Origin of the sequence: Burkholderia sp. lig30 (genome assembly GCF_000687455.2) — a bacterium.
Classification (GTDB): Bacteria; Pseudomonadota; Gammaproteobacteria; order Burkholderiales; family Burkholderiaceae; genus Burkholderia.
Genome location: NZ_JGVW01000081.1, coordinates 1 through 57,181 on the forward strand (window position 1 = coordinate 1; position 57,181 = coordinate 57,181).

The 57,181-nt window shown below is 62.9% G+C and carries 50 protein-coding genes and 2 pseudogenes; 21 read left to right on the top strand and 31 right to left on the bottom strand.

The annotated features are described in order from the left end of the window. From LIG30_RS26340 to badH, 8 genes and pseudogenes are all read right to left on the bottom strand, one after another. A pseudogene (locus LIG30_RS26340) lies at positions 1 to 90 on the bottom strand (electron transfer flavoprotein subunit beta/FixA family protein); the annotation flags it as partial. 47 nt (positions 91 to 137) lie between these two features. Next, the gene (locus LIG30_RS14115; protein WP_038713212.1) at positions 138 to 1,172 is read right to left on the bottom strand and encodes a zinc-binding dehydrogenase; all 1,035 of its coding nucleotides are present in this window, start codon (positions 1,170 to 1,172) and stop codon (positions 138 to 140) included. 57 nt (positions 1,173 to 1,229) lie between these two features. Beyond that, the gene (locus tag LIG30_RS14120; protein ID WP_038713213.1) at positions 1,230 to 2,399 is read right to left on the bottom strand and encodes an acyl-CoA dehydrogenase family protein; all 1,170 of its coding nucleotides are present in this window, start codon (positions 2,397 to 2,399) and stop codon (positions 1,230 to 1,232) included. Positions 2,400 to 2,444: 45 nt separating this feature from the next. After that, positions 2,445 to 3,221 carry an enoyl-CoA hydratase gene (locus LIG30_RS14125; RefSeq protein ID WP_038713215.1) on the bottom strand — a complete coding sequence of 259 codons (777 nt, stop codon included), beginning with the start codon at positions 3,219 to 3,221 and terminating at the stop codon, positions 2,445 to 2,447. Between the two features lie 93 nt (positions 3,222 to 3,314). Continuing rightward, complete coding sequence (aliA, locus tag LIG30_RS14130; RefSeq protein ID WP_038713216.1) at positions 3,315 to 4,979, bottom strand: cyclohexanecarboxylate-CoA ligase; 1,665 nt, start codon at positions 4,977 to 4,979, stop codon at positions 3,315 to 3,317. A 41-nt stretch (positions 4,980 to 5,020) separates the two neighbouring features. Further along, positions 5,021 to 6,172: a cyclohexanecarboxyl-CoA dehydrogenase gene (gene aliB, locus LIG30_RS14135; RefSeq protein WP_038713217.1), complete on the bottom strand. Its 1,152-nt coding sequence runs from the start codon at positions 6,170 to 6,172 to the stop codon at positions 5,021 to 5,023. Positions 6,173 to 6,250: 78 nt separating this feature from the next. Beyond that, entirely contained in the window at positions 6,251 to 7,033 is a 783-nt protein-coding gene (gene badI, locus LIG30_RS14140; protein ID WP_038713219.1) for a 2-ketocyclohexanecarboxyl-CoA hydrolase, read from the bottom strand. 22 nt (positions 7,034 to 7,055) lie between these two features. Continuing rightward, positions 7,056 to 7,823, bottom strand: coding sequence for a 2-hydroxycyclohexanecarboxyl-CoA dehydrogenase (badH, locus tag LIG30_RS14145; RefSeq protein WP_038713220.1), 768 nt, complete (start codon positions 7,821 to 7,823; stop codon positions 7,056 to 7,058). A 225-nt stretch (positions 7,824 to 8,048) separates the two neighbouring features. On the opposite strand from badH, the gene LIG30_RS14150 reads away from it, so the two are divergent. Next, positions 8,049 to 8,471: a MarR family winged helix-turn-helix transcriptional regulator gene (locus LIG30_RS14150; RefSeq protein ID WP_083494044.1), complete on the top strand. Its 423-nt coding sequence runs from the start codon at positions 8,049 to 8,051 to the stop codon at positions 8,469 to 8,471. Between the two features lie 63 nt (positions 8,472 to 8,534). Here LIG30_RS14150 and LIG30_RS14155 read toward each other — a convergent pair whose 3' ends face one another. The 3 genes from LIG30_RS14155 to LIG30_RS14165 all read right to left on the bottom strand — a co-directional run bounded on the left by LIG30_RS14155 (position 8,535) and on the right by LIG30_RS14165 (position 12,830). Further along, entirely contained in the window at positions 8,535 to 10,088 is a 1,554-nt protein-coding gene (locus tag LIG30_RS14155) for a GGDEF domain-containing protein (RefSeq protein ID WP_051995025.1), read from the bottom strand. 248 nt (positions 10,089 to 10,336) lie between these two features. Continuing rightward, on the bottom strand, positions 10,337 to 11,059 hold the full coding sequence (locus LIG30_RS14160; protein WP_038713222.1) for an OmpW/AlkL family protein: 723 nt from the start codon (positions 11,057 to 11,059) through the stop codon (positions 10,337 to 10,339). 136 nt (positions 11,060 to 11,195) lie between these two features. Next, a complete protein-coding gene (locus tag LIG30_RS14165; RefSeq protein ID WP_038713223.1) occupies positions 11,196 to 12,830 on the bottom strand; it encodes an AMP-binding protein in 1,635 nt (544 codons plus the stop codon). A 411-nt stretch (positions 12,831 to 13,241) separates the two neighbouring features. On the opposite strand from LIG30_RS14165, the gene LIG30_RS14170 reads away from it, so the two are divergent. The 3 genes from LIG30_RS14170 (at position 13,242) to LIG30_RS14180 (ending at position 16,404) form a co-directional block, all read left to right on the top strand. Next, the gene (locus LIG30_RS14170) at positions 13,242 to 14,366 is read left to right on the top strand and encodes an AraC family transcriptional regulator (protein ID WP_038713225.1); all 1,125 of its coding nucleotides are present in this window, start codon (positions 13,242 to 13,244) and stop codon (positions 14,364 to 14,366) included. Next, positions 14,359 to 15,168 carry an AraC family transcriptional regulator gene (locus LIG30_RS14175; RefSeq protein ID WP_038713227.1) on the top strand — a complete coding sequence of 270 codons (810 nt, stop codon included), beginning with the start codon at positions 14,359 to 14,361 and terminating at the stop codon, positions 15,166 to 15,168. Before LIG30_RS14170 ends, LIG30_RS14175 begins: the two co-directional genes overlap by 8 nt. A 141-nt stretch (positions 15,169 to 15,309) precedes the next feature. Further along, complete coding sequence (locus tag LIG30_RS14180; protein WP_038713228.1) at positions 15,310 to 16,404, top strand: threonine aldolase family protein; 1,095 nt, start codon at positions 15,310 to 15,312, stop codon at positions 16,402 to 16,404. Between the two features lie 55 nt (positions 16,405 to 16,459). On the opposite strand, the gene LIG30_RS14185 is transcribed toward LIG30_RS14180, so the two are convergent. Then, positions 16,460 to 16,789: a hypothetical protein gene (locus tag LIG30_RS14185; protein WP_038713229.1), complete on the bottom strand. Its 330-nt coding sequence runs from the start codon at positions 16,787 to 16,789 to the stop codon at positions 16,460 to 16,462. Positions 16,790 to 17,192: 403 nt separating this feature from the next. Between LIG30_RS14185 and LIG30_RS14190 the strand changes: the two genes are divergently transcribed. The 4 genes from LIG30_RS14190 to LIG30_RS14205 all read left to right on the top strand — a co-directional run bounded on the left by LIG30_RS14190 (position 17,193) and on the right by LIG30_RS14205 (position 22,311). After that, positions 17,193 to 17,378 carry a hypothetical protein gene (locus LIG30_RS14190; protein ID WP_038713300.1) on the top strand — a complete coding sequence of 62 codons (186 nt, stop codon included), beginning with the start codon at positions 17,193 to 17,195 and terminating at the stop codon, positions 17,376 to 17,378. Positions 17,379 to 17,392: 14 nt separating this feature from the next. Next, complete coding sequence (dbpA, locus tag LIG30_RS14195) at positions 17,393 to 18,790, top strand: ATP-dependent RNA helicase DbpA (protein ID WP_038713230.1); 1,398 nt, start codon at positions 17,393 to 17,395, stop codon at positions 18,788 to 18,790. Positions 18,791 to 18,912: 122 nt separating this feature from the next. Further along, positions 18,913 to 19,761: a DUF6920 family protein gene (locus LIG30_RS14200; RefSeq protein WP_038713232.1), complete on the top strand. Its 849-nt coding sequence runs from the start codon at positions 18,913 to 18,915 to the stop codon at positions 19,759 to 19,761. Positions 19,762 to 19,938: 177 nt separating this feature from the next. After that, positions 19,939 to 22,311 (top strand): DNA polymerase II, encoded by a 2,373-nt coding sequence (locus LIG30_RS14205; protein ID WP_038713233.1) that lies wholly within the window; start codon positions 19,939 to 19,941, stop codon positions 22,309 to 22,311. A gap of 9 nt (positions 22,312 to 22,320) precedes the next feature. Here the strand turns inward: LIG30_RS14205 and LIG30_RS14210 are convergent, their stop codons facing one another. The 5 genes from LIG30_RS14210 to LIG30_RS14225 form a co-directional block, all read right to left on the bottom strand. After that, positions 22,321 to 25,230, bottom strand: a complete 2,910-nt coding sequence (locus LIG30_RS14210) for a P-loop NTPase fold protein (RefSeq protein ID WP_038713234.1) — start codon at positions 25,228 to 25,230, stop codon at positions 22,321 to 22,323. 704 nt (positions 25,231 to 25,934) lie between these two features. Continuing rightward, entirely contained in the window at positions 25,935 to 26,213 is a 279-nt protein-coding gene (locus tag LIG30_RS26345; RefSeq protein WP_152986095.1) for a hypothetical protein, read from the bottom strand. Positions 26,214 to 26,232: 19 nt separating this feature from the next. Then, positions 26,233 to 26,574 carry a hypothetical protein gene (locus LIG30_RS14215; protein ID WP_038713236.1) on the bottom strand — a complete coding sequence of 114 codons (342 nt, stop codon included), beginning with the start codon at positions 26,572 to 26,574 and terminating at the stop codon, positions 26,233 to 26,235. A gap of 191 nt (positions 26,575 to 26,765) precedes the next feature. After that, complete coding sequence (locus LIG30_RS14220) at positions 26,766 to 27,506, bottom strand: hypothetical protein (RefSeq protein WP_083494045.1); 741 nt, start codon at positions 27,504 to 27,506, stop codon at positions 26,766 to 26,768. Between the two features lie 83 nt (positions 27,507 to 27,589). Then, on the bottom strand, positions 27,590 to 28,651 hold the full coding sequence (locus tag LIG30_RS14225) for an extracellular catalytic domain type 2 short-chain-length polyhydroxyalkanoate depolymerase (RefSeq protein ID WP_235510309.1): 1,062 nt from the start codon (positions 28,649 to 28,651) through the stop codon (positions 27,590 to 27,592). 1,148 nt (positions 28,652 to 29,799) lie between these two features. Between LIG30_RS14225 and LIG30_RS25335 the strand changes: the two genes are divergently transcribed. After that, a complete protein-coding gene (locus LIG30_RS25335; protein ID WP_083494039.1) occupies positions 29,800 to 30,015 on the top strand; it encodes a DUF3820 family protein in 216 nt (71 codons plus the stop codon). Positions 30,016 to 30,071: 56 nt separating this feature from the next. Here the strand turns inward: LIG30_RS25335 and LIG30_RS14235 are convergent, their stop codons facing one another. Then, the gene (locus tag LIG30_RS14235) at positions 30,072 to 31,004 is read right to left on the bottom strand and encodes a DMT family transporter (RefSeq protein ID WP_083494040.1); all 933 of its coding nucleotides are present in this window, start codon (positions 31,002 to 31,004) and stop codon (positions 30,072 to 30,074) included. 85 nt (positions 31,005 to 31,089) lie between these two features. Between LIG30_RS14235 and LIG30_RS14240 the strand changes: the two genes are divergently transcribed. From LIG30_RS14240 to LIG30_RS26350, 4 genes are all read left to right on the top strand, one after another. Continuing rightward, positions 31,090 to 31,965 (top strand): LysR family transcriptional regulator, encoded by an 876-nt coding sequence (locus tag LIG30_RS14240; protein WP_038713238.1) that lies wholly within the window; start codon positions 31,090 to 31,092, stop codon positions 31,963 to 31,965. A gap of 7 nt (positions 31,966 to 31,972) precedes the next feature. Then, the gene (locus LIG30_RS14245) at positions 31,973 to 32,188 is read left to right on the top strand and encodes a DUF3820 family protein (RefSeq protein ID WP_038713239.1); all 216 of its coding nucleotides are present in this window, start codon (positions 31,973 to 31,975) and stop codon (positions 32,186 to 32,188) included. Between the two features lie 427 nt (positions 32,189 to 32,615). Continuing rightward, positions 32,616 to 33,752, top strand: a complete 1,137-nt coding sequence (locus LIG30_RS14250) for a porin (protein WP_038713241.1) — start codon at positions 32,616 to 32,618, stop codon at positions 33,750 to 33,752. A gap of 273 nt (positions 33,753 to 34,025) precedes the next feature. Further along, positions 34,026 to 34,724 (top strand): hypothetical protein, encoded by a 699-nt coding sequence (locus LIG30_RS26350; RefSeq protein WP_152986096.1) that lies wholly within the window; start codon positions 34,026 to 34,028, stop codon positions 34,722 to 34,724. A gap of 222 nt (positions 34,725 to 34,946) precedes the next feature. Here the strand turns inward: LIG30_RS26350 and LIG30_RS14260 are convergent, their stop codons facing one another. Continuing rightward, positions 34,947 to 35,564 carry a hypothetical protein gene (locus LIG30_RS14260; protein ID WP_038713243.1) on the bottom strand — a complete coding sequence of 206 codons (618 nt, stop codon included), beginning with the start codon at positions 35,562 to 35,564 and terminating at the stop codon, positions 34,947 to 34,949. Between the two features lie 91 nt (positions 35,565 to 35,655). Here LIG30_RS14260 and LIG30_RS14265 point away from each other — a divergent pair, with 91 nt between their 5' ends. Next, complete coding sequence (locus tag LIG30_RS14265; RefSeq protein WP_038713244.1) at positions 35,656 to 36,003, top strand: transcriptional regulator; 348 nt, start codon at positions 35,656 to 35,658, stop codon at positions 36,001 to 36,003. Positions 36,004 to 36,115: 112 nt separating this feature from the next. On the opposite strand, the gene LIG30_RS14270 is transcribed toward LIG30_RS14265, so the two are convergent. After that, positions 36,116 to 37,162, bottom strand: coding sequence for an AraC family transcriptional regulator (locus LIG30_RS14270; protein ID WP_152986097.1), 1,047 nt, complete (start codon positions 37,160 to 37,162; stop codon positions 36,116 to 36,118). A gap of 123 nt (positions 37,163 to 37,285) precedes the next feature. Between LIG30_RS14270 and LIG30_RS14275 the strand changes: the two genes are divergently transcribed. Beyond that, complete coding sequence (locus LIG30_RS14275; RefSeq protein WP_038713245.1) at positions 37,286 to 38,122, top strand: alpha/beta hydrolase; 837 nt, start codon at positions 37,286 to 37,288, stop codon at positions 38,120 to 38,122. A gap of 88 nt (positions 38,123 to 38,210) precedes the next feature. Here the strand turns inward: LIG30_RS14275 and LIG30_RS14280 are convergent, their stop codons facing one another. The 6 genes and pseudogenes from LIG30_RS14280 to LIG30_RS14305 form a co-directional block, all read right to left on the bottom strand. Next, positions 38,211 to 38,678 carry a YaiI/YqxD family protein gene (locus LIG30_RS14280; RefSeq protein WP_038713247.1) on the bottom strand — a complete coding sequence of 156 codons (468 nt, stop codon included), beginning with the start codon at positions 38,676 to 38,678 and terminating at the stop codon, positions 38,211 to 38,213. Between the two features lie 82 nt (positions 38,679 to 38,760). Then, positions 38,761 to 39,243: pseudogene (locus LIG30_RS14285) on the bottom strand (acetyl-CoA C-acyltransferase); the annotation flags it as partial. Positions 39,244 to 39,266: 23 nt separating this feature from the next. Further along, positions 39,267 to 39,692, bottom strand: a complete 426-nt coding sequence (locus LIG30_RS14290; RefSeq protein ID WP_038713249.1) for a MarR family winged helix-turn-helix transcriptional regulator — start codon at positions 39,690 to 39,692, stop codon at positions 39,267 to 39,269. Between the two features lie 125 nt (positions 39,693 to 39,817). Further along, a complete protein-coding gene (locus LIG30_RS14295; RefSeq protein ID WP_038713306.1) occupies positions 39,818 to 41,242 on the bottom strand; it encodes an efflux transporter outer membrane subunit in 1,425 nt (474 codons plus the stop codon). 10 nt (positions 41,243 to 41,252) lie between these two features. Next, on the bottom strand, positions 41,253 to 42,827 hold the full coding sequence (locus LIG30_RS14300; RefSeq protein ID WP_038713250.1) for a DHA2 family efflux MFS transporter permease subunit: 1,575 nt from the start codon (positions 42,825 to 42,827) through the stop codon (positions 41,253 to 41,255). A 20-nt stretch (positions 42,828 to 42,847) separates the two neighbouring features. Then, complete coding sequence (locus LIG30_RS14305) at positions 42,848 to 43,945, bottom strand: HlyD family secretion protein (protein WP_083494041.1); 1,098 nt, start codon at positions 43,943 to 43,945, stop codon at positions 42,848 to 42,850. Between the two features lie 564 nt (positions 43,946 to 44,509). Between LIG30_RS14305 and LIG30_RS14310 the strand changes: the two genes are divergently transcribed. Beyond that, positions 44,510 to 45,271, top strand: coding sequence for an SDR family oxidoreductase (locus LIG30_RS14310; protein WP_038713252.1), 762 nt, complete (start codon positions 44,510 to 44,512; stop codon positions 45,269 to 45,271). A gap of 104 nt (positions 45,272 to 45,375) precedes the next feature. On the opposite strand, the gene LIG30_RS14315 is transcribed toward LIG30_RS14310, so the two are convergent. Both LIG30_RS14315 and LIG30_RS14320 read right to left on the bottom strand, forming a co-directional pair. After that, positions 45,376 to 46,578, bottom strand: a complete 1,203-nt coding sequence (locus LIG30_RS14315; RefSeq protein ID WP_051995029.1) for an MFS transporter — start codon at positions 46,576 to 46,578, stop codon at positions 45,376 to 45,378. A gap of 96 nt (positions 46,579 to 46,674) precedes the next feature. Next, on the bottom strand, positions 46,675 to 47,703 hold the full coding sequence (locus LIG30_RS14320; protein WP_038713253.1) for an alpha/beta hydrolase: 1,029 nt from the start codon (positions 47,701 to 47,703) through the stop codon (positions 46,675 to 46,677). Between the two features lie 295 nt (positions 47,704 to 47,998). Between LIG30_RS14320 and LIG30_RS14325 the strand changes: the two genes are divergently transcribed. Beyond that, a complete protein-coding gene (locus tag LIG30_RS14325; RefSeq protein ID WP_038713254.1) occupies positions 47,999 to 48,913 on the top strand; it encodes a LysR family transcriptional regulator in 915 nt (304 codons plus the stop codon). A gap of 621 nt (positions 48,914 to 49,534) precedes the next feature. Continuing rightward, positions 49,535 to 50,524, top strand: coding sequence for an endo alpha-1,4 polygalactosaminidase (locus LIG30_RS14330; RefSeq protein ID WP_083494042.1), 990 nt, complete (start codon positions 49,535 to 49,537; stop codon positions 50,522 to 50,524). Positions 50,525 to 50,766: 242 nt separating this feature from the next. Here the strand turns inward: LIG30_RS14330 and LIG30_RS14335 are convergent, their stop codons facing one another. Continuing rightward, positions 50,767 to 51,414, bottom strand: a complete 648-nt coding sequence (locus LIG30_RS14335) for a J domain-containing protein (RefSeq protein WP_038713255.1) — start codon at positions 51,412 to 51,414, stop codon at positions 50,767 to 50,769. Positions 51,415 to 51,634: 220 nt separating this feature from the next. Next, complete coding sequence (locus tag LIG30_RS14340; RefSeq protein ID WP_038713256.1) at positions 51,635 to 52,537, bottom strand: SphA family protein; 903 nt, start codon at positions 52,535 to 52,537, stop codon at positions 51,635 to 51,637. Between the two features lie 857 nt (positions 52,538 to 53,394). On the opposite strand from LIG30_RS14340, the gene LIG30_RS14345 reads away from it, so the two are divergent. Continuing rightward, a complete protein-coding gene (locus tag LIG30_RS14345) occupies positions 53,395 to 54,276 on the top strand; it encodes an ADP-polyphosphate phosphotransferase (RefSeq protein WP_038713258.1) in 882 nt (293 codons plus the stop codon). A gap of 164 nt (positions 54,277 to 54,440) precedes the next feature. Here the strand turns inward: LIG30_RS14345 and pdxR are convergent, their stop codons facing one another. Further along, positions 54,441 to 55,952 (bottom strand): MocR-like pyridoxine biosynthesis transcription factor PdxR, encoded by a 1,512-nt coding sequence (gene pdxR / locus LIG30_RS14350; RefSeq protein WP_038713259.1) that lies wholly within the window; start codon positions 55,950 to 55,952, stop codon positions 54,441 to 54,443. Between the two features lie 124 nt (positions 55,953 to 56,076). On the opposite strand from pdxR, the gene LIG30_RS14355 reads away from it, so the two are divergent. Both LIG30_RS14355 and LIG30_RS14360 read left to right on the top strand, forming a co-directional pair. Beyond that, on the top strand, positions 56,077 to 56,715 hold the full coding sequence (locus LIG30_RS14355) for an FMN-binding negative transcriptional regulator (protein WP_038713260.1): 639 nt from the start codon (positions 56,077 to 56,079) through the stop codon (positions 56,713 to 56,715). 56 nt (positions 56,716 to 56,771) lie between these two features. Further along, the gene (locus LIG30_RS14360) at positions 56,772 to 57,098 is read left to right on the top strand and encodes an antibiotic biosynthesis monooxygenase family protein (protein WP_038713262.1); all 327 of its coding nucleotides are present in this window, start codon (positions 56,772 to 56,774) and stop codon (positions 57,096 to 57,098) included. Positions 57,099 to 57,181 lie beyond the last annotated feature (83 nt).

Below are 57,181 nucleotides of genomic sequence, written 5' to 3' on the forward strand. Positions count from 1 at the left end.
GTTCGCAATGTCGACACCCGTGTTGTCCGACTTCACACCGACCTTCACGTTCGCGTCCACCACGCGCTTGACCGCCACCAGCACCTTCATTTGCGTCCTCCTTCACCTCGATCAATGGATCACACGCAATCGCGCGCTCACTCGGCTACCGTGACGGCAACCTTGCCGAACTGCTCGCCGGACGCGAGCCGGTCCAGCGCCGCATGAACCTCGCCCAACGAAAACCGCGAGTCGATCACCGGGCGGAGCCGGTGCCGTGCCACGAACGTCAACAGATCCCGGTACTCGTCGAAATTGCCGAGCGTCGAACCGAAGATCTGCAGCTGACGAATAAAGATGCGGCGCAGATCCGCGGACGGCTGGTCGCCGGTCGTCGCGCCGCATGTCACGATGCGTCCGCCGCGCGTCAACGACTTCAGCGCGCTCGGCCAGACCGCTTGCCCCACGTTCTCGATCACGACGTCGACGCCGCGGCCGCCCGTGATGGCCATCACCTCCCGGACGACATCCTGCGTCGCGCCGTTGATGCCGTGGTCCGCCCCCATCGCCACTGCGCGCTGCAGCTTCGCATCGTCCCGGGACGTGACGATGGCCCGGCTCCCAGCCAGCTTCGCGAGCTGCAACGCGGCGAGCGACACGCCACCGCCGATCCCGAAGATCAGCACGGTTTCCCACGGCTGGAGGCGGGCCTTCGTAAACACCATTCGCCATGCCGTCAGATGGTTCACGCCCAATGCCGCCGCTTCCGCGAAATCGAGCGGCTCCGGCATCGGAAACACGTTCGCCGCCGGCACGCAGACGTATTCGGCCAGCGTGCCGTCGCGGTGCTCGCCAAGGTAGCGGATCGACGTGCACAGCACGATATCGCCCTGCTGGCAGAACTCGCACCGCCCACAGCCGACACCGGGATGCACGACGACGCGTTGACCGACGGACAGCAAGGTTTCCGACGCATCGACTTCCTCGACGATGCCCGCGCCGTCGAGACCCATGATCTGCGGCAGGCGGTGCGTGATGCCCGCGCCGCTGTCGCGCATGTAGAGGTCGACGCGGTTGAGTGTGGCGGCCCGCATGCGGACCAGCACGTCGCCCGGCGCGCGGAGCGGCCGGGGCCGCTCGCCGACCTCGACCACCTCGTTCCCGCCGTGGCCGGTGATGAATGCTGCTTTCATGCCGCTCTCCCCTCGAGCCTGTTCACACTGACAACGATCTTGCGCCGGCCACGTCAGTCAATCGCGCATCAGCTCGCGTCCGATGATGATCTGCTGGATCTGCGTCGTGCCTTCGTAAAGACGCAGCAATCGCACGTCGCGATAGAACCGCTCGACCTTCGTCTCGTTCATGTAGCCCGCGCCGCCATGCACCTGCACGCCCCGGTCCGCGACGCGGCCGGCCATCTCGGTGCAGAACATCTTCGCGCACGACGCGCGCATGCTGACGTCCGGATCGCTCTGGCCCGCCGGCTTGCCGTCGTAGCGCAGCGCGCAGTCCTGAACCATCGACCAGCCGGCGTACAGCTCCGCCTGGCTGTCGGCGAGCATGGCCTGCACGAGCTGGAAGTCGCCGATGCGCTGGCCGAACTGCCGCCGCGTCCGCGCGTACTCGACCGACTCGTTCAGTACCCGCTGCGCGACGCCGCACGACAGCGCCGCGACATGCAGGCGCCCGCGATCCAGCACCTTCATTGCAGTCTTGAACCCCTGACCCGGCACGCCGCCGATGATGTTCTCCGCCGGCACCCGGACGTTGTCGAGCATGACGTCGCAGGTCTTGGTGCCGCGCTGCCCCATCTTCTTGTCGGGCTTGCCGAGGCTGATGCCGGGCAGGTCGGTCGGCACGATGAACGACGAGATCCCGCCCGCCCCCGGGCCGCCGGTGCGCGCCATCAAGGTCAGCGCACCGGCACGCGGCGCGTTCGTGATGAATCGCTTCGTGCCGTTCAGCACGTAGACGCCGCCGTCGCTGCCCGGCGCATGCTCGGCGCGGGTACGGATCGCGGCCGCGTCGGAGCCCGCGTCGGGTTCAGTCAGCGCGAACGACATGATCAGCTCGCCGCTCGCGACGCGCGGCAGGATCTCGCGCTTCTGCGCGTCGGTGCCGTCCATCAGGATGCCCTGCGAACCGATGCCGACGTTGGTGCCGAACACCGAGCGAAACGCCAGCGCGGTCTGCCCCAGCTCGTAGGCCACCGCGCATTCCTGCGCCATCGACAGGCCGATGCCGCCATATTCTTCGGGAATCGACAGGCCGAACAGGCCCATCTCCTTCATGTCTTCGACGATGCCGGCAGGCACGTCGTCGTCCGCTTCGACCTGATCCTCGGCGGGAACCAGTCGGTCGTCGATGAAGCGCCGGACCGACGCCAGCAGCAGTTCGAAAGACGCGTGATCGAGGGCCATTTGGATGCTCCAGTGTGTTGCTTCTGTGGTTCGGGTGTCCGGCGCTCAGCGGTGCGTAAACGCCGGCTTGCGCTTCTCGAGGAACGCCTTCATTCCTTCCGGCGCGTCCTCGCTCGCAAAGCGCGCATGCAACTGCCGCCTTTCGAACAGGATTCCCTCGCTGAGCGAACTTTCGTACGCACGGTTGACCGACTCCTTGATCGCCTGCAGCGCCGGCAGCGAGTAGCCGGCGATCGTCGTCGCCAGCGCGATGCTCGCGTCGCGCAGTGCGTGCGCCGGCACCACGCGCGACACGAGCCCGCTGCGCTCCGCCTCCGCCGCGTCCATCGTGCGTCCGCTCAGGCACATGTCCATCGCCTTGGCCTTGCCGATCGCGCGCGGCAGGCGCTGCGTGCCGCCCGCGCCGGGCAGCATCGCCAGCGTGATTTCCGGCAGGCCGAACCGCGCATCGTCGGCCGCGATCACGATGTCGCACGCAAGCGCAAGCTCGCAGCCGCCGCCGAGCGCGATGCCGGCCACCGCCGCGATCACCGGCTTGCGGACGCGGCGAATGGTCTCCCAGTTGCGCGTGATGAAATCGCTGCGGTACACGTCCATGTAGCGCCAGTCCACCATCGCGGCGATGTCCGCACCGGCCGCGAACGCCTTCGCGTTGCCGGCGATGACGATCGCACCGATCCCGTCGTCGCCGTCGAAACGCAGCAGCGCGTCGCCGAGCGCGTCCATCAACGCGTCGTTGAGCGCGTTCATCTGTTTCGGCCGGTTCAGCGTCACGATCCCGACCCGGCCGGCGGTTTCGACGATGATCGGTTGCTCATCCATGATGTTTCGTTATCCTGTTCGTTTGGCGCATACGCTCATCGCGTGTTCGAGAGTCCGCCGCCACGTTGCGGCCGGCAGCCTCGCGCGCCGGGTTCAGTTCGACGGCCCGGCTTCGCGCAACGCGTCGCGCAGCCTGAATTTCTGGATCTTCCCGGCCGGCGTCACCGGCAGCGCGTCCACCAGCCACAGCCGTTCCGGGATGTACTGCATCGCGACGTGATGCGACTTCAGGAATTCGACGATGTCCGGCAACGCGAGATACTCGCCCGGCCGAAGCGCGACCACCGCGCACGCCCGCTCGCCGAGGCGGTCGTCCGGATAGGCGACGAGCGCGACGCCCGCGATCGCCGGATGGCGATACAGCAGCGCTTCGATCTCGACCACCGGGATGTTTTCGCCGCCCCGGATGATGACGTCCTTGCTGCGCCCGCTGATGCGGATATAGCCGTGCGCGTCGACCGACGCGAGATCGCCGGTGTCGAACCAGCCATCGGCGTCGGTCGCGTTGAGATGCGCGCGATGCAGATAGCCGCCGAACCCGGAGCAGGAACGCGTCATCAGCCGGCCGACCGATCCGGGCGGCAGCGACGCGTCGTCGTCGCCGACGATGCGCACCTCGACGCCCGGAAGCGGGTGGCCGTCCGTTGTGAACGCGCGCTCGTCATCGTCGTCGAGCCCCGTCAGCGTGACGGCGCCCAGCTCGGTCATCCCCCACGCCGACACGATCTTCGCGCCGAGCGCCGCGCGCGCCTGCTCGACGAGCGGCCCCGGAATCGGCGCGCCCGCGCAGAGGAACGTGCGCAGCGACGGCACGGTGCGCCCCGTCTCCTTCACGGCCGCCGCCAGATCGGTCAGGAACACGGTCGACGCCATCGTGAAGGTCACGCCCTCGCCGCGGATCAGGTCCAGCGCGGCACCGGGTTGCCAGATGTCCTGAAGCACCGCGGTCGCACGCAGCATGACGGGCATCATCAAGCCGTACATGAAGCCCGTCTGGTGCGCCATCGGCGACGCCATCAGCACCACGTCGCCGTCGTCCAGGCGCATCGCCTGCGCATATGGAACGATGTTCGACATCAGCGTGTTGGCGGTATGCATGACGCCCTTCGGCTCCCCCGTCGTGCCCGACGTGTAGAGCAGCTGCGTGACGTCGTCGGGCCCGGGGCGGTGCCGCGTCAGGATTGCGTGCGCGTCGGGCGCCTGCTCCCACGGCGGGCCGGACAGCAGCGCCTCGAAGCTGTTTGCGCCCGGCTGCCCGTCGGCCTCGCCGCCCACCACCACGACGTGCGCGAGCGCCGGCAGGCTGCCCTTCAGGCCGTTCAGCATCGCTTCATAGTCGAAGCCGCGAAACCGCTTCGGCACGATCGCGACCTTGCTGCGGCTGTGATTCAGCATGAACGACAGCTCGCGCTCGCGGAAGATCGGCATCAGCGGGTTCATCACCGCGCCGATGCGCGAACAGGCGAGATACGTCAGCGTGAACTCCCACCAGTTGGGCAACTGCGCGGACACCACGTCGTTGCGGCCGACGCCGAGACGGGCCAGCCCCACGGCGATGCGGTCGGCCATCGCCGCCATCTCGCGATACGTGAAGCGCGTCATCGAGCCGTCCTCGACGCGCAGCGCACTGAGCGCGATCCGGTCCGGGCACGCGACCACGCATGCGTCGAGCGCGTCGTTGATGGTGCGGTCCTGCCACCAGCCCCGCGCGATGCTCTGCGCGCGTCGCGGCGGGATCAGCACGGCGTCGAACTCCATATCCTGTCTCCAGTTCATTTGGCGCATGGTTTGCCGCGCGCTCAGGCGGGCACCGCGTCGCGTCCGGCATTCGCGCGCGCGATGATCGTCTTCATGATCTGGGCCGTGCCGTCGCCGATCTGGAAGCCGAGCACGTCGCGCAGGCGCTGCTCCATCGGCCCGCGGTCGTAGCCGCCGTGACCGAACGACAGCAGGCACTGGTGCACCACGTCATACGCGAGCTTCGGCCCCCACCACTTGCACATCGCGGCCTCCGCCGTGTGCGGCAGCCCGCGGTCCTTCAGCCACAGCGTCTGCAGGCACAGCAGACGCGCGGCGGTCACCTGCGTCGCGTATTCGGCGAGCGGATGCGAGACGCCCTGGAACGCGGCAAGCGGCTTGCCGAACGCCTCGCGCTGCGCGACGTACTCCCAGGTCTCGTCGAGGCTGACCTGCGCCACCGCGAGCACCTGCAGGCCGATCAGCGCGCGGGAGAAGTCGAAGCCCTGCATCACCTGCACGAAGCCCTTGCCCTCGTCGCCCAGCAGGTGGTCGGCGGGCACGCGCACGTTCTCGAAGAAAATCGAGCCGCGGCCGATCGCGCGCTGCCCATGACAGTCGAAGCGGTTGCGCGTGATGCCCGGCAAGTCCATCGGCACCAGGATCGCGGACACGCCCCGCGCGCCCTGCTCGACCGTTCCGGTGCGCGCGAACACCACCGCGGCGTCCGCCTGGTCGGCGGCGGAGATCGAGGTTTTTTCGCCATTGAGCACGTAATGGTCGCCGACGCGCTCCATCCTCAGGCGCAGGTTCGCCGCGTCCGAGCCGCCACGCGGCTCCGTCAGCGCGATCGCGAACAATGCGTCGCCGCGCGTCAGCCGCTCGAGCCACGGCTTCGCGATCTCGGGGGCCGCATGGTGAGCCAGGATCTGCCCGTTCAGCGACGCCAGCAGATTGATATAGGACAGGCTCAGGTCGGCGCGCGCGATCTCCTCGTGGATCACGCCGGCCGCCAGGCAGCCCAGCCCCTGCCCGCCATATTGCTCGGGCAGTTCCGGCGCGATGAAGCCCATCTGCCCCATCTCGCGCATCAGGTCGCGATCGAGCACGCGGGTACGGTCGCGCTCCAGGAAGCCGGGGGCGACGCGCCCCTGCGCAAAGCGTCGCGCGTGCTCGCCGAGCACGACGAGGTCTTCATCAAGATAGGGGTTCATGATCTCTCCTGGACGGTGGCAGGCCCGGCCGCGCCGTGCGGGCGCGGTCCGGTCCTGCGGACGGCGGCGTTGCCGGTGTTATTTCGCGTACTTGCGGAACTCGGGCTTGCGCTTTTCCTGGAAGGCCCGCACGCCTTCGCGCGACTCTTCCGTGTCGTAGTAGAGCTTGAGCGCGTACATACCCATGCCCGCGATGCCGGACTGATGCGCGGTGTCCATGTTGAACGAGCGCTTCGCGATCGCGATGGCGGTCGGGCTCTTCTCCATGATCTCGTCGCACCACTTCTGCACTTCCGCGTCGAGCTGGTCGTGCGGGACCACGGCGTTGACGAGCCCCATCGCGAGCGCTTCCGCCGCCGGGTAGCGGCGGCACATGTACCAGATCTCGCGCGCCTTCTTCTCGCCGACGACGCGCGCCAGAAATGCGGTGCCATAACCCGGATCGACCGAGCCGACCTTCGGGCCGACCTGCCCGAACACCGCCTTTTCCGATGCGATCGTGAAGTCGCAGATGGTGCAGAGCACGTTGCCGCCGCCGACGGCATAGCCCTGCACGCGCGCGATCACCGGCTTCGGCACGTCGCGGATCGCGTTGTGCAGTTCCTCCATCGGCAGCCCGATCGTGCCGCGGCCGTCGTACTGCCCTTCGTGCGCCGACTGGTCGCCGCCGGTGCAGAACGCGCGATCGCCGGCGCCCGCCAGCACGATCGCGCCGATCTCGCGGTCGTAGCCCGCGCGGTTGATCGCGTGGATCAGCTCGTCGCAGGTACGGCCGCGAAAGGCGTTCATCTTGTCCGGGCGGTTGATCGTGATCCACGCCGCGCCGTTGCGCACTTCATAGAGGATGTCTTCGTAGTTCATGAACGTTCCTTGATGAGTGAATTCAACCGGCCATCGTCAGGCCGCCGGACACGCTGAGCACCTGCCCGGTGACAAACGCCGCGTCGTCGCTGGCGAAGAACACCACCGCGCCCGGCAGGTCGTCGGGCTGGCCGATGCGCCCGAGCGGGATCGAGCGCTGGAACGCTTCCATCAGCTTCTCGGGGTTGCCCGCGCCTTCCCTGTATTCGGCGAACAGCGCGGTGTCGGTCGGCCCCGGGCACACGACGTTGACGGTGATGCCGTGGCGCGCGTGTTCGCGGGCAATCGTCTTGGAGAACGACACCAGCCCGCCCTTGCAGGCCGCATAGACCGCCTCGCCCGACGAACCGACGCGCGCCGCGTCCGATGCGATATTGACGATCCGCCCGGCCTTGCGCTCGACCATGCCCGGGAGCACCGCGTGGTGCAGATGCAGCGCGCCGGTCAGGTTGATCGCGATCAGGCGCTCCCACTGGGCGGGCTCGGTTTTCGTGAACGGCTTGAACACGTCCCAGCCGGCGTTGTTCACCAGCACGTCGATCGGCCCGAGCGCCGCCTCGACCGCCGCGACGGCGACGTCGACGTCTTCCCGCTTCGTGATGTCGCAGCGGATCGCCTCGGCCACGCCGCCCGCCGCGCGGATCTCGTCGCGCACCTTGTCGGCGGCGCCGAGCGAGAGATCCAGCACGGCGACGCGCGCGCCTTCCCGCGCAAAGCGGCGGCACGTCGCGCCGCCGATGCCGCCACCACCGCCGGTCACGACGACCGTCTTGCCTTCAAGTCTTCCCATCATGCTGCTCCGTCTGTTGTGAGAGGTACCATTGGCGTGCCTGAGCCAACCGCGCTTGCCGCACTAAATGCGTCAACATGTTGGTATACTATGTTCGACGCATCCCGATAACAAGTCCCGCAACACTAGGAGTATCCCTTGGTCAAGGCTACTGAAAAGCATGCTTCTTCAGCGAAGCTCGAGCTCGCGAACCGACTGTTCTTCCGCCTCTACCAATGCGCCAACATGTTGCACAAAACAGGAACGCGAGCGGTCGAAGACGAGGGTCTGACCACCCAGCAATGGGCGGTGCTCGGCGCGCTGTCGCGCGACGAAGCGGCACACGGGATGGGGGTGGGCGATCTGGCGCGGTATCTGATGGTGAGCCGGCAGAATCTGTCGGGGCTGCTCAGCCGGATGGAGCGCGACGGCCACATCACGACCGAGCCCGACGGCAAGGATCGCCGCGCGCGGCTCGTCAAGATGAGCGAATCGGGCCGCACGCTGTGGATTCAGCAGGCCACGCCCAAGATTCATCGGTATTACGAAACGGTACTCGAAGACTTTTCCGTCGACGACGTCACGCACACGCTGCATTACCTGCTCAAGCTGCTCGACAACATGAAGCAGCTGGACGACGCGAATCGCGCGCGAAACGAGGAGGAGTAGCACCGGCCGCCTCGCGGCCCGGCGGATCGGCGGCGGCACGCCGCGCGCGCTTCGGCCCGCGCGTCAGACCTGTTCGGAATCCGCGGCGACGATGCAATTCCTGCCGGCCCGCTTCGCCGCATACAGCGCGGCGTCCGCCGACCGGATGAATTCGTCGAGGGTGCGCGGGTCTGCGCGCCGGCTCGACGCGAACCCGACACTGATGCTGAAAGGCGGCAGGCCGCAAAACGCATCGTCCTGGCGATCGTCCTCGACGCCCCGCCGGATCGCTTCGGCGACCTTCAACGCACCCGCTTCGCCGGTATCGGGCAGCACCACCACGAATTCCTCGCCGCCGTATCGTGCCGCCATGTCGCCGGCACGGCGCGTATGCCTGACGATGCACGCCGCCAGCCGTTTCAGCGCGCGGTCGCCCTGCGCGTGACCGTAACGGTCGTTGTATTCCTTGAAGTGGTCCGCATCGATGAAGAGGATCGACAACGTGCCCTTGGTATGTTGCAGCCGCCGCCATTCGCGGTTGAGCGCCTCGTCCAGCGCGCGGCGATTGTTCAGGCCCGTCAGCGGATCGGTTTGCGACAGTTCGAGCAGGTGGTCCTGCGCCATGACCCGGTCCCGCAGCGCATAGGCCAGCAGCCAGACGACCCCGGAGAACGCGATGCTGACCAGCATCGCGCACACGCCCACGACGAACGCCAGCGAGCGCCATGAGGCCAGCACGTCGCGCTTCGCGGGCGCGACGACGGCGATCAGCGGCGTGCCCGGAATGCGCTCGAACGTATAGAGGCGCAGCACGCCGTCGATCGGCGAATACGTCTCGTAGAAGCCGGAATCGTGGTTCGCCATGCGCGGAAAGGTCGGCGAATGTCCGAACGAGCGCGATTCGTCCCCCGGAAGCCTCGGATTGCGCGCGACGAGCGTTCCGTCGACGCGGACGATCGCCGTCACGCCGTGCGGCCCCACGTCCAGCTTCGACAGCATCTGCCGGAAATACACGATATCGATCGCGACCAGCGCCACGCCCTCGAACGAGCCGTCCTGCCGGCTGATCCGCCGGCTCAGGGCGATCGACTCCGCGCCGTTTCGCACACGCGAACGATACGGCCGGGACACGTACAGTCCGACGTCGGCGGCCTGGCGATGCACGAAAAAGTAATCCCTGTCGCTGAAGTCCGTCGCGGACGACACGCCATGGCCGCCGGCGACGATATGCGCGTGCGCGTCCATCACGCCCATGCCGGTGACGTACTGGGTCGCCTCCATCTGCTCGAACGCCAACGCGTGCCGGATGGCCGGATCGAGATGTCCGACGCCGCGCGCCCTGATGCTGCCAATCAACGTCATCAGCGAATGATCAGACGATTCGATCGTCCGCGCGATGTTGTTGACGAGAATCGCGGTGATGTTCCGCGAGGTGTCGTGCGCATGCTCGATCGCCTCATCGCGCGCGGCGAGCAGCGTCGCCAGACTGATCGACAGCACGCCAAGCGCCATCAACGTTCCGAGCGTGCCGACGATTCGGGGATGGCGTCCCGCAAGAACGGCGAGACGGCTGATGGAGATACGCACAGTCGCTATGTCGGTTCCGTCGGCAGACTCGTCTGGGGCAGCGCCACGCATCGCCGACGGTGATCAGCGAAACAGGGCCAGATTGTCACTGCCCATCAGCCGTTAAAGGAGCCGGATCGCTCCCGTGTGCCTCGGGGTTGGCAAGTTGGTCACAGTCGGCGACTCTACCACGGCCATCTTTCAAAAACGTCCGATGCGGCGGCCGGGACGCCGCCGGGTGACGCGTCGCCCGAGGCTCACGTCGTCGCGCGCGACACGTGAGCCCCCTGCATACGCCGTGGATGCGCGCTGGCGCGCATTCAGAACGCGTAGTTGATCGACACATACGTGACGAGCGGATCGAGCCCGATCTTCGCGACGCTCGTCACACTCGCGCCGTTGGGCATCCTGGTCGTCAGTTTGGCCTTGGTGCCGAACGGCAGGTACGAGATCGACAGCCCCGCCGACCAGTGCTTGTCGAAGTTGTAGTTCATGCCCGCGTTGAAGACCGGAGACCACGCGCTGTCGATACGGGCGCTCGTCGGCATGCCGGCGGTGGCTCCGTTGGACAGCTGCATGCTCAGCGCCTGCTGAAAGGCGGGATTCACGTGCCCGCCCGTGAACCAGATGTAGCTCACGCCCAGGCCGAGGTACGGCCGCCATGTCGACTCCGCCCGCCCGAAGTAATACTTGAAGACCAGCGCCGGGCTCCACTGCCGGACGTCCCCGAGCGGATTGATCGACGCAGACGCGAGCGCGCCTTTGCCGTAGAACCGGAATCGCGGCGGAATGCCGGCCACCGTCTCCACCGCGAGGTTGTCGGTGAAGAAGTGCGTAACCGTGATACCGAGCGTGTCGGCGTTGTCGACGCGGGTTCCCGTATTCGGAATGCCATGCCCGCCGACCTCGAGCGGATCGCTCGAATCCTGAGGCGCGATACGCATCCACCCTCCCCCGACGACGGTGGTGCCGGCCGATTGGGCATGTGCGGCCGAACCCGAAAGCAATGCGGCGGCGACGGCTACGCAAGCGGCTTCTTTCATGACGAATTGTCTCCAGTATTTAGATTAGTTATGCGAATTGATAAGGATGGATCGCTTTCCTTGCGACCATGAACATGAGAACCGTTGAATTCGTGTCGCGTGCCGCTCGATGACCGCCGCGGCACGCCCCGGCCAGTCAGTCGACGCTGCGGAGCTCGCGCCGCAGGATCTTGCCGACCGTCGATTTCGGCAGCGCTTCGACGAGGCGGACGATCCGTGGCACCTTGTACCCGGCCATGCCGGCGCGGCAATGCGCGACGAGCGCTTCCGCGTTCACGTCGGCGCCGGGCGCCGCGACCACGAACAGCTTGACCGCCTCGCCGGTCTTCTCGTCCGGCACGCCGATGCACGCGCACTCGGCGACGCCGGGGAACGCGGCCGCGACCGCTTCCACTTCGTTCGGGTACACGTTGAAGCCCGAGACGATGATCATCTCCTTCTTGCGGTCGACGATCTTCAGGAAGCCCCTGTCGTCGAACACGCCGACGTCGCCGGTACGGAGATAGCCGTCGGCAGTGAACACCGTCGCGTTGGCCTCCGGCTGCCGCCAGTAGCCGCGCATCACCTGCGGCCCCTTCACGCAGATTTCGCCGGGCAGGCCGATACCGACCTCCCGGTCCGCGTCATCGAGCAGCTTGACGTCCGTGGACGGCAACGGCATGCCGGTCGTGCCGTTGAATTCGCTGACAATCAGCGGGTTGAACGACACCACGGGCGAGGTTTCCGACAGGCCGTATCCCTCGCGGATGAAACTGCCGGTGGCTTTGCGCCACCGTTCGGAGACGACGTCGATCACCGCCGCGCCGCCGCCGACGCTCAGTTTCAGTCTCGACCAGTCCACCTCGGCGAGGCGCGCATGCGCAGTCAGCCCGGCGTACAGCGTATTGACGCCGATGAAGATCGTCGGCCGCGCGGCCTTCAGCACGTCGATGAACGCGTCGGTGTCGCGCGGATTGGCCACGAGCCAGTTTTCCGCGCCGACGGAAAAATACGCGAGGGCGTTCACGGTCAACGCGAAGATGTGATAAAGCGGGATCGCGGTCACGATCACTTCTTCGCCCGGCTGCATCGCGGCGGCCATGAAGGACTTGAACTGCTCGACGTTGGCGACGAGATTGCGATGCGACAGCGCGGCCCCCTTCGACAGCCCCGTCGTCCCGCCGGTGTACTGCAGCAGAAGCAGGTCGTCGCCGCTCACGTCCACGGGGTCGAGCGCGAGCGTCGCGCCTCCGGCGAGCGCGGCCGGCAGCGCAATCGCATCGGCGAACGCGGGATCGACCGCGGGGCCGGGAATCGCGACCGGCCCGCCGTCGCCGGGGCCGGCCGTGATGACCGTGCGGATGCGGGTCTTGCCAATCACCTGCGCGAGCGTGGGCGTGGAGCCGTCGTATACCAGGATGACTTCGACACCGGCGTCATCGAGCTGATGCTCGAGTTCCCGCGCGGTGTACAGCGGATTGACGTTGACCTGGATCGCGCCGATCTTGCTGATCGCGATGAGCGCGATCGGAAACGACAGCAGGTTGGGCAGCATGACGGCCACGCGGTCGCCCTTTTTGACGCCGGCCACTTTCTGCAGATAAGCGGCCAATGCCGTCGACAGGCGATCGACGTCCGCATAGGTCAGGGTCTGGCCGAACGCGCGGAACGCCGGCCGCGTCGCGAACCGGCGCATGGCATCGTCCAGCAGCGCGGTGACGGAAGGATGGCGATCGGCGTCGATCTCGGCGGGGATCGATCCATAAGACGAGAGCCAGTGTCTGTTGCTCATTCGAAATTCCATAGTCGGTCGACGCAAACGGATCGCGCGCGCCGTTTCCCCAGCGGCGGCAATCCTCCCGTCCGGCTTCGACCGAATCGCAGCAATCCGTCTCGAACCGACCCATGCGTCTCCCCCAACGGGGTATTTGATTCGGCATCCGCGCGAACGCGGGATGCCCCTTGTGTCACGCACTATGGCGTGTCGTCCGCAGTTTGCAAATGATCGGCGCGGCCGAAATGATGATCGCGGAGGACATACCGCGTGTCCCGACCCTCGAACCACGCGCCGCCCGGCTGCCGGCGCATCGTGCCACGCACGCCTTGGGATGCCTGACGAATGCGAACCCTGTGGCAAGTCGGCCCGTTTGAGCGCAGAATTCGACGCTCGGAATGGGTATCTCTTCAGACACAGAATCCTGTCATGCACCGGACCTCCCTCGCGAACCCGACGGCACCGGCCGTTCAACGTGACCGATCGGCGGACGCTCCGTCCCCCGTCGCGTTTCAGGAAAAGCGCTTCTCGCCGGCCAAGCTGGCCGCACTGGTCGACGTGGCGTCCGACGCCGGCGTGGACGCGTGCGCGGTGCTGGCCGGCACGGATCTCGATCGGGGCGCGCTTGCCGACCCGCTCACGCAGACGTCGTCGCTGCAGTTCCTGACCGCCGCGCGCAACGCGGTTCGCCTGTGCGGCATCCCGGATCTGGGCGTGCGGGTCGGGCAGCGGCTGCGCGTATCGAGCTACGGGCTGTACGGCTACGCGATGCTGTGCTCGGAGTCGATGGGGCGCGCATTCGACACGGCGGTCAAATACCACCCGCTCGTCAACGGCGTGCTCGGCATCCGCTGGGTCGAACAGGAAAACGAAGCGATGTGGGTGCTTCCCGCACCGGACGCCCTCCTGCTGCCCGACGTGGACGACGCGCTGTATCGCTTCCTGATCGACCAGCAGTTCGTCGTGCACGCGACCATCATCAAGGACGTGATGGGAACGTGGTGCGTGCCCGCCCGCGCGTCGTTCACCCAGCCGGAGCCGCCGCACGCCGCCGCGCTGTCCGAGGCGCTGGAATGCCCGCTCGCGTTCGATCAGCCGCAGAATTTCCTCAGCTATCCGGCCGCGTGGCTGTCGCGCGCGCCGCAACTGGCCAACCCCCTCACCGCCGCGCAGGTCTCGATGCAGTGCGCGGAACTGCTCGAGCAGTTCCGCTGGCAGGCGGGCATCACGCGCCGCGTGTATCGCGAACTGACCCGCACGCCGGGGCGGTTCCCGGACATCGACGGGATCGCAGAGAGCCTGTGCATGACGTCACGCACGCTGCGCCGCAAGCTCGAAGCCGAGGGGACCTCGTACAGCGAACTGCTGACGAGCGTGCGCAAGGCGCTCGCGATCGACTACCTGAACTCGACCGCGCTCAGCACCGAGGACATCGCGCTCACGCTGGGCTTCAGCGACGTGGTGAGCTTTCGGCATGCGTTCAAGCGCTGGACCGGCAAGACCCCGAACGAGGTCCGGCGCAATCGCGCCGTTGCGGAGCGGGAACATGGCTGATCACGTCCGGTACCGGCAAGTCGACGAGATTCCCGGCCTGGTGCTGGGTGCCGCACGCTTCTCGGAATTCAGTTTCGATCGTCATTTCCACCTCGACTACCACATCGGCCTCGTCACCGAAGGCGTTCAGCGTCAGCGCTTCAACGGCAAGACGGTACGGGTCGGGCCGGGCTGTGTCTCGCTGATGCCGCCCGGCGAGATCCATGATGGCGTTGCCGATGGCGGCGACGAATACGCGCTCAGGACGTTCCGGCTTTCGCCGGCGCTTCTGAGCGGCGCGGCGCAGGAGATCGGCGGCGGGCACCGCGAGCTGGAGCTGGCCGGCACGATGCTCGAAGATCCCGCGCTTGCCGGCCATCTCCTGCGCCTGCACGACGCCATGCAACGCAGCGACGGCGCCGCCTCGCTCGACGTGCAGTCGGAGTGGCTGACGCTGCTGGCGTTCCTGTTCACACAGTCCCGCGCGCTCGTTCCGGAGGAAATCAAAGGCGCGCTGTCGCCGGTGCAATGGCAGCGCGTCAGGGAATACTGCTTCGCCCACCTCGGCGACAAGATCACGCTGGACGAACTGGCCGCGTTGTGCGGCCTGGGCCGGTTTCGGTTCCTGAAGCAATTCAAGCAGACCATCGGGATGACGCCGCACGCGTGGCTGGTGCGCCTGCGCCTCGAGCGGGCCTGCGAACTCCTGTCGCGAAACGCGCAGACGATCGCCGACGTCGCGCAACGCGTGGGGTTCTACGACCAAAGCCACTTCAATCGCGCGTTCCGGCAGGCGTTTGGCGTCGCGCCGTCGAATTATTAGACGAGATTGGACGAGCCGCGTGCGGGCCATGCCGCCGACGCGGCTGCCCCGATCAATTTTTTACAATCGCGGCGGAAACGGTCGAAATAGGATGTGCCGGTCGGGGGATACGGTGTTCCCCAGCACATTGAGGATACGACTGTGAATCGCGATTCGAAATCCGGCTCCGGAGCGCCGGCTCTGGGCTTTACAAGCGACAACATCTGGGGCGCGTCGCCGGAAGTGCTCGACGCCATTGCGGCCGGCAATGCCGGTCAGGCCAATCCGTACGGCGGGGACGACCTGACCGCGCGCGTCGCGCGCAAGCTCGGCGACGTGTTCGAGCGCGAAGTCGACGTGTTCCTCGTGCCGACCGGCACGGCGGCCAACGCGCTGTGCCTGAGCACGATGACCCCGCCGTGGGGCAGCGTGTTCTGCCATCCGGCCAGCCACGTCAACAACGACGAGTGCGGCGCGCCCGAGTTCTTCACCAACGGCGCCAAACTGGTCACGATCGACGGGCCGTCCGCGAAGATCGACGTCGATGCGCTTCGCGCCGCGACACGCGTCAAGGTCGGCGACGTGCATGCGACGCAACCGTCGTGCGTCAGCATCACGCAGGCGACCGAAGTGGGCAGCGTCTACACGCGGGCGGAAATCGAGGCGATCGGAGAAGTCTGCAAGGCATCGTCGGTGCGGCTTCACATGGACGGCTCGCGCTTCGCCAACGCGCTGGTCTCGCTCGATTGCTCTCCCGCGGAAATGACCTGGAAGGCGGGCGTCGATGCGCTTTCCTTCGGCGCGACCAAGAACGGCGTGCTCGCGGCGGAGGCGATCGTGCTGTTCGATGCGTCGCTCGCGGCCGAGATGGGCTATCGCCGCAAGCGCGCCGGCCACCTGTTTTCGAAGATGCGCTTCCTGTCGGCCCAGATCGACGCGTACCTGAACGACGACCTGTGGCTGCGCAACGCACGCCAGGCCAACGACATGGCGCAGCGCCTGACGCGCGGGTTCGCGCAGTCGGGTTGCGTCGAGGTACTGGGCGAGACGCAGGCGAACATCGTGTTTTGCCGACTGCCTGCGCGGGTCATCCGGGGCCTGCTCGACGCGGGGTTCGCGTTCTACCACGACCGCTGGGCGCCGAACGTGGCCCGCTTCGTCACGTCATTCGCGACGGAGGCCGGGGACGTCGACAACCTGCTCGCGCATGTGCGGCGCATTGCCGACGAGATGACGGGGGAGAAAGGTCAGGTGTGAGCGCGCGGCGACCTGGACGATCGATGACGAACCGCACACCCGACCCTCGCGACGCTTACTGGCTCGCGGCGCCTGCGGCGTTGACCTTCTTCTGCGCGTCCTGCAGGTTCTGCGGATAGTTCGGATCGTTCGCCGCGGGCTTGTAGCCGGCATCCTCGAGACGCTTCAGTTCAGCGGCATTCTTTGCCCGCGCGGCCTTGCGCTCGGCCTTGTGCTGCGCGCGGGCTTGCGCGCGCGCCTGTTTCTTCGCCGCCTTGGCGGCCGCCTTGGTCTCCGACGCAGACGGCGCACTTGCTTCCGTCTGCGCGAAGGCCGGAGAAATCGCGCCAATCAGAAACGCAGCCGAAACCGTAACGAGAGTCAATTTGCTCACGGAAGATCGCATTGCTTACCCTTTTTTGGTTGATTTGCCAACGCACACAGTATCCGGGAAATCCCGACGTCATCCCCGCCGCGCCTTGCGACGACAGGGGGACAGGTCGATCATAAACCGATTCCGTGGCAGCTTGTAAGCCTGTTTCAGCGCGCCGCACTCACGCCCCTCCGCGACTGCCCCAAAGCCGTCGCCGCGCCACCGCCGCAGGGCAGGTTCCGCATATCCGTTAAAATTGCCGGACGCGCGATCTTCTGTCGCCGCCTGATCCATCATCCGCCCCGACGAAACATCAAACCAACGGCCGCGTCGCATCCGGGCATCCGCCCGGATGGCACGCGCCGTGCCCGCGCAACATCCGCGCCTTCGCTCGACGCAGCGACGGCGCGCAACAGAATCCAGCTGGAGAATGACCGTGTTTACTTGCAGAAACCAGAGCTGCGGCACGCAGTGGGAAACGTCCGACGTCGTCATCAAGGACGAGGGACAGGGCCTGCTGTTCCGCTGCCCGCTGTGCGGCGCGCGCAACTATGTCGAGCGCTTCGACGCCGACGACGGCACGATCGTCTACGAACAGATCGAAGGCCGTCCGTACCTCTAACCCGCCACCACGACATGACCAGCCAACCGATCGCCACGCGCTTCAGCGAGCTTCCGCTCACGCCCGCCACGCTCGCCAATCTCACGCAACTCGGCTATGTCGAGATGACGCCGATCCAGGCGGCGAGCCTGCCCGTCACGCTCGCCGGCCACGACCTGATCGCGCAGGCGAAGACCGGGAGCGGCAAGACCGCCGCGTTCTCGCTCCCGCTGCTCGCGCGCCTCGACACGCGCCGCTTCGACGTGCAGGCAATGGTCCTGTGCCCGACGCGCGAACTCGCCGACCAAGTCACGCAGGAAATCCGCCGCCTCGCGCGCGGCGAGGAGAACGTCAAGGTGCTGACGCTGTGCGGCGGCACGCCGATGCGTCCTCAATCGGCGAGCCTCGAGCACGGCGCGCACATCGTCGTCGGCACGCCGGGGCGCATCATGGACCATCTGGAGCGCGGCAGCCTCGCGCTCGGCGCGCTGAATACGCTCGTGCTCGACGAGGCGGACCGGATGCTCGACATGGGCTTCTTCGACGACATCGCGACCGTCGTGCGTCAATGCCCGAAAGAGCGCCAGACGCTGCTGTTTTCCGCGACGTACCCGGACGGCATCGAGAAGCTGTGCCAGCGCATCCTGTCGAATCCGAAGGAAGTGAAGCTCGAGGAGCGCCACGACGACAGCAAGATTCGCCAGCGCTTCTACGAAGTCACCGAGGACGAGCGGCTGCACGCCGTCGGCATGCTGCTGAATCACTATCGGCCGGTGAGCACGCTGGCGTTCTGCAACACCAAGCAGCAGTGCCGCGACCTGCTCGACGTGTTGCGCGCGCAGGGCTTTCATGCGCTCGCGCTGCACGGCGAGCTGGATCAGCGCGAACGCGACCAGGTGCTGATCCAGTTCGCGAACCGCAGCTGTTCCGTGCTCGTCGCCACCGACGTCGCCGCACGCGGCCTCGACATCGCGCAACTCGAAGCGGTGATCAACGTCGACGTGACGCCCGATCCGGAGGTGCACGTGCACCGCATCGGCCGCACCGGCCGCGCGGATCAGGATGGCTGGGCGCTGAGCCTCGCGAGCATGAACGAGATGGGGCGCGTCGGCGCCATCGAGCAGGCGCAGAAGCGCGACGTCGAATGGCACCCGCTGGCCGAACTGAAGGCCGAAAGCAACGCACCGTTGCTGCCGCCGATGGAGACGTTGCAGATTCTCGGCGGGCGCAAGGAGAAGATCCGTCCCGGCGACGTGCTCGGCGCGCTGACCGGTGAAGCGGGCTTCAACGGCGCGCAGATCGGCAAGATCAACGTGACCGAATTCTCGACATACGTGGCGGTCGAGCGCAGCGTCGCGCGCGACGCGCTGCGCAAGCTCAGCGCCGGCAAGGTGAAGGGCAAGAAGGTGAAGGTCCGGTTGATGGACGAGTGAGTTGACGCGCGCGGGGTGACGCGCTGGGGTTCGCCGTGGCCCGATGAAGCTTCACTCATCGGGCCACGGCGGTTTTCGGGGAGGGCCGTTGCGTTGGGCAAGAACGTCCTGGATCGAGCGCGATGAAGATCGTCATCGTCGCGCTGGCTGCCATCGCAGCACCATGCGTTGTGTCGCTGTACGGCCGCTTCCGTTGGCGCGCAGGCACGCGAAACCTGCGGGCGCGCCTTGACGCGGCACGCGCTGCCGTCGTCCCCGGAACCGTCGATTTCCGCGAACTCGACGGGCTACCGGCCCCGGTGCAGCGGTATTTCCGGATCGTGCTCAAGGACGGCCAGCGCATGGTGGCCGGCGTGCGCGTCCAGCATCGCGGCACCTTCAATGCCGGCGGGGAAAAGGCGCGATGGAAATCATTCGCCTCCGACCAGCGGGTGATCGCGCATCGCCCCGGTTTCGATTGGGACGGCCGGATCGCCATGGCGCCCGGCGTGAGCATTCGGGTGCACGACGCTTACATCGCGGGCGAAGGCATCTTGCGCGCCGCCATTCTCGGCGCGATTCCCGTGGCCGACTTGCGTGGCGGAGGCGATATCGCCGAGGGCGAGCTCATGCGCTTTCTGGCCGAAGCCGTCTGGTATCCCACTGCGTTGCTCCCCAGTCAGGGGGTCCGCTGGAAACCCTGCGACGCAAATTCCGCATGGGCGACGGTGAGCGACGGCGCGAACACCGCCACCCTGCTGTTTCGCTTTGACCTGCAAGGATTGATCGAGGCCGTTCAGGCCGACGCGCGTGGGCGCACGGTCGGCCGCCGGATTGTCCCGACGCCGTGGCACGGACGCGTGTGGAATTACCAGGAGCGCGCGGGCATGCTGGTGCCGCTCGACGGCGAGGCGGCGTGGCTGCTGTCCGAAGGCGCAATGCCGTACTGGCGAGGGCATATCGCTGCGGTGGCGTACGAATTCGCTGCGTGAAGCGGGGACGGCATGCCGGGTGTCGGATTCCCTGGAGTGCGTCCTTGCACGATTGACCTGCCGCCCTCACCGTGCGAGATCGCACAACACGCCCGAATCGATTCAAGGCCACGTGAAGCGGACACCCCGCCCAGGCGCTAAAATCCGCCGCCTGGGCATCAACGGCGAGCGAGCGTCTTGACGGAATTCGAGCAGGGTTTCATCCTCACCCGCCACTGGCGGGACACCGCGACCGGCATCGAAATCGAGTTCTGGCTGACAACCGAACGCGGTCCGCGCCGCGTGCGCTTGCGTCCGCAGGAAGCGGTCGCGTTCGTGCCGGCCGAACAGCAGGAATTGGCCGAGCGCGTGCTGGCGGGCGAACGCGATGCCGAGCTGCGCCCGCTCGCGCTGCGCGACTTCCGTCAGCGCCCCGTGACCGGCCTGTATTGCCGGCGGTATCGCCATTTGACCGGGCTGCAGAAGCGCCTGACCGCGGCAGGCGTCGACGTCTACGAATCCGACGTGCTGCCGCCCGACCGATACATGATGGAGCGGTTCATCACGGCGGCGGTGCGGTTTCGCGGCGAGTCGGCGGGCGATGGCGTCCTGTCCGACGGAGAGCTGAAGGCCGAGACGGACTATCGTCCCGCGTTGCGATGCGTGTCGCTCGACATCGAGACCAGCGCGCGCGGCGAGCTTTATTCGATCGCGCTGGAAGGATGCGGGCAGCGCCAGGTCTTCATGCTCGGCCCGGAAAACGGCGACGCCCGCGATCTCGACTTCCGGCTCGACTATTGCGACAGCCGGCCCGCGCTGCTCGCCGGGCTGAACGACTGGTTCGAGCAACACGACCCGGACGCGATCATCGGCTGGAACCTGATCCAGTTCGACCTGCGCGTGCTGCACGCGCATGCCGAGCAGTATCGGGTGCCGCTGCGGCTCGGACGCGGCGGCAGCGTGCTCGACTGGCGCGCGCACGGCCAGCAGCCCGACCATTTCTTCGCCGCGGCGGCCGGTCGCCTCATCATCGACGGCATCGACGCGTTGAGATCGGCCACCTGGAGCTTCCCGTCGTTCAGCCTCGAATACGTCGCGCGGTCGCTGCTCGGCGAAGGCAAGGCGATCGACAACCCGTACCAGCGCATGGAAGAAATCCAGCGCCGGTTCGACCACGACAAGCCCGCGCTCGCGCGTTACAACCTGAAGGACTGCGAGCTGGTCACGCGCATCTTCGAAAAGGCGGACCTGCTGTCGTTCATGCTCGAACGCGCGGCCGTCACCGGTCTGGCGGCCGACCGCACGGGCGGATCGGTCGCGGCCTTCACGCATCTCTACATGCCGAGAATGCACCGGCTTGGCTACGTCGCGCCGAACCTCGGCGACGTAACCGGGCAAACGAGTCCCGGCGGCTTCGTGATGGATTCGCGGCCGGGCCTGTACGACTCGGTGCTCGTGCTCGACTACAAGAGCCTGTATCCGTCGATCATCCGCACGTTCCTGATCGATCCCGTCGGGTTGATCGAGGGCCTCGGCCATCCGGACGACGCAGAATCGGTGCCCGGATTTCTCGGCGCGCGCTTCTCCCGCACACGTCACTGCCTGCCGGACATCGTGCGGCACGTCTGGGAAGGCCGCGAGCAGGCGAAACGCAAGCGCAACGCGCCGCTGTCGCAGGCGCTGAAGATCATCATGAACGCGTTCTACGGGGTGCTCGGCTCGACCGGGTGCCGTTTCTTCGATCCGAGGCTCGCATCGTCGATCACGATGCGCGGCCACGAGATCATGCACCGGACGCGCGAGCTCATCGAATCGCAGGGGTACGAGGTCATTTATGGCGATACCGATTCGACGTTCGTGTGGCTGAAGCAGCCGCATTCCGACGATGACGCCGCATGCACCGGCCGCGCGATCGTCGATCATGTGAATCGCTGGTGGAAGACGCACCTGCATGATCGCTTCGGGCTGGAGAGCGCGCTCGAGCTGCAGTACGAGCGGCACTACCGGCGATTCCTGATGCCGACCATACGGGGCGCGGAGGAAGGCAGCAAGAAGCGGTATGCGGGCCTCGCGGTCATGCAGGACGGTAGCGAGGATGTCGTGTTCAAGGGGCTGGAGACGGTACGGACCGACTGGACACCGCTCGCCCAGCAGTTCCAGCGGGAACTTTACCGGCTGGTTTTCAAGCGGGAGCCGTATCAGGGCTTCATCCGCGAGTATGTTCGCAAGACGCTTGCGGGGGAATTCGACGAGCTGCTCGTGTACCGGAAGCGCGTGCGCCGGCCGCTGAGCGAATATCAGCGCAATGTTCCGCCGCATGTCCGCGCGGCGCGTACTGCGGATGCGTTCAATCTCGAACGCGGGCGTCCTCTCCAGTATCAGCGCGGCGGATGGATCAGCTATGTGATGACGACCGCGGGCCCGGAGCCGCTTGAAACCCTGCGGTCGCCGATCGACCATGCGTTTTATCTGAGCCGGCAGCTTCAGCCGGTGGCGGATGCGATCCTGACGTTTCTAAGCGATGACTTCGAATCGGTGATTTCGGGGCAGGGGCGGTTGTTTGCGGGTTAGTCGGGACGGTCACCAGAGTCCAATTTCGGCAGCGGCTGAAAGCCTGCGTCCCGGCGCCAATCGACCGCAACTCTGAAACAACTCAAAAAGCTTTGTATCCTTGCGCCATTCAACTGCCTCGTCCTTGTCCAGATAGAGCTCTTGCTCGATCTTTGCGGCCCAGTCAGCAACGTTACTTGTTTCGCTTGCTGCAGCTTCGAGGACCTTGAGCCGACGGACAACGAGCGCAGTACCATTGTCCTCTGCCGACCAGATCGCTTCGTCTGCTCCCCATTGCAACCATCGCATCATGTCCGGCCAACGGAGCGTGAGCGCGATCCAGCGGGCATACTGCTCAAGCGAAGGTGCACGCCAGAAAGGATCGACACGCCGCCGCTCGTTCCGCAGAGCCAGGTAGAGCCGTGCCAGATTGACCATCCGCTTAATCTCACGAGGATTGCCCGCGCTATAGTGCCCGAGTTCGCGGATGATGCGTCCGACATCTTTACTGTCGCCTGGGGGAAAAGCAGTTGCATTTAGATCAGGCTGTTGCGCAACACTGCTGCCGGTACCTGCAGGATCATCAGGGCCACTGGTGCCTTCGCCGACCGGAAGCGGGCCGTCTGGCGTCACTACCGTGACGCTGGATGAGACAGACGGGTCGACGGATTTAAAACTGGTCGCTGCACCCAGCGATTTAAGAAACTCACCAATATTCCGCTGAGGCGGGATCGTGAATGGCAATTGGACGAACTTGTCCATGAAGCGCCAGCCAAGCGGCACGCCGCGCTCGTAACTGGGCAACCTTTCGCGGATTTCCCCGTGGGCCTTTTCGAGCGCCGCGGCGATCATCTGCGGATCCATGCCGATCACGAACATGCACCGGTAAGTGTCACTCGCCAGGAGCATGTTTATGCCCTCCACCACACTTGCGATCTTAGTGGGAGAGCAGCGGTCGAGATCGTCGATGAAGATCACGATCGGTGTAAACGTGTCAGCGCTTTCCTTCGGCGCTGCGGCCAGCACCCGTCTCAGATCGGCATGTATCTGGTGAATCGCCCCGACCGACTGTGCATAGTCCGGTACGGTGAGGTATGGCGCCAAACTAAGTTCGGCCGGTTCGGCGTGAGTATTCTCACGGGTGGACCAATAGCGCAACGCGAGATAAGCCGAGAGAAGAACGGGGCCGATAATGCCCCCCCAATACCCCATCTTGCTGATGTTCGTGGCGAGCGGGCTAAGGTCCGGGAAAACGGTTTTGGCCGCCCCCAGGCCGAACAGCGAAAGAATGGCGCCGACACCCACCACAAGCGCGTGCTTGCCATGCTCCCACCAGATGGAAAGCACGCGGTCGTAAATCTTTCGGCGCACAACGCCATCATCGATCCGGGCGAGGTGCAGGCGGAGGAGAAAGGCCTCACGCTGCACAATCGGGAGCCGGTCGCTGATCTGCGATACGATCGCGTCGACCAATCCTGCCCAGACCTGCTCGCAAGATTCGTATTTCCAGGCATTGAACCAAATCGTTAACAGCCCTTCTCGACGAGACGAGTCTGTCGCAGGCCCCTCATTCTTGGATGCAGTCGTCGTATAGGCGTCGTGCCAAAAGTCGGGGCCAATGTCCTTCTTTTTCTCAAGAAACTTCAGAACCGAGCCGAGGCTGAGCGCCCCGGCTACAGCCTGCCCGACCTTGGGGCGATGAGCATTGCGGACATCCTCCGGGTCGAGACGCTCCCGGATCATCTGCATCAGCGACGACTTGCCCGCACCCCAGGGTGCCTGCACACTGACACTAAGCGGAGCAGGCGTGCATGGATTGGCAAGGAACGACGCGATCGCATCTGCGTAGGTCGCGTAACCGAGGCGGTCCTCGTTCGACGCGGCATCGTTGTGCAAGCTCATCAGAACCTGCCCGGTCAGCACGTCCTCATACGCTTCGAGGAGCGTGTCTGGGTCGATATCCATCAGGCCCAGATAGTCCACATAGATGCCTCGGCTTTCGAGCAGTGCACGGACGAGATCATCGACAATGAACTGCTTGCGGCCGGATTTTCTGGCGCGCTCCGCTGCACGGTCCAGGATGGCGCTGGCGTGGAGCGTGGCCCGTATGAAATGGCCGCCCTCAATCTTTTCGGGAACGCGCCAATCCCGCTTGAAAAGCTGCTTCCACGCCGTTTCGTAGCGGTCACCGGCCAGCTCATGAATCGCGGCGCCGAAGGCCCCGGCTGCACGGTCACGGCCGAGGCGCGCGAAGGCATCGGTTTGCGCGGCATCCGCAAGCGCGAACAACAACAATTCAGTGGTAAGCGCGGGCTCATTCTTCGACCATCCGAGCGCGTGTGCAACTGAGAGCACCGCCCCGGCGGCAAGTGAAGGACTCCACTTGTCCTGCGACTCCGAAGCTGCGTCCGGCAGCGACGACGATGGAACTAGTCCCTCGATAGCCGCGACCAGGGCATCGAAGCCATTGGTTTCCGGTCCGGGCGTCGAAATCGTGACCGAGGTCTCTGGTCGGTTGGCCCAGCCGTTCCGGATCAGCACCTCAAGCATGATCCGGAAGCTCTCGACCAAAGGCAGCCGCCCGGTTCCGGTGCCCATCAAAGGCATCCAGAATGTGCGCAGCGACTGCAGCCGACTATCGCGCAGACATTTCTCGAAATTGTGTTCGAGCAGATGCAAAGCCGGCCCGTCACCAACCGTCACAACGTAGCAGAGCAGGGTTCGTCCGGCTGGCGTGATGAAGTACCCGTCCTTCAGATCCTTTTCGGCTGGCAGGCTCTTTCGATCGAGGCCGAAATATTTGAGCACGTTTTGATTGAGTCTGCCGGGCGATCCATGTGCATCGATCGAAAGGAATGCAGCGTCGCCTTCGGGCGTGGCGAGCGATGCCACCACGATGGTTTCGCCAAGCCTCGTGTCGATTCTGTCGCGCATATCCATGCCGGCCCCTGATCCAGATTTATCCCGTAGTGCAGGTCGCAAACCATTTATCCACTGCGTTAAACGCAATGCCGCATTTGGTTTGTGTGAAGAATTGTCGGCGATTTGGAAGGGTATGTCGATTGACTAAAACCGACTGCGGATTCAACCGGTCGATGTTCCCGCGGTCCGCGACCGGCTCAAACCGACCCACAACCGCCATTTTGGCGAGCGCGGAGTCGATGGCAGCTTTCAAAGTTAAGACGGCCGTTCGCTCGGTCACGTTTATGCCCGCTTTCAGGACCGACTATGGCCATGTGCCACGTTACTGATGGCTATTCCAGTGCAACTCGCGCCCCCGGTTCGGCCAGTCTCATTATTCCAGTATCTCCACTCTCGCGAGACGCGTCCGAGTCTCACTAATTCCGTTTCCTTGCACCACCACTGTCGAGTGACAGCTTTCGTGAAAACGGCAACCTTGATTTCGCAGGAGTTTTTCACTAACTGGAGCATCGACGTCCGGGATCAAGTGACAGCATTGACGACAAAACCTGACATCTCAGCCACAAAACCCGAAAAAATTGAGCGCCCCAAGTCCGTTCAGCAGGGCTTTGCGGCGCACAGGAATCGGTATCAAGACATCAGTTCGTACTCGCGCCAGGCGGCAATCGGACGAAGAAAAGGAACGGGTGCTCGCCGCGATCGACCAGAAAATTGCCGGGGGCTTACAGCTGTTCCAGTGTACGTCGCTGCGGGTCAACTTTGTAGCGCCCAAGCGGTGAAAGTTCATCAGGCTTGATATGAAGCACCCTAAATTTGCTGGCGTCTTTGCCGCGCTTCTTTAGCTGATCGAGTGCCGCCGCCTCGGCCTCAGCCTGGGTGGCATGAGGACCCTTGTGCAGCGAGATCTCGTGATGGACGTGAGCGATGTGGCCGCTGTGCGCATCATAAACTATGCAGACCAGATGTGCAGTTGGTTTGAGTTTGCCGCCCGTGTTCAACATGTCTAGTTCCTCCCGAAAATTAATCAAACAGGAATACCGTCAACAGGGCTGTTGCAGCCTGACTACCTCCAACATCAAGCTCCGCAGTAACCACAGTCATCTGGTCGGCGTCCACAGCCGGCGGGTAACCAAAGTTAGGGTCATAGCTAAAATCGGTGGGCTGGTTGGGTCCGTCTGGGACGGGACGGGTTTCAAAGTGGGTGATCCCGATGCCGGTATAGCCGCCACCATCGGCGAAGCTCAGTGCCGTCTGCGCGAAAGCATATTGTGGATCGAAGCGGATAGTGTGGCTGGTAGAGTTTCCATTGCCGCCGGAATCCCACGCCCACATCCAGTTGTAATAATAGCTATTAATACTCATGATTTTTCCTTCCTTTTATGAGTGAAACGGGGCGGGTGAATTGAAATTCCTTCCGCACGTGGTAGGCGTTCGCATCGTAGGCGTCTGCCCGATACTGTTCGATCAGCTGCTCGGCAACCTGCTTACGGTCTTCGCCTTCTGTAAATCGCTTAATCCGGTCACCCAAACTGAATGCATTGATCAGTGTCTCCCTAGTGCTTTCCGAACTTGACGCTGCTAGGAAGCCATTGGTCGCGCGGCGTCCTCCTTCGCTCCCGGCGGCTGCCGACATGGGGGCGCATCTGATAAGCCAGCCGGCCTTCAGCAGTGATCTGGTTCCAGCCGCCTCCGAAAGCAACGTCGAAGGCCCCAATATATCCGCCCGCCAGAAGGGCAGGAACCGGCTTTTGAAGACGTTCGCCGTGATCGAACCTCGCACTTCCTGCATTGCGAAATGCTTCAAACCACGCCGGATAGACAAAATCTGAAACCGCCACGCCGTTGATGTCATAGCCGAACTGGTCTGCTTCACAGGCATCGCATACTTCATAGGCGTAAAGCACACCCGCCGTAGCGCTCGGCTGCACGAACACCGTCAAGTTGATTTCGGGGTCAGCTAGCATCTCGAGCAATTCGTGACTTGCGGTCACGGTCCACTTGGCATTGTTTTGAATGTCAGTCCCCGCAAACACCTTCCCAAGTGGGAGACCTTCGTTCGTGACATCGTGGTAGCCGAGCGCCCCGGCCTGATCCGAATTGTCGAGGATCGTGAGCCACCACGAACCGCCGGCAGGCGCGGCCCCCGTTGGTATGAAAGTGAGGTCCGCATCGATTCCCCAGGCAGGCGCGAAGTCTCTATGTACCTGGGTTTGCAGGGCGGGTACGGCAGCCTGGACTTGGGCGTCAGTCAATACCGTGCTTGCGTTGATAATCGAAACGCTGGTAGTAGCCATGTCACTCTCCTTTCTTGCGATCTTTGCGTTCAAACCACGTTAAAGGATTCAAAATTTTCGACGGAAACCTTTGCTCTTGGAAGCTACTTTGCCCCGCTGGAGATTCTGTCCACCATCGCCTTAACCGCTTTCATCTGGTTGCCCATCCTGGTCGCATAGTTCACGTCGTCATACGCAAACCAGTCCCAGCAACCTTGGGGATTGCTCTGACTCTCGGGATCGCCATCGCCGACGTAAATTTGCGGGTAAAGCACAATGATGCTATTCGTGTCGGCCCACTGGTTGTAGCCGGTGTTCTTGACGTACGTAGTTCCAAAAGGCGTCATCCCGGAAGAATAGTTGGGATATTGCTTGCAGCCATGGAAGACCACATGCAGTCTGCATACCTGACCGTTTGCACAGTTGGCCGGTACGTAAATCCAGCCAGTGTTTGCCATGCTGTGCTGATGGGGGTTGGCAATGAATTCGCTCTGGTCAAATTCAACAAAGCGTTGCTCGGCCAGAGGTCCCGTGCTTTTGGGGTTCAGCGGGCCGTAGATCCACTTCAGTAATTCCCCCGCTGCATCAAAGTGGCAGTTGTTGATGAACGGATCTCCTTTGAAGTTGCAGACATTTCCAAAAAAATCTGTCGGCATCGCATGTTCCGCAGGCATAGTCTTGACGTAGTTGATGTTCGGCGAGCTGACGAAGTGCTTATAGTAGGTCTGCAGATCATTCATCACAGACTGCTTGACTACAGAGTCCGTAGTACCCGAGAACATCCAGATCTTCTGGTTGGTCAGATTGGACGTTGGGTCGATCACCTGCTTGCGCGCATTCTGATCTGTGATCTGGATGAGTGTTGAGACGTCTGTTGGCATCAGGGCGAACATACAGGCTATCTCGGCAGTGGGCAGACTTCCCTGCGCGCAACTGTAAGGCCCACCGGCTATGATCCCCGCGCCCTTCAGAATCGATGAAAAGGCAACGTCGAATTGAACTGCCATGAATCCGCCCGCAGAGAGGCCGGACACCGAGGTCTGATGAATATCGACGTTGAATGCTGGAAGTCTGGCAACTTGGGCATTCAATGGCCCCAGGTGGAAGAAAGCCGCGAGCAACGCGACTGCGCATAGCGCCTTGCCCAGGACAGTGCGATAGAACATTGGCCTGCTCCTTGAACTAACGTGCTCAGGGCGGTATGGTTCCCGCCCGGCACAACACGTAAACGTGTCACGCGGAACCGTCAATAGCTGTCGCTATCGGATCGTTCCGGTCCTCATCGCGCCGGTATGTGGCAGTGTGCCGAATAGGGAATGCAAGCTGCAGAGTTTTCTTTTAAATTGGATGAATGATTGGATTCATCGTTGCAATAAGCTTAGTAACTACATTTGGCCGATACAGTTAGCGTTTTCCCGAGCGCGCAGCTAGTGTCTTTAGGCATCGAATTTGCCGGCGGATTTTTCGCCGATTTGACACACTGCTAGTGTATTGGCGCTGACGCGATTCACTTTGGCGCAATGAAACAACATTCAATCGATGCTCGAATCATATAGAGGGTTGGCTTGGATTTCCTGAATATCTGAATCTTCGAATATTACGATTACCCGCATCGGCAGATTACAAGCTTCGCTTCGGCAACGGTTGCAACGCCGACGCCCAATCGTCAGTCGGCGCTGCATGGACATGGGAATTCCCCATCGGTCACGCAGTTGAGCATACGGTCGTGTACCGGCTTTTGACCCGTTATGGTGATCGAGTCGTTCAGGCCCGCTGAATCGGCGGCCTTCGGCTTTCTCACGGTACCCTGGAGCGCTTTAACGAAAGGATATTCTGCGCAAACTGGAGCAGCCTCCATCATTCGATGGAGAGAGTCGCGACGCGTCAGTTGTCATTACCGCGGACGATCGTCATATGCCTGACGAGCCGAACGCGGTCTATTGCGCACAACGTTGATCGCTGCAAGCCTGTTGTCAGAATGCACGCCAGAGGATAGCCGGGCACCCGCGCTTGTGCCAATTCCCGGTCGGACCACAACAGGACACGGCGCAGACGTGGCGAGCGTCCCATTTGCGGGGCGGAACAGGCAATTGAGTGACCTTTCTGACGTATTGGCGCAAGGCTGCAGTTGGCCGCGTGCCGCCCGACGCGACGGCAAGGAGCCGATCGCCTCCCGCCATCTGGCATCACCTGTGGGACATTCCGACTGTTATGACCAGCCGGTTTCACGACCTTCAGTCGTCTTGGATCGGTCAGCACGCTGTGGAGGGCCGTGGCGGGCGTGTGGGAACGGAAACCCCTGCATAATATGCACATGCAAGCCCAAAACCTTGAACGCCTTGTCACCGTCACCATGCCCTTCGGCAAATACAAGGGCCGACTCATCGCCGACCTACCCGGGAATTACCTTAACTGGCTGGCCCGCGAAGGGTTTCCGAAGGGCGAACTCGGCCGTCTGCTCGCGCTGATGCACGAGATGGACCATAACGGCCTGAAGGGCCTGCTCGAGCCGCTGCGCCAACGCGGATAGCACCAGACGGAGGTTGATCGTAACCTCTGCGCAGCGTTGACCGCGCCCCGCCTGTCTCATGAGCTCCCCCGCCACCCCCGAGGCGCACGTTCGGCAAACCAGATTGCGACCGACATTACCGCGATGCCCGTCAGTTGCAGGCTGCTCAAATGCTGGCCGAAGAAGATCCGGTCGACAAGGATCGCAACCGCCGGATACACGAACTGGAACAACGCGATGCGGCCCGTGTTCAGGCGCGCCATGCCGCTGTACATCAACGTGTAGGCCAGACCGGTGTGAATGATGCCGAGCCCGGCAAGCCACAGCCACGAGGCGCCCAACGCGGGCCAGCCGTGCTGCACCGGCCAGATCCACAGTGTCAGCGTGCCGATCGCGCATTGCCACCAGGCGAGGATGCCCGCAGGCAAGTCGCGCAGACGCCTCGCGATGATCGTGACACATGCCATGCAGAACGCGCCTATGAGACACAACGCGACACCGAGCCAGTAACCTTGCCGACCGTCGCCGCTTGCCGGGTGCTCGGCGATTCCCGTCGCCAGCACGAGGCCGAACATCGCCACCGAGACCGCGCCAATGCGCCGCCTGCCGATCGATTCCTTCAGGCACAGGGCGCCCAGGACCAGCACCCACATCGGCTGAACGTGAAACAGCACGATTGCGACCCCTGCCGACATCCGCTCGATGGCGGTGAAGAACAAGCCCCAGCTCAACACCATCAAGGAGCCGGCGGCCAGCACCCAGGGGCCGGTCGTTCGCGCAAGCCGCAGAGATCGCGTCTGGCGACGCCATGTCACCCAGAGGGTCAGGCCGACCAGGCCAAGTGCGCAGCGAAACCACGTCGCCGTCAACGGATCGGCGTGGGCTTCGCTCACAAAGATGCCGATGGTGCCGAGCAGCGCGCAGCCGAGAACAAATGGCCATACGCCAGTCGACGGGTGGGTCGACGCGAAGCCGGAGGCCGCGCCGCGGATGTGCTGGTTCGTATTCATGCACCCAGTGTGTACCGCCGCCAATCGAACGAAAAGCGCATAATTCGAAGGTGATCCATTCGAATTTCGAAAGTTGGTGAAAGCCATGAAAAACCGCGATATGCAGACAGACTGGCTAAGATGCTTCGTCGCCGTGGTCGATGCCGGTTCGCTGTCGAGCGCCGCAGGCGAAGTGCATCGCTCACAGTCCGCAGTGAGCATGCAGCTCAAGAAGCTGGAAAGCGCACTGGGTCTACGGCTCATCGAGCGCGGCTCACGCACGCTCGAACTCACTGATGACGGCCAGACGCTGCTCGGTTATGCGCGTCGCATTCTCGACCTGCATGCGGAAGCGCAGATTGCGCTACAGGGCGAGCAACTCACCGGACGCGTGCGGCTCGGCGTGCCCGACGACTACGCCGAGAAATACCTGACGCCGGTGCTCAAACGGTTCGCGCCGCGGCATAGCGGTGTCGAAATCGAGCTGATCTGCGAGCAATCGACGTCTCTCATCCCGCGCGTGGCGAACGGCGAGCTGGACATCGCGCTGGTGTCGCGCGATCACGCGCGGCGCGGCACGTTGCTGTTCCACGAACCGATGGTCTGGGTCGGCGCCGCGCAATTCGAGCTGTGGCGACGCGATCCGATGCCGATCGCCGTATACGAAAGTACGAGTCTCGCGCGACGCAGTGCGATCCATTCGCTGGCGCAGCAAGGGCGTCGATACAAAGTGGTCTACAACAGTTCCAGCCTTGCCGGGCAGATCGCGGCGGTCGAGAGCGGGCTGGCCGTCGCGGCGCTGACGCAATGCAGCGCCCCCGGACATCTGCAGATTCTTGGCCGCGACGAGGGTTTGGGCCCGCTCGAACCGATGGAGGTCGCGGTTTACAGAAGCCGCGATTCGCGCGGCTCGAAAGCCGTCGATACCCTGTACGGCTTGCTGGTCAAGACACTGCGCCAGTCAGCGCCTGCCCTTGCATAACACGCACATGCAAGCCCAGGACCTTGAACGCCTTGTCACCGTCACCATGCCCTTCGGCAAATACAAGGGCCGACTCATCGCCGGCCTGCCCGGGAATTACCTCAACTGGCTGGCCCGCGAAGGGTTTCCGCGGGGCGAGCTCGGTCGTCTGCTCGCGCTGATGCACGAGATGGACCATAACGGCCTGAGGGGCCTGCTCGAGCCGCTGTGCCAACGCGGATAGCGCCAGTCAGGCGCCATCGGTACAGTGCGCCACGCCCCCCCGAAAAGCCGAGGGAGCCTCAAATCATATACCCGTCAGGTATCGATTTCATATCGAATCGGTGTTGGACTGGCCATTTCCCGATCGTTACCATCCAAGAAACAGATTGCAATCCAAAATGAAATAATGCAACACGGAGACACCCCCTGACCATATCCCTCACAAACCGAAACGTAGGGTCTATATCTCAACCGACAGGCCCAGACCTTGTCGCGCATGAAGCCCCACCTCCGGTTCATCCACGTTTTCCAAAGAAAGAAGCTTCCTTTCAAACTGCCTGACCAACGGGCCAAGCACTGAAAGAATGTAAGAAAAATCAATCCAATCGTACTTATTGGTTAGTCATACATAGAAATCATAAATATTCATATTTCACCCTGGAGACTGTATGAGATTGCACCATCTCGTTGGCGGAGCCTTGCTCGGATTCGCGACGACCAGCTTTGCACAAAGCAGCGTGTCGCTGTACGGCATTATTGATTCGGGCGTGGAATACATTTCACATGCCAATGCTGCTGGAAAGAGTGTCGTGCGTATGCCCTCCATCACGGGCGAACTGCCGTCGCGTTGGGGGATTCGCGGATCGGAGGATCTCGGCGGCGGCTATAAAGCCCTTTTTGTCCTCGAGAACGGCTTCAATGTCGCCAATGGCACGATGGGACAAGGTGGCCGTCTCTTCGGTCGTCAAAGCTGGGTCGGTATCGAAAGTCCATACGGCACCTTGTCGTTCGGTCGCCAGTACACCATGACCTATCTTGCAGTGCTCGACGCCGACTTGCTCGGCCCGAACATTTACGGCTTGCCTTCGCTCGATGCATATATCCCGAACGGTCGAGCTGACAATTCGGTGGCGTGGCGCAGCAAGTTTGGTGGATTGACGGTAGGTGCAATGTACTCGTTCGGTCGGGATTCGGCAGGCACCGGTAATTCGCCGGGTCAAGGCACGTGTGCCGGCCAGACGCCCGGCGACATGACTGAGTGCCGCCTTTGGTCGGCGATGCTCAAATACGATTCGACATGGTTCGGGGCAGCCGCATCCTATGAAGAACAAAGAGGCGGAGGCAGTAGCGCGGCCGCGAATTTCTTCGATGGTGTTAAACCTGTGACGCTTACCGCCAACGGTGACAAGGATGATCGCGCCCAGGTCAATGGCTATGTGAGCGCCTATGGCGTGAAGCTCGGCGGTGGCTGGATCGGGCGTTGGGTCGACACCGATTCGTCGGGCGGGCCAAACCTGCACTCCAATCTTTTTTATCTCACCGCAAATTACTACGTCACGCCGGTTGTCTCCGTTGATGGCGGGGTTTACCACATCACCGTATCAGGCCAGGATGCTCGTGCAACTTTGGGTGTCCTGCGCGGAACCTACTTCCTTTCGAAGCAGACCGCCGTCTACCTTCAGGGCGCGTACCTCGCGAACAGCGCGCACGCTGCATTTACGATCAGCGCAGGCGGCGGGGGCACGACACCCGCTCCTGGACAAGGTCAAGTCGGCGTGATGGCTGGCGTTCGCCATATGTTCTGATCGACCTGCCTCGGGGATGCCTATGCCTCCCCGAGGCACGTTCTTCCCTTTGCTGGCCCAGGCCCGGATAAAGGTCAAAGCCAACAGTCGGCTCTTATATCCCCCCCAAAAAACTTGCGCGCCCCCCTTACCTAGCCACCCGCTTATCGTTATAATTTTTATAACAACGAACCTGAGAGAACTCGCTGGAGTTGGAGTGGAACGCGTCGTCCGGGCCGACCGGTTGGCTACAGCACGCCAGCCGGTTGGTCGTGTTCCCGGTCCGGGGCTCGCATGCCATCCACGCTTACTAGACGTTACGCCCCCGTCGGAAAAGAGGAAATCGGGTATGGCACGGAGCATGACCCGCTCGCACCTGAGATAGATGAGCAGGCCCCGTCCACGCCAGACGCGCAAAGTGATCCTCGCGCCCATGCCGGGATCTCATATAGCAGTGTGGCGCGCCATTGCCGATATCCACCCAAAATTTCGAGGCAAAAATTGAGATTTTTATCCGGACTGGTTGGAATCCTCTTTTTCCTGTATATCACCTACTATCTCTTCAGTACCGTATTGAGTGCAGCAGGCACACTATGCCTGATTGGCGCCGCCACGCTGTTTTTCCTGAAAAAGCGTGGCCGATTTATCTCCAGCACGAAGGTACAGATTGCATTGTTAGTGTTTGGTGTGATCCTGCTTCCCGCCGGCATAAAACATCGACTGAATCTTGAGAATATTGAGGCCCAGCAATCTGCTAAAAATTCAAAACTCAATCAAGAAAAATCGGCCGCACTGGATTCATTGATCAAGTCACGCTGCGGAGACTACCCTTACGTACCGAATGAAATTCGAAACATCGGTCACGCCGTACAGGACTACAACAACTCCGTGGGCGCCTATACCAATTCTGCAGATCGACTTGATGACGCACTTGAAAAACGAAAGCAGGAATATAGCAAGTGCGAAGATCGGGTGCGAAGCGAAAACAATTAAGATCGCCGAGGCCATTCAGGGCCGCAACTCCCTGACGCAGGGCTAACGAGTAACGCCCTCCATCGCCAGGGCGCGAAATGACGAATACTGCGATCGAGTTATTGGGTGACGCGACAGTGGAACGCTCGCGTCACCGCCTGCTTGCCGATCGATGAAGTCGCAAAACCAACTCGCCACGAGCGCGCCCCTTGCGCCATCGCCTGCCGACAGCAGCGTGCCCGGTTACCTCAGCTGATTGTCATACGCGTGATTTAATGCCAACCGGATGCGGAACATGCCATTCGTAAGGTGCGAACGGCTGGGGTGTTTCGGCAACAGGACAAGCATCCCCTTGAGGATATACAGCACGATCAGCGTGCCGGCCAGATCGCCCGCAAACATCATGAAGAACCCCTCGCCGAGGTTGTGCGTCTCCCCTCGCAGCGCAAACCAGATATGGTGCAACAGCGGATTCGCAATCGAATAAGCGACGGCCAATACAAGAAGCCGCTTCGGCGTGAGGTTCGTCAATGACGCGCGCAGGCTGTAGTGCTCCAGCGCAAGCCTGTAGACCAGGTAAGGCGCCAGCGAACCAAAGATCGCGCCCGCGATTGCGCGCAGCGGGTCGTGCGGAAACCAATAGAAAAAATCCACCAGCAGACCGGCAACCAGCAGGCCAATGAACCCGTCCACCCCCACCAGCAATGTGCTCAGAAGCCGGACGCCGGACGGAAGAAAAATCCAGTTGATGCCTCGTACAAACGACGTATCCGTGAAAACCACCTGATTGATCCAAAGCGACACCACAAACGCAATCACGGTGCCGGTGATCGACCAGAAATGTAACCGTAAGCTAGACATTGCGGTAAACTGCCCATGCAAGATTATTATTGAGCGAATCATAGCGCGCCCGCGTGTCACAACGCGACGCACTGCCTCGACAGCGCAAGCAATGACACGTCCCGCTGACATCTATCTACGATTTCTGCAACTGGCCGAGGCGCTGCGTGGTTTGCCGGCGCTGCCGACGCTAGACCCGCTCGAGGAACGGATTCTCGAATTCGTGGCACGCGTGTCGCAAACCGAAGAGCGACTGTCAGTCCGGGACATGATGGCCCAAAGCGAACTCGGCTCGCCCGCCACGCTTCACGCCCGCATCACTTCGATGCGCAACAAGGGATGGTTGCGGCTCACCGATACCGAGGATGCGCGTCGCAAGCAGATCGAACTGACACCTGCGGCCTTGCGCCATTTCGACAAGCTCGCCGAGGCCTTCGCCAAAGCCGCAAAAGGCACTTGACCACCCTGCATTCGGGCACCGAGGCGGCGATCCACTCATACACGCTGTCGCAACGCTTCTGCTGCGCGCAACGATGCAATCACCAGGCCGATCAAGGCGGCCACTCGCGTCATCAGTCGGTGTTGAATCTCCGCCACTGCATCGGAGACATTTCATACCGTCCCCTGAACGCTCGACTGAACGCCGCTTCGGACGTGTATCCGACCCGATTCGCAATATCGGAGATCGGGGCGCGGCTGTACCGCAACAACTCTGCAGCCCGATCCAGACGCCAGGTCGTGAGATAGCTCAGCGGTGCCTGGCCCACGACACGCTGGAATCGATCCGCGAAAGCCGAGCGGGACAGATTCGACAACTCGGCCAGGTCACTGACGGTCCATGCCCGGCCGGGATGGGCATGAATGGCGGACATCGCAGGGTTGATACGATCATCGATCGCACCGGATAGCCAACCATGGCCGGTCGCGCCCTCCGTCGCCCAAGTGCGCAGCAACTGGACAAAGATGACGTCGAGCAATCGGGAAATCATCGCGGCGGCACCCGCGCGCGGATTCAATGCCTCGTCGAGAATGAAATGGCAGCTCAGCTCCAACCATTCGAAGGGCCGCTCTCGCAAGCCCTTCAGGACCAGCACGGGTGGAAGCACGGACAGCAGGCGTTGTGACAACACGCCGTCGAAACCGAAATCCCCGCATAGCCAGGTGATATCCCCATGCCCGATCGTCAGGCGCTCCCGGTCGTAGTACTGTGGCGCGAGATCTGCGAGGAGGCTTGCGGGACGGCCCGGCCGGTCCGATATCACGTGGCCGTGACCATGCATCAACATGACCAGGTCGCCTTGCGATGCGTGGTATCGCTCTTCAAGCCCCTCTACTTCGATCGCCACACTGCCGCTTCTGATGATGTGCAAACGGTACTTTCCGGCCGGAAAGCGCAATCCGAAAGGCGCCGATGCCGCGCACGTGAAGACCGTGTTGCCACGGATGCGGATCAACTCCAGCACATCCGAAAATGCATCTCGCTTGAAGGCGAAGGGATCGACTCCGTCGTCCAGCCCGGTCGGCGTTTCAGCAAAGAATTCCGGCTTTTTGGCCATGTCGCGTACTGGAATGGTCTCTATGATGGACGCATCATTGACCCAGAGCGGCCCCGAAGTCAAAGACTATTCTTCTGGTGCACGGCGCCCGCATCAACAGTGGCGAGCATGGGTCGGGCGGCTCCCGAAAATCTCGAAGAGCCACGGGCACGGTTTTCTCGACATGACACTCATGGGAGCAGGCATATGCAGTCAGAAGCGCGTACCGACACGGTCGTACTCATCCACGGTCTCTGGATGACCCCCTTGTCGTGGGAGCATTGGGTCGCCCGTTACGAACGGCGCGGGATGCGGGTGATTGCCCCCGGGTACCCGGGGATCGGGCCGGGTACAGCCGGCGTCGAGGCGCTCCGGCGGGATCCGACGCCCCTGGCGAATCTGGGCGTGCGCGAAGTCTTCGATCACCTGGCCGGGGTCGTCACCGCACTCGACACGAAACCGATCATCATGGGGCATTCGTTCGGCGGTGCCTTCGTTCAGCTCCTCCTCGACGCCGGCCTCGGCGCGGCCGGCGTGTCCATCAACGGTGCTGCGGTGAAGGGGGTGTGGGCGCTTCCATTCAGCGAGATCAAGGCAACGCTCCCGGTCCTGCGCAACCCGGCCAACCTGCGCCGCGCCGTGCCGATCGCCGAGAAGGATTTTCACTACGCGTTCACGAACAACTTGAGCGTCGCGGAATCGAAGGCTGTCTACGATCGTTACGCCGTCCCCGTGTCGGGGCGAATGCTGTTCCAGGGGGGACTCGCGAACCTCACCCCGAACGCCGCGACGACCTGCAACTTTGCCAACGACGATCGCGCACCGCTGCTCTTTATCGCCGGCGGCAACGACCACATCCTGCCGCCGGCCGTGCAGCGCGAGAATTTCGAGAAGAACGCTACGCGCTCGCGGGCGATTACGGCGTACAGGCCGTTCGCAGGCCGCAGCCACTACACCTGCGGCGAAAAGGGCTGGGAGGAGGTCGCGGACTTCGCGCTTGACTGGGCGCTCGCGCCTGCAGCGGGAAACCTCGACAAAAGCTGACACACCTGCATCGCGGAGACAAGCAGGCAGACTGACCATTCATTCAAGCCGATGCCGAAATTTATTTCGGCGCGGTCGCTCGCGGAGATCAAACGGCTCCGCCGGGCAGCGTGCCGCGACGTGCGAGGAACCGGTCGAGTTGCCCCGCGAACTCCTTGCTGTCCCGCACACTATAGGGCGCCGGCCCGCCCGTATCGATGCCCGTACTGCGCAGTTGATCCAGCATCGCACGCATCGCGAGGCGTTCCTCGATATTCTCGCGGCTAAACCAGCTTCCGCGCGGGTCAAGCGCATGGGCGCCCTTGTCGAGGACAGCGGCGGCAAGGGGTATGTCCGCGGTAATCACGAGGTCGCCGGACGTCACCAGCTCGACGATGCGGGCATCGGCGGCATCGAAACCCGCCGGCACTTGAAGCGCCTTGATAAAGGGAGAAGGCGGTGTGCGCAAATACTGGTTCGCGACCAGGATCACGTGCACTTCGACACGACGCGCAGCCCGAAACAACATGTCCTTGATCACGACGGGACACGCGTCTGCATCAACCAGCACTTGCATGGCGGCATTTCCAATACACAGAAGGGGCGATCATATATCAGTGTCGGCGCTCATCCCGGCAAAGCGCGGAATGAGGCCCCGCCTACAACGTCTCGATCGCGAGTGCAATGCCCTGCCCTCCGCCGATACAAAGCGTAACGATGCCGCGCTTCAGGCCATCGCGCCGCATCGAGTAAATCAGACGCGTCGCAAGCACGGCTCCGGTTGCGCCGATCGGATGGCCATGCGCAATGGCGCCCCCTTCGACGTTGACGACATCCTCCGCGAGCCCGAGCTCCCGAATGACCGCGATCGGCACCGCAGCGAATGCTTCGTTGATTTCCACACGGTCGACGTCGGACAACTTCCACCCGGCGCGATTCAGCGCGATCCGGACCGCCGGAACCGGCCCAAGGCCGAACATGCCGGGTTTCACCGCCGCCACACCGTAAGCAACCAGACGGGCCGCCGGTGCGATGCCATGCGCATCGGCGAACCGGCGCGACGCCATCAGCATCGCGGCCGCACCGCTGTTGAGTCCCGGCGCATTGCCGGCCGTGATCGTCCCGTCTGCGCGGAAACCAGGATCGGCCCGCCATAGGCCATCGATCACGCAGCGGTCATGTCGAACAATTCCGCCCGCAACGCCTTGGCTCGCGCACTCCCGAACCTGGACTCGAACTCCGCTTGCGCGGCCAGCCATGCCTGCCGCGCACGCTCAAGCGTTTTCACACCGGCCTTTGTCAGGCTGAACACGTACGTACGCGCATCGTGCACCGACGTTTCGGTATCGACGAGCCCGTCACGCTGCAATGGCTTGAGCGCCCTGAGAAGCGACGTGCGCTCCATCACCATTGCCTCGGTGAGCTCGACCATCGTGGTGTGCGGGTGTCGAGCGATGTGTGCCAGGATCGTGAATTGCGCCGGCGTGACCCCGGCCTCGCTCAGATGCCGGTCGTACAACTGCGTGACGTAGCGCGCCGCCTGGCGCAGCGCGAAACAATTGCAATCGGCGTAGGAAACAGTCGTGCTCATGTCAAAAACTCTACATGGTGCGTATGCACAAATGCAAGTACATTTTTGTGGCGCCGCCGGAGCGGCGAGGTATCGGGCCGCGGTCTCGTTCTCGCGGTCGCGGTAATACGCGGCTCGTTCCGTCATCACCTGCTGGCGGACGTCTGCGAAGCCGAGTCGGGATCGACCGTCCAGCCGCCACCGAGCGACCGATACAACGCGACGGCAGCAAGCGCGTGATCTCGCTTCGCCTGATTCAGGGATTCGTCATCGTGCAGATAGCTCTCCTGCGCAGTCAGCACATCGAGAAAGCTCGATGCGCCGCCCTTGTAGAGTTCGTTCGACAACCGGAGTGCGTCGCCGGAAGCATGCAGCGCCGTACCGAGCCGATCCACCGCGCTCGATGAACTGACGAGATCGCTGCGGGTGTCCTCGATCTCCTTCAACGCGTTCAGCATCGCCTGGTTCAAGTTGAGCTGCGACTCCCGCATCTTGCTTTCGCTCTTCGCGATATCCGCACTGATGCGGCCGCCATTGAAGATCGGGCTGGTCACGCCGAGCGCCGCGCTGAACAGGTTGTTCGTCAGCGTCGGCATCCCCAGGAAGGAAGCCGCCATCAGGCCGTCCGTCAGATTGATCGAGAACTTCGGATACCGTTCTGCCTTCGCCGCACCGACTTCCGCCGCGCGTTGCTGGACGCCGGCGTACGCGACACGAATGTCCGGCCGGCGCAGCAGCGCTTCGGACGGCAGCATGCGGGGCGCCGACGTATGCGGCACGGGGATGTCAGCGCTACCCAGCGTCAGCGCATCGACGCTTTCCGGCGTGCGGCCGGTGTAGACCGCAATCAGGCTGAGCTGGTGCTGGATTCTCGATTGCACCGGCGGGATGCGGGCCTGCAGATCGCTCAACTGGTTTTGTGCCCGCGCGACATCCAGCTTCGTCGACAGCCCGTATCGCATTCTTTCGCTGGTCAGCCGAAGCGTGCGCTCGCGAATCCGCTCGTTATCCTCGAGAATGCGCAAATCTGCTTGCGCCCAGCGCAGCTCGACATAGGCATCGGCGGTATCGGCCGCCACTGCCAGTCGCAACGCATTCAGCGATTCCTGCGTGCCCTTCGCCTGCGCCTTCGCTGCAAGCAGCGCAAGGCGCTCTCCGCCGAATACGTCCGGATTCCAGCTCGCGGACAAGCCGAATCCGGCCTGCCGCACATACCCGGCGGGCGGCGGCACATTGATGCGGGAATGGCTTGCCGTCCCGTTGGCGTCCAGCTCCGGCATCAGCGCGGCGCGGCGAATCCGGGTCTCGGACTCGGCCTGCCTGACCCGCTCGGCCGAAGCCTGCACGTCGAGGTTCTGGTCGAGCACCGACGCAATCAGTGCATGCATCACCGGATCGCCGAATTGCTTCCACCACGTGTCCGCATCGGCAGCGTCCTGCGGCACGTCGACGGCGTAGGAAGCGGGCGCAACCCCGGAAACCTGCTGTTGCAGGTCCGGATGGCTTGCGGGCTGCACCGCGCATGCCGCAAGCGCCAGGCCGGCGGCAATCGCAATAAGCGTCGATTTCATCGTGTCTACCTCAATGAGCGTCGGGCGGCGGCGCCGCACCATCAATTGGACGAGCGAGCAGCGCGCATGCAATCGCGACGACGAAGCAGCACGCAACCGCAAAGAACGTGTCGGAGAAAGTCAGCGTCAACGCTTCGCGCATCGCGAGATTGTGCAGGGACGCCAGCCCCGCTTCGCGGGCCGCCAGAACATCGCCCGCAACGGCTTGCAGATGTGACGACGTGCCCGACAGCAACGCTTCGATGACGGGGCGCCCCTCCGTCACATGCTCGTTCAGGCGCAGGTAATGCAGGTTCAGCCTGTCGTTCAGCATGGTGTTGCAGACGGCCACGCCGATCGCGCCGCCGAGATTTCGCATCAGATTGAACAAGCCGCTGGCCGACTTCAGACGAGACGGCGGCAACGAACCCAGCGCAAGCGTCACGATCGGCGGAATGCAGAATTGCTGCCCGATGCCGCGCAAGATCTGCGGAAGCAGCAGCTCCTTCCAGCCCCAGTCGCTCGTCAACGGCACATACAGGTAGCAGCCGAGGCCAAACGTCACCAGCCCGAACAGGTTCAGCCAGCGCAGATCGATACGCTGCGCGAGCCTCGAATAGACCGTCAGCGCGACAAGTTGCGCGCAGCCCACCGAAAGCAGTGCAATGCCGATCTGCAGCGAATTGAAGCCGCGCACCCGCCCGAGGAACACCGGCGTCAGGAACACCGTACAGAAGATGCCGATGCCCGTGATGAACGACAACACCGAGCCGATTGCAAAATTCCGGATGTTCATCGCACGGAGATCGACAATCGGCTCACGCGCGGTGAACGCGTGCACGAGGAACAGGAAGCCGCAGATCGCCATGATCCAGACGCACACGAGGATCGTGGTGTCGCCGAGCCAGTTCTTGCGGGGCCCTTCTTCCAGCACGTATTCGAGGCAACCCAGAAAACCCGACATCAGCAGGATGCCGAGGTAGTCCCCCTTCTTCAGCAGACTGATGTCTGCCGTATCGATGCGAACGAACTTCGGCACCAGAACCGTCACTGCCAAACCAGGAACGAGATTCAGGTAAAAGAGCCAATGCCACGACCATTGGTCGGTAATCCAGCCGCCGACCACGGGACCGATGGCAGGCGCGAGCGAAGCCAGTGCGCCGATCGTGGTCGATGCGATCACGCGTTGCTTGCCCGGGAACAGCACGAATGCCGTCGTGAACACCGTCGGGATCATCGCCGCACCCAGCGCGCCCTGAAGCGCGCGAAAGATGATCTCCGAGTTCATGTCCCACGCAATCCCGCAGAGCATGCTGGTCATCGTGAAGCCCAGCGCCGAACCGGCAAACAGCCAGCGCGTGGAGAACACGCGCGTCAGCCAGCCGGACATCGGGATCACGATGATTTCGGCGATGAGATAGGCGGTCTGAATCCACGACAGCTCATCCTGGCTCGCGGACAGCCCTCCGCCGATATCCTTCAGCGACGACGCCACGATCTGGATGTCGAGCGTCGCCATGAAGAACCCGACGCACATCAGCCCGAATGCGAAAATCTTCTGCGCGTTCGGCATGTCCGCCGGATTGCCCGAAGCATGTGATGTCATGATCGCATCTCCATTTTCAATCAGTCGTTGCGTTGACGCGCATGGTCAAGATGGACGTCAACGACGGCGGACAGGCCCGGGCGAAGATACGTTGCCGAATCCCCGGGCACGTCGAGGACGATGCGCACCGGGACGCGCTGGACGATCTTCGTGAAGTTGCCGGTGGCATTCTCGGGCGGGAGCACGCTGAAGGTCGCGCCGGTGGCGGGCGCGATGCTGTGGACCGTCCCGCGGATCGTGCCGGCATGCGCATCGAGCGTGACTTCTGCCGGATCGCCGTCGTGCATCTTCTTCAACTGGTCTTCCTTGAAGTTCGCATCGACCCAGAGGCCATTCGCGGGAACGACCGTGAGCATCGACACGCCCGCGCTGGCCAGCAGGCCGACCCGGGCAGTGCGATTGCCGACATATCCGTCGACCGGGGAGCGGATCGTCGTGTACTCGACGTTGAGTTCGGCGTAACGCTGTTCCGCCTGAGCCTTCGCGACACCGGCCTCGGCATCGACGATCTGGGCGTCGAGAACCGTCAATTGCCGCTTCGATGCGAGCAATGAAGCGTTGCTGCCATCGACCCCGGCCTTCGCCTTGGCGAACGATGCATCCGCCTGCTCGACGAGCTGGTTCGAGACCGCATCGTCCTTGACGAGTTGACGGTAGCGGGCCTTGTCCGCGCTCGTGCGAACCAGCTCGGCATGAGCCGAATCGACGCCTGCCGATTGCTGATCGATGATCGCAAGCTGGAGCTGCCGCTTCGCCTTGAGTTCGTTCAGCGATGCTTCCGCACCATTGACCGCCGCGACGGCCTGCGCGAGCTTCGCGGCATAATCGCGGGCATCGAGCCGGATCAGAACCTGGTTCGCTTTGACGAACTGGTTGTCCTTGACCAGAACCTGGTCAACGAAGCCGGTTACCTTCGGGGAGATCACGGTAACGTCCCCGCCGACGTATGCATCGTCGGTCGATTGCACCCAGCGCCCGATCGCAAACCAGTAAGTGCCGGCGACACAGATCACGACAACGACGCCGATGACGGCAAGCAGCATCCACGGAATGTTCCGGACGCGGGGCTTGAGCGCCATGTCGGCCGCGGTGGGGTTTTGAACGGGTGTCGTACTCATGGCATATATGTGCGTATGCACTCCTATAGCGTGACGAAATCGCTACGACACTCGCAGCGTGCGGGTTGGAAAATTTCCGGCGGCGGAACCCGGGAGCGGGTTGCCTGGCGTTTACCGATGCACGAATCATATATGTGCATATGCACTTCTTCAACAGCACGAGTCGACAAGAAATTGTTGCAACTTCAGCATGCGTCACGAGCCGGGCGGGTTGGTTCTGCTGCAGCAACGCGGCCCGCAATGATGTGAGGAATGGCACGAACGACCGAATGCTCGATGCCGCCCCGGGAACATCGATGTCCGGGAAGGCGACGTGACAGATCTTGCCGGCGACGACGAGGAGCCGATCGCATAAGCCGGCTCCTCCGGAGAAAGGACGGACATTGTTCGCGTTGAGAAAACACAGTTGAAGCGGGCCAAAGATTTATCGAACCGGCAGCAAAGACCAGAATTCGTGCATTGCTCCTGTGATCCTCCATTTTCACCATTGCCTTCGCGACGAGCCGGCTTACCGCCCGTTCGAAGTGCTTTTATCAACATCCTTCCAAATAGGGAACGCTAATCATGAAACTCAGCGGAAACACCGTGTTCATCACCGGCGGTACGTCGGGCATCGGCCGTGCACTGGCGGAAGCCTTTCACAAGCGCGGCAACAAGGTTATCGTCGCGGGCCGGCGCAAGGCGCTGCTCGATGACATCGCGAACGCAAATCCCGGCATCGACACCGTCGAACTCGATATCGGCGACGCAGCGCAGATTCGCGAAGTCGCCGCGCAATTGATCGAACGCTATCCGGCCCTGAACGTCGTGATCAATAACGCGGGCATCATGCCGTTCGACGACGCCGGCGGCCCGCTCGACGACGCTCAGGCCGTGCGTCTCGTCAACACGAACCTGCTCGGCCCCGTACGCGTGAGCGCCGCGTTCGTCGAGCACCTGAAACGGCAGCCCGATTCAACCATCATCAACAACAGTTCGGCGCTCGCGTACGTGCCGCTCGCGGCGACCGCGCTGTATTCGGCCACCAAGGCGGCGATCCACTCGTACACGCTGTCGCAACGCTTCGTGCTGCGCGATACGAGCGTGCGGGTGCTCGAAATCGCGCCGCCCTGGGTCGACACCGATCTGATCCACAAGAGCGGCGACCCGCGCGCGATGCCGCTCGACGCGTTCATCGCCGAAACGATGACGCTACTGGAAACCGCGACGACCGAAGTCGTCGTCGACGCGGCCAAACCGCTGCGCGACAACGCGGGACCCAACGAGCATGCGTTCGTCGACCAGTTCAACCAGTTCATCGCCGACAACCCGATTCCCGTCGCATGAGGGTCGTGCGCGCGGCGGTGTTTCCGCTGCGCGCAACGATGCAATCACAAAGCCGGTCAAAGCAACGCTCGAATACCGGCACATAATGGGCATCCGGGGTTGCTTCAGCGATTAGCCTGCCGCGATCCGGCTCGAGCCGCGAGAATTGCCAGCGCCGCGCCCGTGGCAAGCAGCGCCGCGCTCATGCCGAACGTCGCTCGATAGCCACGCCAGTCGAACAACGCGCCACCGACGATCGCGCCTGCCGTAATCGCAAGTTGAACAACCGCCACCATGAGCCCGCCGCCGGCTTCTGCGTCCTGCGGTAGCGTTCTCGCCAACCACGTCCACCAGCCAACCGGCGCTGCGGTTGCAACCAGCCCCCAGACACCCAGCAGGACAGCCGTCGCCATCACGGAACTACCGCACGAAACGAGTGCGATGGCGATCACCGCCATCAGTGCGGGAATAACGATCAACGTTCGGTCAATGCCGCCTTTCAAGATTGTCCCGATCAAGGTCGTCCCGACGAACCCGGCCACACCAATGACGAGAAGAATGGTGGACAGCATGGACGCGCCAACATGGGTGACCGATTCGAGAAAGGGCCGTAAATACGTGAACAACGTGAACTGGCCCATGAAAAGCAGGCTGACTGCGGCCATGCCCAAAGCGACGGGAGCGCGGGTCAGCAGCTTGAAGGCGTTGCCGGCGCCGGATTCGCCTCCAACCTTCATCGGGGGAAGGCTGAACAGCTTCCAGACGAAGGCAATGGCCGCTACCGGAACGACGCCGAAGAATGCCCACCGCCAGCCGATGATGGCGCCGAGAAAGCTGCCCAGCGGGGCCGCCACCACCGTCGCCAACGCATTGCCTCCGTTCACGATGGCCAACGCGCGCGGAACGTGATGATCCGGCACGAGCCGCATCGCCGTCGCCGCCGACATCGACCAGAAGCCGCCAATGGCAACACCGATCAGTGCTCGACCGGCCATGAAGGCCACATAGTTCGGGGCAAAGGCCACGACCGTTCCTGAAACGATCATCAGCAGCGTAAGCGACAGCAGCAACACCTTGCGGTCGAGCCTTCCGGCGAGCGATGCAACGAAGAGACTTGTGAGCAGGGCAAATGCACCGGAAACGGACATGGCCTGCCCTGCCTGCCCCTCGCTGATGTGCAGATCGGCCGCGATGGGTGTCAGCAAGCTGACCGGCATGAACTCGGAAGCGACCAGGGCGAACGCACCCAGCGACATCGCGAGCACCGCGCCCCATGCCGCCGCACTGCCGAGGTGTTCCACGCTGCCGGAGGCGATATTGGATTGCATAGTCTTCTGCAAGTGATTCTCTGTGTATTTCCGGCGGTCCGGACCAACACGGCCCCGTGTTCGCAGGGCCTCCTGTCGTGACCGCTCGTCGTGGGCTTATTTCAGGTTGGCGCGGAAGAACACCGTCAATTTGTCGAACGGGATGAGATTGACGCGGTCGTAGAGATCCACGTGCCCCGCCCCCGGCACGATGACGAGTTCCTTGGGCTGGCCAGCGAGCTTGTAGGCCTCTTCGCTGAACTCCCGGGAGTGCGCCTCGGAACCCGTGATGAACAGCATGGGCCGAGGGGAAATCGTCTCGATGTCGTTGAACGGATAGAAGTTCAGGAACTTGACGTTGCTGGTGAGCGTCGGGTGCGTCGTGAGCTGCGGCGATGAGCCTTTGGGCGTGAACTCGCCCCGGGGTGTACGGTAGAAATCGAAAAACTCCCGCTGAATGGGATCCGTGTCGTTCTTCAACTCATGCACCGTCCCACTGGTGTATTCCGTCTTGCCGCCGGTGAACTCCACATAGCGCTGCTCGGCCGCTGCCGCGATGGCCTGCTTGCGCTGCTCGACCGTTTGCGAATGCCGCAACCCGTTTCGGTTGGCCGCACCCATGTCATACATGCTGACTGTCGCGATGGCTTTCATGCGCGGATCGATCTTGGCCGCGCTGATGACGAAGCTGCCGCTGCCGCAGATCCCGAGAACGCCAATGCGCTCCCGATCAACGAAAGGCCGGGTGCCCAGGAAATCCACCGCGGCACTGAAATCCTCGGCATAGATGTCGGGCGAAACGGCGTTGCGCGGCTGGCCTTCGCTCTCGCCCCAGAACGACAAATCGAGGGAGAGTGTGACGAACCCTTGCTCGGCCAGCTTTTGCGCATACAGATTCGCGCTTTGCTCTTTGACCGCGCCCATGGGGTGGCCGACGATGATCGCGGGCTTCCTGGCATCCGGGTTCGGGTCGTTGGGCACGAAAAGATTCCCGGCAACGCTCATTTGATATTGATTCTTGAACGTCACCTTCTGCGGGGCCACCTTGTCGCTTTGATAAAAGTTGTTTGCACCGTTGGACATATCCGCCCCTATTGCCGTGAATGAACTGATCAGCAGCCCAAGCAGCGTGACGAGTCTTTTCATGGAACCTTCCGTTGTCTGCGTGTCGCGGAACCGCCGAGCTGGCGTTGTCGCTGACGAATCGATGCTGACGTCGCCTGGCGCCTTCGCCTGCGACGGACGAATTGCAACGACCTGTCCGCATGAGCGGCTCTTGTCGCCCCTCGGTCGGCGTCACACGGTCGGAGCGACGAGGATCTGCTCCGGTCCGGTTCGCCGTGGCTTGACGCCATTCTTGCGAAAACGGATAAGCTTGATAAGCTAATAAATTCTTATATGCGTTAGAAGTCAGCCTAATAAATGCCCGCCGGGAGCTACCGTGCCACGACACAATCTCAATGACCTTCTTGCTTTCGTGACGGTGGCGCAAGAAGCCAGCTTTACCCGCGCTGCGGCTCGATTGGGCGTGACCCAATCCGCGCTGAGTCAGACGGTGTCTGGTCTCGAAGCGCGGCTCAAGATCAGGCTGCTCACGCGAACCACGCGCAGTGTTTCGCCTACGGCCGCCGGCGAGCGCCTGGTCCAAACGATTGGTCATCGCTTCGCCGAAATCGAAGCCGAGCTCGATGCGCTGACCGAGTTGCGCGACAAACCGGCCGGAAGCGTGCGCATCACTTGTGGCGACCACGTCATCAAGACAACCTTGCTGCCGAAGCTGCTGCCGCTGCTGCGTGAGTACCCCGACATCAAACTCGAGTTCGACATCAACTACGGATTCAGGGATATCGTTGCGGACCGTTTTGACGCGGGCGTGCGCTTTGGCGAAACCATCGACAAGGACATGATCGCCGTACCGATCGGCCCCGAACTTCGCATGGCGGCAGTCGCGTCGCCGTCTTACTTTTCCGGGAATCCGATGCCGAAAACGCCACGGGACCTGGTGAACCACCGCTGCATCAACATCCGCTTTCCGACATACGGCGGACTGGATGTCTGGGAGTTCGAACGGCGCGGTCGCAAATTGCGGATTCGCGTTGATGGACAGCTGGTGTTCAATACGACCACACACGTTGCTGATGCTGCGGTCGGTGGCCTGGGTATCGCGTATCTTCCGGAAGAAGAATTTTCCCCACACATCGAAGCAGGACGCCTGCTACGCGTTCTTGAAGATTGGTGCCCCTCGTTTTCGGGCTATCACCTGTATTACCCGAGTCGCAGGCAACCGTCGCCAGCGTTCTCGCTTGTTGTAGACACGCTGCGTGCAGGCGGTACACGGAGATCGGATCGCCGGTAGATGCATCCGGGGCAATCACTCGTTGCCGGCCCGGGCCGGTCAAGTTCGGATAGCAACTTTGGCGGCCCGCCGAATGGCCGCTTCGTGGCCGAAAGGCGAACTTTGTGCGAAGACGTCGGAGCCGCTTGCAAACGCGGGCAGCCAAGGCAACTTTACGCCCGCCCCATGGCAACCCCGTCACTCGAGCGCCTCTCCGGCCACACGCCAATGATGCAGCACCCTCCGTCTTATCGGGTCAGCGTCGAATCCAAAAGCTACACTGAAACCTGCGCCTGCTTTCCGGCGGTCCGGCATCGCCCCAGGATTGATCACGGAAATGCGCGATCGAAACGCAAAAGAATTCGTGCAGCCAGCCTTGCAATCCGCCGGATCGCTGCCTACGCTTACCTCACAAAAACCAAAACATCCATCATTTCTCTTGGGCTGGTTGCGCATCGTTGGCGGCCGGACACGATCCGGCTCCGAGCAACGGTGTGCGTACATTGAAGGCACGCTTCTTGATGTGCCACCGTCGCCCGTCATCGTGCGACGGACAGAGCCTCTCCACGCGGCGTCCCGAATCGAAATCGATCCGGTCCGACTCAAGCGCGCGCCGCATTCGTTCAACGGAAATTTCCGGGGATGGCGCTCTCGCGCCGAGAACGGATGCGTGCCGGATACCCGCCTGGTTCGAATCGCCTGGCTTCGCCGGTGCTATCCATTTTGAAAAACGTGTCGAAATGGGGAGTATCCATGAACCGGAACCTCGCACTTGCAAGGCACGCCACCGTTGCGCTCTTGCTTTGCGCATCTCTGGCGACGTTGTCCGCCCCGGCATCTGCCGGCGGATGGCCGCCGATTCTCAATCCGAATCCGGCGGTCCAGCCGCCCAAATGGGATTGGCAACTGGCGTCGCCGGTCGTGATCAATCCCGATCCGACCATCCAGATCTATGACATCGACATGTTCGACAACGAACAGAGCGGGATGGTGCAGAAGATGCACGCGAAGGGATACAAGGTGATCTGCTATATCGACGTGGGCTCCTGGGAGAACTGGCGGGACGACGCGTCGCAGTTCCCGTCCAGCATTCTCGGCAACACCTACTCCGGTTTCCCTGACGAACGGTGGCTCGACGTTCGCGACGTGAATCCGGCGAAATCGCAAACTGGCCTCGCGCTCGCGCGTATTCTCAACGCACGTTTCGATCGTGCCAGGAACATGGGATGCGATGCGATCGAACCGGACAACGTCGACGGCTACGATACGACCGCGCACGACCCGACCGGCTTTCCGCTCGCCTATGCCGACCAGATCTATTTCAATCTTTGGGTGGCAAGCGCGGCGCATACGCGCGGGATGCTGGTCGCGCTCAAGAACGATACCGGTCAGGCGCAGGACAGCCAGATCTACAACGCATTCGACTTCGTCGTGAGCGAGCAGTGCTTTCAATACGGCGAATGCGGATACTTCTCGAAATTCCTGGCGTTGAACAAGCCGGTGTTCGAAGCCGAGTACAGTCTCGCGGTGACTTCGTTTTGCCCGAAGGCGAAGACAAGCAGGATCAGCGCGATCAAAAAGCGCTCGTCGCTCAATTCGTCGCGACAGGATTGCAGTGCGTACTACCCTTGAGCGTGTTGTCGCCCCGCATGCGGCAGCGCGCTGTTGCGCGGGAGAATGCTTGCGCGTCGCGTTGTGAGGAAGCATTTGTCACGCAACTGGCCGGCTGAGGCATCGAATCGCTTCGGCCGGCCCCGAATGGGCGTGCCGGCAGTCATGCGATGCGTTCCATGCCTTCGACTCGCGTGGTGATGGTACCGATCGCGATCGACCTGCCGGCCTTCGCGCGCACAACAGCAGTCACGACCCCGGAGTCACTGGCGCAACCCAAACGCGCTATGCCACAGCGCGCTGAAAAAATCGGCATGCACGCGGCCGTCGCTCTTTCGGGCATCATCCTTCGGCGGAGGCGCCGCTGCCGATTGCGACATCTCGTCCGGCTGTCGGGCGTCCTGAGTCGATGCCGCCTGCGCCGCGCCCTCATCCTGCTGCGGCATCGGCTCGTCATTCTGCGCATCCCGGGATGCGTCCGGCTGACGCGACACATGCAGCGCGACGACACTGCCGGCAATGCGCTCGGCGACCTGCTCGTCGCAATCGCGGCCAAGCAACACGCCGAACACGACATCGCGGTTGTGCCCCGCCTCGGCGAAGCGCATCGCCAACGCGACGAACCGCGCATATTCCGCTTCGCGCGCTGCCTGCCGACGCTCTTCTTCTTCACGAAGGCGCGCGTGACGGAGCATTTCCTCGGCATAGACGGTGTCATAGACGCGGCGCTGCGCCGGGTCCGAGAGAATTGCGTAAGCCTCCTTGATCTCCTGAAACCGCGCATGCGCGGACGCTTCGAACCCGACGTTGCGGTCGGGATGCGCCTTCATCGCGGCCTTCCGGTAGCCGCGCTTGATCTCTTCGTCGGTGGCGTCCTCACGCACACCAAGCAATTCATACAAGGTCATCATCGTGCGTCGGGTGAAGGTCGGATTGCGTCGATCGTAGCATGCCGCCGGGGCACCAACGTGCAGCGGACGGCGATATTGGCGGTCGCTTCCAACCGGCCCGCGAATTGCATCGCGCCCCCTGCATATGCCGCGAGTGTCCTCCACCTCGAACCTTGTTGCGATGCCCGCTTCGGCGCGCCACGCGTGCGCATTCGAAACGGCCACCGCAGCACGCTGGCGATTACAACGGGAACGCCACTTCCGCCCAGAAACGATCGCCTTGCGGGCGATTCCTGACCGCGAACTCGTGTTCGTACTTGAGAATGAAGCCGGCGCCCGGGCCCCATTCATAACGGAACTGCGGGCCGATACTGGCGGCCTGCCCGCGGAAGCCGCCGCCGGGAACGCTCTGGCCATTTACCGTGTCATCGGTGAACTGCTTGAGGTAGTAACCTTGCACGCCGAGCTGAACCTTTTTCGTCACGTCGTACCCGACGAGCCAGTCAATGCTCGAGAGATCGCCGGAGTGATAGTGCGTCTCCTTATTCGGCGCATGGAACTCGGTTTGCAGGTTCGCCGACATTTCCCATCGCGGGCTCGGAAACCACGTGATGCCGACGCTCGGCTGCACCGTCCAGTAATTGACCCCGGTATTGACCATCCGGTTGGCCTGATAGCTGCCGGTCGGCGCGCTGAACTCGGGCGAGAAAAAGATGAAGAACGTATGCGACGGGTTCTTGTAGCTGAGAATCAACGGTTGCAGCAGCGTATCGCCTATCGCGGTGCGATTGCCCGACGCGCCCTCCGCATTCAGATGGGTATGGAACAGCGATCCGACGATACCGCTCGACCACGAAAACGGGCCCCAGCCAGCCCATGTGTGCACGATTCGCGGCGCAGTCACTTCCGCCGCGATGTGAAAGCCCGGAATGATGCTCTGACCGTTATTGCCGACGAACTTGTTCGCTACATAGAGTTCCGTGTAGTTGTAGAACTCGGTCGCGCCGACCGGCGGCATGACGCCGTCCAGTTCCGTGCTGACGCCGACGGGGTAGGTGGTCTGGCCGTTTTCGGTTGCGCCTGCGGGCAGGCAGAGAGAGAGCAGAAGCGCAGACAGGGTCAACAGGCGCGGGGATTTTTTCATTTCATGTCCCGATATTGATATTTATTAAAATATTTGTGTTTGAATAAACAAAGGCGATTCAAAAATATATAATCGTCACGCACGAGCCTGAAAACCAGATGGATTGCCGTGTCCGCCTGAACGGTATTTCGCGATCCTTGAATAACGCGTATACGGCATCACGCTGGCGATTCGCGCGCAGTCGGCGCCATGAGGCATGCTTCATGCCGGCATCCGATATTCCCGACTCGAAAGAGGCGCCATTTCTGGTGATGCGCGTAGATTGATTCGCAGCGTCAGCGACAGGCAAGGCTGGCCGACTGGCGGACCTTCACGCATCTGCGTCGATCTTCACGTCGCTAGGGACGAGATCGTTCGCGCGCCAGCGCCAGCCTCACGGGAGGGCCGGCGAAACAGGCAGGTTCCAGGAAGAACTTCAGCGGCAGAGCACTGGCGGTCGCCTCAGGCGTACGGGCATTCACGGTGCGTGCGTTTTCCCGCCACACGGGCGCGGTTCGCCCGGATCGCTCGCCATGCGGCACGGATCGGCGCCATTGGCGTGTCTCTTCGGCACCCGCTCGCGGGCCGGCCGGCGGATCAGGTCGACGGGTGCATGTGGGGTCGCGGCATCGCGCGAGTCGGCCGCGCGTCGCGATCGATCGCTTTTTCAGGCATGGCGTGTCTCCTCCAGAGAGGTTTCCGTTATTGGAAGCAGGCGGCATCCTCGTCGTCTGCGGGCACGCTGTAAAATAGTTTGTTTGTCTCAGTCAAGACGTTTCAGCGATAAAGACGAACATGCCGGCCAGTAAATTTCGAAGCCCGTGCCGCTTTATCGCCGTCGCCGGCGAATGCATTCGGCTCTGGTCAGGAGAACGGACATGAAAATAAATTCCGACGACTTTCGGGTTCGCGAAGGCGTTGCGGTCGAACTCGACAAGTGGCCGACATGCGTCACCCCGGTCTACAAATCGAAGGATCAGTATCGCGCGATGCTGGCCGGCCACATCAAGCAACTGAGCGCGCTGCAAAGCGTGCTCTATGCGGACAATCGCTACGCGGTGCTGTTCATTTTCCAGGCGATGGATGCGGCGGGAAAAGACGGTGTGATCAAGCACGTCATGTCGGGCGTCAACCCGCAGGGATGCCAGGTGTTCAGTTTCAAGCACCCTAGCGCGGAGGAGCTTCAGCACGATTTCCTTTGGCGTACCACTCGCGACCTTCCCGAGCGCGGCCGGATCGGAATCTTCAACCGCTCCTATTACGAAGAAGTGCTGATCCTTCGCGTGCATCCGGAGATCCTTCGCGGCGAAGGCTTGTCGCGCGAGGCCGGCTCCGGCGCGGCGATATGGCAGAACCGCTACCGTTCGATCAACGACCTCGAGAGTCACCTGCATCGCAACGACACGCGCATCGTCAAGTTCTTCCTGCACCTCTCGAAGGAGGAGCAGCGCAAGCGCTTTCTCGCACGCATCGACGAACCCGAAAAGAACTGGAAATTCAGTGCTGCGGACATCGAAGAGCGGAAATTCTGGGCGCAATACATGACCGCCTACGAGCAGTGTCTCAGTGCGACCAGCACCGAATCCGCCCCGTGGTACGTCGTGCCCGCGGATGACAAGGAGAACGCCCGGCTCATCGTTTCGCAGGTCATCCTGGACACGCTCGAGAGCCTGGACCTGCAGTATCCCGAGACAACCGCGGCGCGGCGAAAGGAGTTGTCCGGGATTCGGGCACAGCTCGCCGAAGAGGAAGCCCGGTAGTCAGGGGCCGCACACCCACACACTGAATATCGAAGGGGCGACGCGGCCCCCATCGCACACCGCGCAGAGAAAGTCGCCCTTCCGGTTTGCGAGCCGCTCCCTTGCCGCCGATATCGGCCATCCCGCATGGCTGGCTTTCGCACGGCATCCTGATCTCGTCCGGGTCACTTCGCTGCTTCGGCGATAACGGCGGCAAGACGTTGCGCGGCCGCTTTCATCTGCGTGTCGCTGAATCCCCCAAAGCCGAGAATCAGTCCAGGGCGGCCGGTTCCCGGCGCAAACGTCGGCGATACGGCACGCACGGCGACGCCAGCCTGTGCGGCCAGCTCGACCACTTTTCGATCGTCCATGCGTTGCGCCAGCCAAAGGACGAGGTGCATGCCCTGGTCGCCCGGCTCCACCCATGCCAGCTCCCGGGGAAGCAACGCATCGAGTGTCTCGATCAGCCTGGCGCGATGATCGGCGTACACATGGCGGACTTTGCGAATGTGGCGCTCCAGATGGCCCTCCGCCATGAACGCCGCGAGCACATGCTGGTCGGCGTTCGGCGGATGACGGTCCATCAGCACGCGCGCGCCGCAGAAAGCATCGACCAGATCCTCGGGGACGATCAGGTAGCCGAGCCGCAGCGACGGAAACAGGATCTTGCTGAACGTGCCGAGATAAATCACCCGATCCGGGTCGAGTCCCTGAAGCGACGGAAACGGATAGCCCTGGTATCGGAGCTCGCTGTCGTAGTCGTCCTCGACGACCCACGCGTGGCTGGCACGCGCCCATGCGAGCAACGCATTGCGCCGCGCCATGCTCATCGGCATGCCCAACGGATACTGATGCGACGGCGTGACGAACGCGGCACGCGCGTGCGGCGCCATCCGGATCCCTGCGTCGACATCGATGCCTTCCGCATCGACCGGCACGCGAACCATCGTATCGCGATGGCCCGTACTCTCGAGTATCGCCGTCACGCCACGATAGGCGGGATTCTCCACCCATGCCTGGTCGCGCGAACCCAGCAACACCTGACACGCGAGAAAGAGCCCCTGCTGCGTCCCGCTGGTCACGATGACCTGACCGGCTTCGCAACGCACCGAGCGCGACCGGCGCACGTAGCCGGCGATTGCCTCGCGCAGCGGCAACGCGCCGAGCGGATCGGCATAACCGGCCGGCGCGCCGGGACCCTTCGCGCGCAGACGGTTGCCGAGCCGCCGCCAGATGTCGGACGGCGCCGTCAGGCCGACAGGAACGGAAACCGCGAATGGCACCGGCGGAAGCGGCCTGAACTCCTGCGCGATCCGCGCGAACGCCGTCGCGGGCTCAGGCAAGCCGGGCCGGGCGACACGCCGGCGGGTTGCGCGCGTTTCCGTTGCCGGCTGCGGCTGCGGCTGCGGCTGCGGCTGCGGCTCGGCGAGCGCTTGCGCGACGCGCGTGCCGGCGCCGGCCTTCGACTCCAGAAAGCCCTCGGCGATCAACTGCTCGTAGGCCTCGATCACCGTGCCGCGCGCGACCTGCAGCGACGCCGCCAGCAAGCGCGTCGACGGCAGCGCATCGCCCGGCGCGATCGTCCCGTTGCGTACCGCTTCCCGCAACGCCTGCGCCACCTGGCGGCTCAGGTGGCCGGCCGTGCGATCCAATGTTCCGATCGACGGGATTTCCGCGATCCGGGCTGTTCTCGCCATGATTCCGGCTCAATCAAAATTTCACAAACTGGCTCTGTAGAATAAACCAGTTCTCCACCACAATGGGCCCGCAGGCAATTCGAACCGGCGCCCTTCGGCACCTCCGCAAGCGAGTGGAATCGACATGTACGTACCCGCCCATTTCAATGAACCCAGCCTCGACATGCTGCACGCGCGCATCGCGCAACATCCGTTCGGCACGCTGATTACGCATGGCAAGAGCGGGCTGGACGCCAACCACCTTCCGTTTGAGCTGGAAGCCGAAGATGGCGGGTTGGGCGTGCTGCGCGCGCACGTGGCACGCGCCAATCCGGTCTGGCAGGACATCGCGGACGGCGACGAAGTGCTCGTGGTCTTTCACGCGGGAGACGCGTACATCTCCCCGAGCTGGTATCCGAGCAAGCACGAGTCCCACAAGCAGGTGCCGACCTGGAATTACATCGTCGTCCACGCCTACGGACGCGTCACCGTTCGTGACGACGAGCGCTACGTGCGCGGCGTGGTCGGCCGGCTGACCCGCACGCACGAGGCGTCGCAACCGCAGCCGTGGAAGATGGCCGACGCACCGAAGGATTACCTCGATGCGATGCTGAAATCGATCGTCGGCTTGCAGATCGACATCACGCGATTGACGGGCAAGAACAAGCTGAGCCAGAACAAGGAGACGCGGGATATTCGCGGCGCCGGCGAAGCACTCAATGCGCGCGAGAACTTCCGGATAGGCAACGCAATGCTCGCTCACGCCGCCGGGAAGCCGGAATAGGACGACTCGCCCCGGGAACGCGCCCGGCAGAATAAAATATCTTCAACGGACGCTCCATGTACGCCTCCACGTTCATTTTCAAAGCCGGTCAGTACGACGACGAATTCCATCGCCTCGACCGGCGGATCGCCGAAGTGGCACGCGCCATTCCCGGGTACCTCGGCGAGGAGACCTGGGAAAATGCCGCCGCAGGATTGATCCAGAACGTCTACTTCTGGGAGTCGGAAGAGGCGCTGCTGAAGCTGATCAGTCATCCGGCTCACGTCGAAGCGAAGTCGAAGCAAGCCCGTTGGCTCGACGGCTACCGCGTCGTCATTGCGAAGGTCATCCGGGAGTATGGGGATGGCAGGCTTGTGAACCCGACGGAAGATCAACCTGCGTAATCGAGTCCGCGCCGGCTTGTGTTCACGGTGCCGTTGAGGCGAGCGCGCTGATGTGAACCTGGCCGCGTACGCGTACCAGCCGG

What these genes read in the sequence shown, in the direction of transcription:
- LIG30_RS14345 (WP_038713258.1), top strand. Translation starts at nt 53,395, where the DNA reads ATGAAAATAAATTCCGACGACTTTCGGGTTCGCGAAGGCGTTGCGGTC.
- LIG30_RS14120 (WP_038713213.1), bottom strand. Translation starts at nt 2,399, where the DNA reads ATGGCCCTCGATCACGCGTCTTTCGAACTGCTGCTGGCGTCGGTCCGG.
- LIG30_RS14185 (WP_038713229.1), bottom strand. Translation starts at nt 16,789, where the DNA reads ATGCGATCTTCCGTGAGCAAATTGACTCTCGTTACGGTTTCGGCTGCG.
- LIG30_RS14155 (WP_051995025.1), bottom strand. Translation starts at nt 10,088, where the DNA reads ATGCGTGGCGCTGCCCCAGACGAGTCTGCCGACGGAACCGACATAGCG.
- aliB (WP_038713217.1), bottom strand. Translation starts at nt 6,172, where the DNA reads ATGAACCCCTATCTTGATGAAGACCTCGTCGTGCTCGGCGAGCACGCG.
- LIG30_RS14210 (WP_038713234.1), bottom strand. Translation starts at nt 25,230, where the DNA reads ATGGATATGCGCGACAGAATCGACACGAGGCTTGGCGAAACCATCGTG.
- LIG30_RS14355 (WP_038713260.1), top strand. Translation starts at nt 56,077, where the DNA reads ATGTACGTACCCGCCCATTTCAATGAACCCAGCCTCGACATGCTGCAC.
- LIG30_RS14335 (WP_038713255.1), bottom strand. Translation starts at nt 51,414, where the DNA reads ATGATGACCTTGTATGAATTGCTTGGTGTGCGTGAGGACGCCACCGAC.
- LIG30_RS14150 (WP_083494044.1), top strand. Translation starts at nt 8,049, where the DNA reads ATGTTGCACAAAACAGGAACGCGAGCGGTCGAAGACGAGGGTCTGACC.
- badH (WP_038713220.1), bottom strand. Translation starts at nt 7,823, where the DNA reads ATGGGAAGACTTGAAGGCAAGACGGTCGTCGTGACCGGCGGTGGTGGC.
- LIG30_RS14315 (WP_051995029.1), bottom strand. Translation starts at nt 46,578, where the DNA reads ATGCAATCCAATATCGCCTCCGGCAGCGTGGAACACCTCGGCAGTGCG.
- aliA (WP_038713216.1), bottom strand. Translation starts at nt 4,979, where the DNA reads ATGGAGTTCGACGCCGTGCTGATCCCGCCGCGACGCGCGCAGAGCATC.
- LIG30_RS14235 (WP_083494040.1), bottom strand. Translation starts at nt 31,004, where the DNA reads ATGAATACGAACCAGCACATCCGCGGCGCGGCCTCCGGCTTCGCGTCG.
- LIG30_RS14160 (WP_038713222.1), bottom strand. Translation starts at nt 11,059, where the DNA reads ATGAAAGAAGCCGCTTGCGTAGCCGTCGCCGCCGCATTGCTTTCGGGT.
- LIG30_RS14115 (WP_038713212.1), bottom strand. Translation starts at nt 1,172, where the DNA reads ATGAAAGCAGCATTCATCACCGGCCACGGCGGGAACGAGGTGGTCGAG.
- LIG30_RS14165 (WP_038713223.1), bottom strand. Translation starts at nt 12,830, where the DNA reads ATGAGCAACAGACACTGGCTCTCGTCTTATGGATCGATCCCCGCCGAG.
- LIG30_RS14360 (WP_038713262.1), top strand. Translation starts at nt 56,772, where the DNA reads ATGTACGCCTCCACGTTCATTTTCAAAGCCGGTCAGTACGACGACGAA.
- LIG30_RS14260 (WP_038713243.1), bottom strand. Translation starts at nt 35,564, where the DNA reads ATGTCTAGCTTACGGTTACATTTCTGGTCGATCACCGGCACCGTGATT.
- LIG30_RS14310 (WP_038713252.1), top strand. Translation starts at nt 44,510, where the DNA reads ATGAAACTCAGCGGAAACACCGTGTTCATCACCGGCGGTACGTCGGGC.
- LIG30_RS14280 (WP_038713247.1), bottom strand. Translation starts at nt 38,678, where the DNA reads ATGCAAGTGCTGGTTGATGCAGACGCGTGTCCCGTCGTGATCAAGGAC.
- LIG30_RS25335 (WP_083494039.1), top strand. Translation starts at nt 29,800, where the DNA reads ATGCAAGCCCAAAACCTTGAACGCCTTGTCACCGTCACCATGCCCTTC.
- LIG30_RS14175 (WP_038713227.1), top strand. Translation starts at nt 14,359, where the DNA reads ATGGCTGATCACGTCCGGTACCGGCAAGTCGACGAGATTCCCGGCCTG.
- LIG30_RS14295 (WP_038713306.1), bottom strand. Translation starts at nt 41,242, where the DNA reads ATGAAATCGACGCTTATTGCGATTGCCGCCGGCCTGGCGCTTGCGGCA.
- LIG30_RS26350 (WP_152986096.1), top strand. Translation starts at nt 34,026, where the DNA reads ATGCCATCCACGCTTACTAGACGTTACGCCCCCGTCGGAAAAGAGGAA.
- dbpA (WP_038713230.1), top strand. Translation starts at nt 17,393, where the DNA reads ATGACCAGCCAACCGATCGCCACGCGCTTCAGCGAGCTTCCGCTCACG.
- badI (WP_038713219.1), bottom strand. Translation starts at nt 7,033, where the DNA reads ATGAACTACGAAGACATCCTCTATGAAGTGCGCAACGGCGCGGCGTGG.
- LIG30_RS14275 (WP_038713245.1), top strand. Translation starts at nt 37,286, where the DNA reads ATGCAGTCAGAAGCGCGTACCGACACGGTCGTACTCATCCACGGTCTC.
- LIG30_RS14245 (WP_038713239.1), top strand. Translation starts at nt 31,973, where the DNA reads ATGCAAGCCCAGGACCTTGAACGCCTTGTCACCGTCACCATGCCCTTC.
- LIG30_RS14265 (WP_038713244.1), top strand. Translation starts at nt 35,656, where the DNA reads ATGACACGTCCCGCTGACATCTATCTACGATTTCTGCAACTGGCCGAG.
- LIG30_RS14200 (WP_038713232.1), top strand. Translation starts at nt 18,913, where the DNA reads ATGAAGATCGTCATCGTCGCGCTGGCTGCCATCGCAGCACCATGCGTT.
- LIG30_RS14300 (WP_038713250.1), bottom strand. Translation starts at nt 42,827, where the DNA reads ATGACATCACATGCTTCGGGCAATCCGGCGGACATGCCGAACGCGCAG.
- LIG30_RS14340 (WP_038713256.1), bottom strand. Translation starts at nt 52,537, where the DNA reads ATGAAAAAATCCCCGCGCCTGTTGACCCTGTCTGCGCTTCTGCTCTCT.
- LIG30_RS14305 (WP_083494041.1), bottom strand. Translation starts at nt 43,945, where the DNA reads ATGAGTACGACACCCGTTCAAAACCCCACCGCGGCCGACATGGCGCTC.
- LIG30_RS14320 (WP_038713253.1), bottom strand. Translation starts at nt 47,703, where the DNA reads ATGAAAAGACTCGTCACGCTGCTTGGGCTGCTGATCAGTTCATTCACG.
- LIG30_RS26345 (WP_152986095.1), bottom strand. Translation starts at nt 26,213, where the DNA reads ATGTTGAACACGGGCGGCAAACTCAAACCAACTGCACATCTGGTCTGC.
- LIG30_RS14225 (WP_235510309.1), bottom strand. Translation starts at nt 28,651, where the DNA reads ATGTTCTATCGCACTGTCCTGGGCAAGGCGCTATGCGCAGTCGCGTTG.
- LIG30_RS14215 (WP_038713236.1), bottom strand. Translation starts at nt 26,574, where the DNA reads ATGAGTATTAATAGCTATTATTACAACTGGATGTGGGCGTGGGATTCC.
- LIG30_RS14330 (WP_083494042.1), top strand. Translation starts at nt 49,535, where the DNA reads ATGGCGCTCTCGCGCCGAGAACGGATGCGTGCCGGATACCCGCCTGGT.
- LIG30_RS14240 (WP_038713238.1), top strand. Translation starts at nt 31,090, where the DNA reads ATGAAAAACCGCGATATGCAGACAGACTGGCTAAGATGCTTCGTCGCC.
- LIG30_RS14125 (WP_038713215.1), bottom strand. Translation starts at nt 3,221, where the DNA reads ATGGATGAGCAACCGATCATCGTCGAAACCGCCGGCCGGGTCGGGATC.
- pdxR (WP_038713259.1), bottom strand. Translation starts at nt 55,952, where the DNA reads ATGGCGAGAACAGCCCGGATCGCGGAAATCCCGTCGATCGGAACATTG.
- LIG30_RS14290 (WP_038713249.1), bottom strand. Translation starts at nt 39,692, where the DNA reads ATGAGCACGACTGTTTCCTACGCCGATTGCAATTGTTTCGCGCTGCGC.
- LIG30_RS14250 (WP_038713241.1), top strand. Translation starts at nt 32,616, where the DNA reads ATGAGATTGCACCATCTCGTTGGCGGAGCCTTGCTCGGATTCGCGACG.
- LIG30_RS14220 (WP_083494045.1), bottom strand. Translation starts at nt 27,506, where the DNA reads ATGGCTACTACCAGCGTTTCGATTATCAACGCAAGCACGGTATTGACT.
- LIG30_RS14170 (WP_038713225.1), top strand. Translation starts at nt 13,242, where the DNA reads ATGCACCGGACCTCCCTCGCGAACCCGACGGCACCGGCCGTTCAACGT.